Origin of the sequence: Parafrankia sp. EUN1f, from assembly GCF_000177675.1 — a bacterium.
Lineage (GTDB): Bacteria > Actinomycetota > Actinomycetes > Frankiales > Frankiaceae > Parafrankia.
This window is the reverse complement of the sequence record NZ_ADGX01000060.1, coordinates 1-49022: the sequence shown is the minus strand read 5'-3', so window position 1 is coordinate 49022 and position 49022 is coordinate 1. Positions and strand designations below refer to the sequence as shown.

Here is a 49022-nt window from a genome sequence, read left to right as displayed (position 1 = left end):
CATCGCATGATGTCATCACTTGAAGACATGTGTGAAGGGGTTGCGCCGGCAACCCTCTCGCCGAGGCTTGCCGCAGAGGTGGGACAATCGTTCTACTCTGTTTCACCATGGGACGTGTGGAGTGAATTGGTGTGAGTCGATCTTCGCGTCAGGGCGTCCCTCCCGACGGGTCGTCGCTCCCGCCGCGCGGTGCGTGGGTACGGGATCGACGGGCGCGGCGAATTTCGCTGGGGTTGGCCACCGTGCTCGTCCTCGCCGGCGCGGTGGGATGTTCGGGGTCCGGATCAGGCGGCGTCGAGGCGAACGCCTGCACCAGTCCCGGTGTGACCAGCACCCAGGTGCGGCTCGGGCTCGTCCTGTCCGATTCCGGCCCGTCGGGCGACGTCTTCTCGCCGGCCCGGTCCGGGGTGGAGGCGAGGCTGGGCCTGGCCAACGCCGAGGGCGGCGTGCACGGCCGTCAGGTCGTCTACGAGTGGCGCGACGACGAGGACCTGCAGAGCCGCAACGCGCTGGTGACCAGGGAGCTCGTCGGGTCGAGACAGGTGATCGGCCTGGTGACCGTCACCACGGCACTCGAGGAGTCGACGGACGCGCTCACCGAGCAGGAAGTGCCCGTCGTGGGCCTGCCCGGGAGCCCGGACTGGGCCCAGCACCCGAACATGTTCTCCTACGCCTACGACGCGTCACCGGTGACCATCGGGCGTTACATCCAGGCCAGCTCAGGGAGGAAGGTCGCCATCGTGCTCTCCGGGATCGCGGGCAACACCACCGGAGCCGCCGATCGCTACTCCCAGGCGCTGCAGTCGGTGGGACTGAAGGTGGTCGGAGCGGTCTCCTACGCACGCCTGGCCGACAGCCCCGCGCAGATCGCCCACAGGATCGCCGCCCTGGGCGCGGACTCCATCGTCGGCCTGACCACGGCGGAGGACCTCGCCGAGATCCTGCCGGCCATCCGAACCACCATGCCACGCCTCGTGGTCACCGTCGCGTTGAGCGGGTACGACCATGCGCGGCTGGCCAGGTTGGGGCCGGCGCTCGCCGGCGTGTCGTTTCCCGTCTACTTCCGGCCGTTCGAGGCCGGCGGTCCCGCCATCGACCGCTATCGCGAGGCGATGAGCCGCTTCGCTCCGCAGGCCGTCCGGGCCGAGCAGGAGTACTCGATGAACGCCTACATCTACACCGATCTGTTCCTGCAGGGGCTGGAGCGGGCCGGGGCCTGCCCGACGCGGGCCGGCGTCGTCAGCGCGCTGCGCGATCTCACCGGCTACGACGCCGGCGGCCTGGTCAGCCCGGTGGACCTGCGGAACAACTCCGACGTCCTGCTGGAGTGCTACGCGTTCGTGCAGGTGAATCCGACGGGCGACGCGTTCCAGCCCGTTCGGGAGCGGATGTGCGCCAACGGCGGATGACCGGCGTGCCTGTCCGGTGGGACCGTCGGTTTCACCTGGTGCTCGGCGACGCGCAGCTCGCAGCCCACTCCCGCGCGCAGCAGCCCGGGGACGATGACGGGCAGGGCGTCCGTGACCGCCTCGCCGGTGGGACACGTCGGATCTGGCTTCCGCTCCGCCCCGAAGGCCGGAGCGGAGGTCAGTTCTGGATCGCCAGGGCGGTGGGCGCGGTGCCGACGGGCACGGAGGCGACGGTCGCGCCGGTGTCGGGGTTGAGTACCTGCAGGGCGTCCGCGGTGTCGTTCAGGACGTAGAGACGCGGGGTGGCGAGGCCCTCGGAGATCGCGACATCTGTCAACGCGCCGTTGCCGAAGGCGCGCGCCACGGTGTTGGTGTCGGCGTCGATGGTGGCGAGACCGCCTGGCTGCAGAGTGATGCTGGCGACATAGACCCGCGGGTCGAATGGGTCGGTATCGATGGCCAGGCCTGCGGGGAAGGCGACGGCGCCGAGGTTGACGGTGGAGATGCCTGTTCTGGCGTCGAGGACCGTCACGGTTGACTCGCCCGAGTTCGCGACGTACACCCGTGGGCCGGGCAGGTCGTCGGTCGCGACCACGGCGTCCGGGAACAGGCCGACCGGGATCGTCGAAACGAGCGTGTTCTGGGTCAGATTGATGATCGAGAGGGTTCCCTCCTCGTAGTTGGTGACGTAGCCGAAGTGGTAGGTCCTGGCGTCCAGGATGGCGATGTCCATCGACGTCGCGTTGACCGGGATCGTGCCGACGACGGAGTTCGTCGTCGTGTCGATCACGGACACGAAGGGGTCCGTGTAGTTGGTGACGTAGGCACGCCTGAGATCGTTGGAGATCGCCACCCCGGTGGGCTGGCCGCCGACCTGGATGGTTCCGACAATGACGTCCCGGGTCGTGTCGATCACCGTGACGGTGCCCGTGTCAGGGCTGGTGACATAGGCCCGGGGAGTGGGTGAGCTGGTGGTGGCGATGTCGTACGGCGCGATGACGGGAATGGTGCCGACGACGGTGTTGGTGCCGGCGTCGACCACCGACACCTTGTATCCCGAACTGTCGACCACGTAGATCTTCGGGCTCCCCAGCGCCTCGGCCCGGCCGGGCGCGACGAGCGCGAGGAGCGCGAACGCCATCGCCGCGGCCGGGGCGGCCCGCAGGAGCCGTGCCCGTCGCTTCCATCCCCGCTCCCCGTGGCTGCTCTGCGCACGGCGAGGCGGGGCTGCGTTTCGCAGTTCCAGGGACATCGAGCCTCCGGTGCAGAAGCGACCTTCGCCGATCGCGGAGCCACCGGAGGTCGACGGGCGTCGACCGGCAGCGATCGGTGGAGACGGTAGCCCCGCAGCGGTCCGGATGGCCTGTTGGCCCGTCCTGCGCCGAAGTGGCCGGCGTGTTTCCGGAGCAGGCATACGGCACCCGCGCGGGTATTCCGTCAGGTCAGCCCGGAGATCCGCGTGGGACCGGGGCCTGTCGCCTCAGGCCGGATGGCCGGCGAGACGGAGCAGGTCGCCGGCTCTGACCTTGCCGACCTCGGTGCGGGGGAGCTCGTCGACCGCGACGAACCGGACGGGGACCTTGTACGGCAGGAGCCGCTCGCGAGCGGCGTCCCGCAGTGCGTCGGGGTCCACCACTGCCCCCGGCCGGGGCACGACGAAGGCCCAGGGCACCTCGCCGAGCCGGTCGTCGGGCACACCTACGACCGCGCAGTCGGCCACCTCGGGCACCAGCCGCAGCACCTCCTCCACCTCACCGGGGAAGACCTTCAGCCCACCACGGTTGATCATGTCGGAGACCCGGCCCTCGATCCAGATGAAGCCGTCCGGATCGATCCGGGCGATGTCACCGGTGCGGAACCAGCCGTCGGCGGTGAGCCGGTCGCCGAGCGCCGAGCCGTCGGCGTACCCGGCCGACACCGCGGGCGTGCGGACGTGCAGCTCGCCGGGCTCGTCGACGGGCAGCTCGGCGCCGTCCGCCCCGACGACCCGCGGGGTGACGCCGGCATGGGGGCGGCCGATCGAACCGAGCTTGGACTCGCCGAACTCGCGGGAGTCGGCGGCGTTCCAGCCGATGATCTCCCCGCCGATCTCGGTCTGGCCATAGCAGTTGAGCACCATGACGCCGAAGCGGTCCCGGAACATCCGGGCCCGCAGTGGGGAGAGCGGGGCGGTGATGCCCCGCACGTACCGCAACGGCGCCAGCGAGGTGATCGCCGGGTCGTCGGTCAACATGTTCATCGCCGCCGGCGGCAGCACCGTGGAGCGGATCCCGTGCCGGGCCACGGCCGTGGCGAAGGCCGCCGTCGTGAACGTCGGCATGATCACGGCCGGTGCGCCGACCCGGAACGCGAACAGCACGTTGTAGATGCCGGCCGACAGCGACATCGACGTCGGGATGAGGTTCGGCATCGGCGCCTTGCGCCGCGCGAGGTCGCCGGCCGCGGCGTCGCCGACCAGCTTGCGCAGCACCGGTTCCAGCAGCGCCAGGTAGCCGGAGTGCCGCAGCAGAACGGGCTTGGGCCGCCCGGTCGTGCCGGAGGTGAACTGGACGAGCGCGATGTCGGCGTCGTGGGCGGGCACGTCCGGGGCCTGGAGCGGGCCCGTCTCGTTGCGCCATTCGATCGTTGCGGTCGTCTCGTCGTCGACGGCCACGATCACCGGCCGGGTGGTGCCCTGGAGCCGCCCGGCCCAGGGCGCCAGGGTGACGACGGCCGCTGGCTGGACGGCATCCACCAGGTGGCCGATCTCCGTGTCGGAGCTGCGCGGGTTGAGCGGTACGTACACTGCCTCGGCCGACCACACGCCGAACATCGCGGCGACCACGTCGGCGGTGTTCGGCAGCATCACCGCGACCGGGTGGCCCGGTCGCACCCCGGCCGCGCGCAGGCGCTCGGCCAGCTCCTCCGCGCCGGCGCGCATCGCCGCCCGGGTGACCACCCGCTCCTCGACGAAGACCGCGGGAGTGGTGTCGTCGTCGGGCCGCGGTTCGAGCAGGTCGACCAGCCTCATGGGCGGGTACCGCCGGCGGCCTCGGGCCCGGGAATGGTCAGGCCGAGCAGCCCGGCCGCGTTCCCCCGCGAGATCTTGTGGATGTCGGTCGCCGACAGGTGGCCGAACTGGCTGGCCGCCGCCTCGCGGGACCGCGGCCAGGTGCCGTCCTGGTGCGGGTAGTCGGTCTCGAAGACCACGTTGTCGATGCCGATCCGGTCGATCAGACCGACCCCGACCGGGTCCTTGAAGAAGCAGCTGTAGACCTGCCGGCGGTAGTAGGTCGACGGCGGCTCGGGGCAGTTCTGCTGGCCGTGCGCCCAGCCGCGGTGGGTGAGCCAGACGTCGTCGGCGCGGTCGAGCACGTAGGGGATCCAGCCGATCTGCGCCTCGGCGTACATCAGCTTCAGGGTCGGGTGGCGGTGCAGCACCCCGGAGAACAGGAAGTCGACCAGGCTGGCCGCGCTGTTGCCGAACAGGATCGTGGCGGCGACGGCCTCGGGTGCGTCCGCCGACGTCTGCGGGGTCTTGGTGCCCGAGCCGATGTGCATCGACACGACCGTGCCGGTCTCGGCGCAGGCGGCGAAGAACGGGTCCCAGTACCGGGAGTGCAGGCTGGGCAGGTCCAGGTAGGCCGGCAGCTCACTGAACGCGACGGCACGCACCCCGCGGGCGGCGTTGCGGCGCACCTCGGCGACGGCCAGGTCGACGTCCCACAGCGGCACGATGCACAGCGGGATGAGCCGGCCGCCCGAGGTGCCGCACCATTCCTCGACCATCCAGTCGTTGTAGGCCTGGACGGACAGCAGTGCCAGCTCCTTGTCCTTGCCCCACAGGAACATCTGCCCGCAGAACCGCGGGTAGTTCGGGAAGCTGAGCTGTGCCTCGACCCCGTTGAGGTCCATGTCGGCCAGCCGGTCGGGAACCTTCCAGCAGCCGGGGCGCATCTCGTCGAAGGTGATGCCGTCCATGGTCACCTCGTCGGCCGGGACGCCGGCGGCCGCGATGTAGCGCTTGAGGCTGGTGTGGCGGCCCTCGTAGACCCACCAGGCGACGTCCGGGCCGTCGGTGCCGGGTGCCTCGATGTAGCTCGACCCGACCAGCTTCACCTCGCCGGCCGGTGCGTGGACGACGTGCGGGCCGGCCTCGCGGTAGCGCTGCGGAAGCCGGGAGCTCCACACGTCGGGGGGCTCGACCACATGTGCGTCCATGTCGATGAGCCGCGGGATCCGGGCCACCAACGTCTCGTCGACCGGCTCCTGGGCCGGTGCCTGCGTCAGGTCATGCGTCAATTGATCTGTCAAGATCGCCTCGCCATGTCGACCGGTTCGCCTGCTGCTGCCTGTGCCGGGCCGGCGAAACAAGGAATCGCCTCGGCTGCAGAGAGGATAATGTATATGATATCGATAGCCAACTGTCGCAGGTCAGACGGTCTGGCCGCAGCGTTCGAGTGCGGATTCGAGGAGGTCGGCCTTGCCGGAACCAGACGTGGACTCGGCCTCGCCCGCGGCGCCGGAGCGGGCGCCGGCACTGCGGCGGATCGACTGGTCGCGGCTGTTCTCGCCGCGGGTCGTCGCCGTCGTCGGCGCGACGGACACCGAGGGTAGCCCGCAGCGGGCCCAGTGGACCCAGGTTCGCGAGCGCCTCGGCGCGCTCGGCGCCGACGTCGTCCCGGTGCATCCGAAGAAGCCCGACATCCTCGGCGTGCGGGCCTATCCGTCCGTCGCCGAGCTGCCCGCGGACCCGGACGTGGTGGTCGTGCTCGTCCGTGACCCGCTGCCGGCCGTCGAGGAGGCGGTGGCCCGCGGGGCCGGCTTCGTCATCGTCTTCTCGGCCGGCTTCGCCGAGCTCGGCACCGCCGAGGGCGACGCGGCCGAGGCCCGGCTGCGTGAGCTGGCCGCGGGCTCCACCCGCATCATCGGCCCCAACACCAACCTGAACATCTTCGAGCCCTGGCAGCAGGGTTTACCTGGGCGGAAGCTCGCGATCATCACGCAGTCCGGCTACCAGGGGCGGCCGATCACCCAGGGCCAGGTGCTCGGGATCGGCATCGAGATGTGGGCGACCCTGGGCAACGAGACCGACATCGAATGGGCCGACGTCGCCGGCCATCTCGCCACCCGGCCCGGCGTCGGCGTGATCGCGACCTACGTCGAGGGCTTCCAGGACGGGCGGGCGTTCATGCTGGCCGCCGACGCCTGTGTGCGGGCCGGCATCCCCGTCATCGCCATCAAGGTCGGGCGCAGCGAGGAGGGCCGGGCCATGGCCGCCGCCCACACCGGCCACCTGACCGGGCCGGACGCCGTGCACGACGCCGTGTTCGACCAGTACGGCGTGATCCGGGTCGACGACATCGACGAGGTCATCGAGATCTCCGGCCTGTTCTGCCACGCCGGCCTGCTCCCGGGGGCCGGTGGGGTCGCGGTCTACGCGATGTCCGGCGGCACGGCGTCGCACGTCGCGGACCTGTGCGGCCTGGCAGGCGTGCCGGTGCCGCACTTCACGCCCGAGACGGTCGCCGCCCTCGGCGAGTACATCCCCTGGTACCTCAAGCGCGACAACCCCGTCGACTCCGGCGGTGTGATCACCGCGCGCCCGGAGAACCGCCGAGTGCTCGAGATCATGCTCGACGACCCGAACGTGGACGTGCTGTTCGCGCCGATCACCGGCGTGTTCCCGGGCATGAGCGACGCGCTCGCCCGCGACCTGATCGCGCTGCACGAGCGCGCGCAGGCCGGGGAGGGCAAGCCGGTGGTCGCCGCCTGGACGTCGCCGATCCGCGACGACGACGCGTACCGCGCGCTGTGCGCGGCCGGTGTGCCGCTGTTCCACTCGTTCGGCGCCGCGGTGCGCGGGCTCGGCGAGCTCGGGCGGTTCTCCCGGCTCGTCCGCGAGTACCGCAGTCCGTTCGCCCCCGGGGCCGAGACCGGAACCGGGGCGGAGACCGAGGCCGATGCTGAGGCTGAGGCTGAGGCCGGTGTGCCGCGGCCGTCCGCGGGGGCCACCACGCGGGCGCGGGCGCTGCTGGCGACCCGCTCCGGCGCGCTCAACGAGGTCGACTCCAAGCAGTTGCTGGCGGCCTACGGCATCCCGGTGGTGGCGGAGCGGCTCACCACCTCACCGGACGAGGCGGTCGCGACCGCGACGGAGCTGGGCTTCCCGGTCGTGCTGAAGATCGCCTCCGCCGACATCGCCCACAAGTCCGACCTGGGCCTGGTGGCCGTGGGTGTCCGGGACGCGGCGGACGTGCGGGCGGCCTACGCCCGGCTGACGTCCACCGCCCGCACGGCGGCCCCGGACGCCCGGATCGACGGGGTCGTCGTCGCCGAGATGGTGACCGACGCGGTCGCCGAGGTGATTCTGGGCCTGTCGCACCAGCCGCCGTTCGGCCCGACGATCACCTTCGGGCTCGGTGGTGTGTTCACCGAGGTGTTCGCCGATGTCGCGTTCGCCGTGCCGCCGTTCGACGCGGACCGGGCCCGGGCGGTCATCGAGTCCACCCGGGGTGTGCGGCTGCTGCGCGGCGCCCGCGGCCGCCCGGCTGGTGACATCGACGCGCTCGTCGAGACGATCATGCGTCTGCAGGTCCTCGCCGTCGACGTCGGCGACCAGATCGCCGAGCTCGACATCAACCCGGTCATGGTGCGGCCGGCCGGCCGGGGTGTCGTCGCGGTCGACGCGCTCGTGATCCCGCGCCGGTAGCCGGCCGGTCCGCCAGACTGTATTTACTATCCAATCTTTCGCTCGTCGGACCGGGCCTGATCCGTGCCGGGGCCGGTGGAGCGCCGTCAGGAGAGCACATGGACGAAGGTGGAGTCTTCTTCGAGGATCTCGGGGAGGGCGAGCAGGCGCCGGCGCGCAGCCATCGGCTCACCCGCACCGACCTGGTGCGGTACGCGGGTGCGTCGCACGACTTCAACCCGATGCACCACGACGAGGTCAAGGCCCAGGCCGCGGGCATGCGCTCGGTGTTCGCCCACGGGATGTTCACCGCCGGGTTCCTCGCCACCGCGCTCACCGACTTCGTCGGCATCGGCAACCTGCGCGGCTACAAGGTTCGCTTCACCGAGCAGGCCTGGCCGGACGACACCCTGACCACCGAGATCACGGTGCGCGGCAAGGACGAGGCGACCCACCTCGTCGAGCTCGACTGCCGGGTGGTCACCGAGAAGGGCGCCGTCGTCCTCACCGGCTCGGCGGTCGCGGCACCGCGACGGCGGTCGGCATGAGCGGCGGCGCACGGTACGACCTGCCGACGATCGAGGCGGAGACCGCGCCCTGGTGGGAGGCGGCGCGCCGCGGCGAGCTGCTGGTGCGCCGGTGCGGCGGCTGCGGGCGGGCGCACCTGTACCCGCGGCCGTTCTGCCCGACCTGCTGGAGCGAGGACGTCAGCTGGGAGCGGGCCGCCGGCACCGCGACGCTCTACACCTGGTCGCAGGTGCACGCCAACGACCTGCCGCCCTTCCGGGACCGGGTTCCCTACCTCGCCGCCGTCGTCGACCTCGACGAGGGACCGCGGATGGAGACCACCGTCGTCGGCGTGACCGAGGCCGACCTGACCATCGGCATGCGGCTCGAGGTCGACTTCTCCGACGTCGGCGAGGTGACCCTGCCGGTGTTCCGGCCCGCCTGAACCGTGCCGAGTCTCGCCTTCCCCGGGAGTTCTGATCATGAGTGCACCTGATGTGACCGGCCGCGAGCTGCGGCCGGCGACGGTCGTGGTGGAGCGCGGGCAGGTGGCCGCGTTCGCCACCGCGGTCACCGAAACCTCGCCCGTCTACCAGCGCCCGGACGCGGCGGCCGAGGCCGGCTTCGCCGGCATTCCCGCGCCGCCCACGTTCACCTTCGCCGCCCGCCTGCTCGCGGCGTACCAGGAGCTGAGCCCGGAGCAGCCGCCGGGCGCGGTGGATCTCGCCGAGCTGATCGGCGAGCTGCGCGCGGGTGGTGGGCTGATCCTGCACGCGGAGCAGGAGTTCACCTACCACGCGCCGGTTCTCGTCGGTGCCGTCCTGACCCTCACCGGCGTGGTCGAGGACGTCCAGGTGAAGACCGGTCGCGACGACCGGCGCCGGACGTTCGTCCGGGTCCGTTCGGAGTTCCGCGACGAGGCCGGCGGGCTCGTCGTGACCGAGGTGATGACCTTGCTACATCGGTCCTGACCTGCTCGTATGTCGACCTTGGGTCGGTCGGAGCCCGGTTCGGTTGTGAAGATCTGGTCCGTCCACGCGGGCCTGAGGAATAGGGAGTCACGCTGATGAGCGAGGAAGAGCCCGTGCAGTACGCGCACCGGATGTTCCCGGCGCCGATCGACCACGGGATCGCCCGGCCCGACCGGGCCGTGTCGACGGTGGAGCGCGGGACGGACGCGGTCACCTACAACGACCCGCAGGGCCGCTGGTACGAGGGCGGTGGCCAGGTCGGGGAGAAGGCGGTCGAGTCGATCGTCGTGTACCCGCCGACCCGCGGCGTGGTCGGCCAGGGCGACCCGTTCGAGCCCGTCAAGATCGGCATCCTGGTCGACATGGATCTCGGCCAGTTACTGTCGGACTGGATCGACTCGACGATCCTGGCGATCGAGGACGCGCTGAACGAGGGTGTCTACGACCGGCCGGTCGAGATCATCACGGTCGACGCGCGCGGGCTGCCGCGGGAGAACTACCGCAAGGTCCGGCAGGGCTACCTGAAGCTGGTCGAGCTCGGCTGTGTCGTGGTGCTCGGCCCGATGATCTCCGACAACTCGCTGAACCTGCAGGACGTCGTCAATGCCACCGGCGTGGCCTGCATCGGCTGGACCGGCAGCGTGAAGTTCGCGGGGGACTACTGCTTCACGGTCGCCAACGGGGACATCCCGACCGAGTCCGTGATGGGCGCCAACTGGTGCGCGCAGCAGGGGTACACCAAGGTCGGGTTCTTCTGGGAGAAGGGCTCCTCCGGGGACCACTACTCGGACTACTTCCGGCTCGCCGCGCAGAACGTCGGCGTGGAGATCGTCAAGGAGGTCAGCCTCGGGCCGAACCCGCGCGGCTTCCAGGAGAAGCTGGCGACGATGCGTGAGCAGGGCGCCGAGGCGATCGTCTACATGGGCTACGGCTACTCGACGTTCCACTTCGCGGCCGCGTTCAAGGCCCTGGACTGGGATCCGCCCCGCTTCATGGGCACCGCGTTCATGTTCTACTCCAACTCCAACGCCTGGGCGGAGGGCCTGGAGGGCTGGCACGGCGTCGACCAGCTCGGTGAGGACGGCGCGAACCCGAACTACGAGGCGATGGTCCGGCGGTTCGAAGCGAGGTTCGGGCGGGTGACCCGCAACGTCGTCGTCGCGCTGGGCTACGACACGGCCCGCGCCGGTATCCACGGCATCGCGAACGCGGTGATCCCCATCCCGAGCGAGGTCCGGCTCGGCCTCGAGAAGATCAAGTGGATGCCGTGCACGAACGGCGGCCCGGGCGCCTACATCACGTTCGCGCCGTACGACCACCGTGGCTACAAGGGTGACTTCCTGACGATCCGTGAGCTGCGTGGTGGCGAGCTGCACTTCCGCGGCTACTACCGGCCGCAGTGGCCGTCGAACACCCACTCGCCGTTGCTGACCGCCGAGCCGAAGCCCGCCGACCCGGCTGACGCGGCGGCGGCCGAGTAACGCCGGCCGAGCAGTGGCGGCCGGCCGAGCGACGCCGGCCAAGCAGCGCAGGCTGATGCGGCGCCGCGCGATAGGCTCGACGGAGCCTGGGAGGAGACGGGTGGAACCCGCGTACGAGACCGAGTCCAAGACCGAGACCCAGGCCGCCGCCGGCGCACGGCGCGCGCCCTGGTCCGGCCGTGCGCCCGGTCCCGTCGACCACTCCGCGTCGCCGGCGGACCGGTCCGTCCCGGCCCGGGAGAAGATTCTCGATGCCACGGCGGCGTGTATCCGCCGCCGTGGCGTCGAGCGGACGTCGATCAGCGCGGTCGCGACGATCGCGGGGGTGTCCCGCCCGACTGTCTACGCCTACTTCGACACCCGCGAGGCACTGGTCTCGGCGGCACTGGGCCGGCTCGGCGCACAGATCGCCGAGCGGGTCGCCGTCACCGCACGCGGTCGTGCCACGACGGCGGGCGAGTTCGCGGTCGAGGCGCTGGTCGCCGTCCGCCGGGAGTTCCGCGCGGAGCCGGCGCTGCGGCCGATCATGGGTATCGGCCCGGCCTGGGACGCCACCGACGCGCTGTCCGTGGAGGCGCTGGCGATCGCCAGGCCGATCATCGCGCCGGTGGTGGACTACGACCCCCGGCTCGAGCGGCATCTGGACGAGATCGTGGAAACGATCGTGCGCTGGCTGCTGTCCCTGCTCATGTACGACAGCAGCCGGACCGCGTCGGAGCCGGTGCTGCGCGACTATCTGCGGCGGGCCGTGGTGCCTGTCATCGAGTCCATGGCGGCCGCCGGGGGCTGACCCGGGCGTGCCCGGCCTTGCCGGCGGGGCCGCCGCGGTGGGCCGCCGCTTGTTCGGATCGTCGCGCAACGCGGAGCCTTGATATATACAATATCCATCATCCTTGGATGGCTGCCGGGCGGCGCTCGGCCCGTTCCCGCCGTGCCGGTCCCGGTGACCGGCTGGTACCGGCGGGTGAGCCGGCGATCCGACGAACGGAGGCAGCCCAGGTGAGTGCGAGGTCTTGGCAGATGGCGACCAGTCCCAGCCCCGAATCCGAGCCCCAGGCCGAGCCCCAGGGCGAGCCCCGGGCCGACGCCGAGGCCGACGCCGCAACCGGTGCGGCGCCGGCGGAGCCGGCACCGCGGCGCCCGCGCGGGGTGATCACCGACGAGGGTGTCGCCCGCCTGCGCGCGCGTATCGGTGTGCCCGAGCCGAACCCGAGGCCGCCGCACTACCGCCTGCCCGGCGCGGACGCCTTCCGGCATGTCGCGACCGCCTACGGCGACGACAACCCCCTCTACGCCGAGGAGGACTACGCGGCCGGCACCCGCTGGCAGGGCCTGATCGCCCCGCCGCCCCTGGTCGGCGGGGACACGCTGATCGGTGAGGACGAGGTCGTCGAGGTGCCCGCCGACCAGCGCGACCTGATGAAGGGCGACCCGCTGCGCGGCGTCCACGCCTTCTACTCCGCCAGTGTGCGTGAATGGTGGGCTCCGCTGCGGCCCGGCAGCCGGGTGCGCCGGCGCAACGCCCTGGTCGGCGTGCACGACAAGGTCAGCGAGTTCGCCGGGCGGGCCATCCACGAGTGGACCGGTCAGGTCTTCGCCGACGCCGCGGGCGGGCCGCTGTCGGGGCAGTACAAGATGATGATCCGTACCGAGCGCTCGAAGGCCCGCGCGCGTGGCAAGTACACCGCGATCGAGCCGGCGCCGTACACCGACGCCCAGATCGCCGAGATCGAGCAGGCCGCGGCCGCCGAGACCCGCCGCGGGGCGCTGGCGCGCTACTGGGAGGACGTCGCCGTCGGGGACGAGCTCGGCCCCATGGTGAAGGGCCCGCTCACCGTCACCGACATCGTCTGCTGGCACGTCGGCATGGGCATGGGCCTCTACGGGGTGGTTCCGCTGCGGCTCGCGGTGGCGAACCGCAAGCGCATCCCGGGCTTCTACCATCGCGACGAGCTGAACATCCCCGACGTGCTGCAGCGCGTCCACTGGGATCCCGAGTACGCCCGGCGCTCCGGCAACCCGACCACCTTCGACTACGGCCGGATGCGCGAGACCTGGCTCATCCACCTGTGCACGGACTGGATGGGCGACGACGCATGGCTGTGGAAGCTGCGCTGCGAGTTCCGGGCGTTCAACTACGTCGGCGACACCCAGTGGCTGCGCGGGACGGTGACCCGGCGCTATCTCGCCGAGGGTGACCGCCCCGCCGTCGACGTCGAGCTGACCGCGACGAACCAGCGCGGCGCCGTGACCACCCCGGGGTCGGCGACCATCCTGCTGCCCAGCCGTGAGCGCGGGCCGGTGGTCCTGCCCGACCCGCCCGGTGGCGCCACCACCCTCACCGAGACGCTCGACGCCATCATCGACCGGTTCGCCGAATGAGCGGCACCGCCGGCGGGCTGGAGGTCAGCGCCGAGGGCGGGGTGCTGCGTCTGCGGCTGAACCGGCCGGACAAGCGCAACGCGATCGACGACGCCATGATGCGCCAGCTCATCGACGAGATCGAGGCGGCCGGCCAGGACGAATCCGTGCGGGTGATCGTGCTGTCCGGCGCCGGGGAGCACTTCTGCGGCGGCGCGGACATCATCGCCCGCAACGCGAAGCCCAGCGCCAGCGCCAACGGCAACGGCGGTGCGGCGGTCCGGCCGCGGGCGGGCAGCATCCAGCGGCGGCTGCCGACCACCGCCCACCGGCTCATCCCGCTGGTCCAGACGGTGCAGACGCCGGTCGTCTGCGCCGTGCGGGGCTGGGCCGCCGGGATCGGCCTGGCCCTCGCCTGCGCCGCGGACATCACCGTGACCACGGCCGACGCCACCTTCTGGGCGCCGTTCGCGGATCGTGGCTTCACCCCGGACAGCGGCCTGAGCTGGCTGCTGCAACGCCGCGTCGGGGAGGTCCGGGCCCGGCGGATGCTGCTGCTCGGCGAGAAGGTCACCGGCGCGGACGCGGCGCGGTGGGGCCTGGTCGACCGGGCCGTCCCGGCCACCGAGCTGGACGGCGCCGTCGAGGAGATCGTGGCCGAGCTTGCGGGAGCCGCGACGGTCGCGGTCGGGCTCACCAAGTGGCTGCTGGCCGCCGGTGCCACCGCCGAGCTGGACGACCAGCTGCGCAACGAGGCGTTCGCGCTGGAGCTGTCATCGCGCAGCGAGGACTTCCGGGAGGGGCTCGGCGCCTTCCGGGAGAAGCGGCGCCCGCGCTTCAGCGGCCGCTAGGCACCGGACCAGACCCGAGCACCTGAGCACCTGAGCACCCGAGCACCCGAGCATTTCCGATGGTGAAGGAGCACGAGATGGTGGAGGGCCCGCGGACGTCCACGGGCGCGGGCGGGCGGCTGGAGCTCCCGCCGTCGCCGGACGCGGAGCAGGTCCGCGCCGCCGTCCAGGCGTGGGTGGCCGAGCATGTCCCGGCCGCCTGGCAGGAGGCCGGGCGCCGCGGCGGCGCCGCGGCGATCCGACTGGTGCGCTCGCGGGACGAGTACGAGCGGTGGTACCCGGTGTTCGGCCGGTCCGGGCTGGTCGTGCCGACCTGGGAGCCGGCCTACGGCGGGCTGGGCCTGGCGCCCGACCTCGCCCGCGTCGTCGACGCGGAGCTGCGTCCGTTCAACCTGGGCCGGCTCAACCCGCTCGGCCTGTCGAACGCGGCACCGGCCCTGTTCGCGCACGGCACCGAGGAGCAGCGGCTGCGCTTCCTGCCGCCGATCGTGCGCAACGAGGAGTTCTGGTGCCAGCTGTTCTCCGAGCCCGGCGCCGGCTCCGACCTCGCGTCGCTTGCGACCAGGGCGGTCCGCGAGGGTGACTCGTGGATCATCACCGGCCAGAAGGTCTGGACGACCTGGGGCTTCCGCGCCGACTACGGCGTGCTGCTGGCCCGCACCGATCCGGACGTCCCCAAGCGGGCCGGGATCACCTACTTCCTGCTGGACATGCACCAGCCGGGGGTGGACGTCCGCCCGCTGCGGCACATCACCGGCGAGGTCGACTTCTGCGAGGTCTTCCTGGACGAGGCCGTCGTTCCCGACAGCCAGCGGATCGGCCGGGTCGGCGACGGCTGGCGGGTGGCGGGCGCGACGCTGTCCGGTGAGCGGCAGATGGTGTCGGGCGCGGGGTCGGGCGGCGTGGATCGCATCGGCGGCTCGGGTATCGCCAGCCTGATCCGCCTGGCCCGCCGGGTCAGCGCGCAGGGACTGCCAGGTGGCTGGGACGACCCGGTGACGCGCCAGGAGATCGTGAAGCTCTACACCGAGGAACGGATCCGGGGCTGGACGAACGAGCGGGTGCGCCAGCGGCTGCGGGCCGGCCTGCCGCCGGGGGCGGAGAGCTCGATCGGCAAGGTCCAGCAGGGCACGCTCAACCAGCGCATGCAGGCACTCGCCGTCGAGATCCTCGGGGCGTCCGGCGCGGCCTGGGAGAGCCCGGTGGCCGACGCCGGCCAGACGGCGTCCGCCGGCACCGCCGCCCATGCCGACAACGGCGCCGGAGCTGGTGCTGGCGCTGGCACCGCTGCCGATGCGGTCGCCGCCCGGTACGCGGAGTCGCTCATCCACGAGGTGCGGGGCATGCTCCGCAGCCGCGCGAACACCATCGAGGGAGGCACCACCGAGGTGAACAAGAACATCCTCGCCGAGCGTGTGCTCGGCCTGCCCCGCGAGCCCGACCCGTACCAGGGCAAGCCCTGGCGCGACGTCCCCCGGAGCTGACGGGTGTCGTCGGGGCTGCTGGTGGAGCGGCACGGGCCGGTGGGCTGGCTCGTGTTCGACCGGCCCGAGGTCGGCAACGCCATGGACGCCGCCATGCTCTCGGCGCTGCCGGCGGCCTGGGCCGAGCTGGATGCGGATCCGGCGGTCCGGGTCATCGTCAACACCGGCGCCGGTGAGCGGTTCCAGACCGGACTCGACGTGGTCCAGCTGAGCCGTGACCCGGCGGCGCTGCGGGAGCACTCGCGCCAGACCCGCCGAGCGGAGCTGAAGATCACCGCGTGGCACACGAAGGTCGCGAAGCCCGTCATCGCCGCGGTGAACGGGCTGTGCGCCGGCGGCGGTCTGCACTTCGTCGCCGACGCCGACATCGTCATCGCCGCCGCCGACGCCGAGTTCACCGACCCGCATGTGTCGGTCGGGCAGGCGACGGCGTTCGAGGGGATCGCGCTGAGCCGGCGGATGGCCGCGGAGACGATCGCCCGGATGGCGCTGGCCGGCCGGCACGAGCGGGTCGGTGCCGCCCGCGCCTACCAGCTCGGCATGATCAGCGAGATCGTCGATCCGCCCGAACGGCTGCGGGAGCGGGCGCAGGAGCTCGCCGAGACCATCGCCCGCAACTCGCCCGCCGCGATGGCGGCGACCAAACGGGCGCTGTGGGGCGCGCTGGAGTCCGGCCTGTCCGACGCCTGCGTCACCGGCGCGGCCGAGCTGATGGGCATGTGGGGCCATCCCGACCAGCTGGAAGGCCCAGCGGCCTTCGCCGAGCGACGTGAGCCGCGGTGGGCCGAGCCCGGACCGCCCGTGAGAGAGGCACATCGGTGAGCTATTCGTCCTACGAGACCCTGATTGTGGAGCGCCGGGGACCGGTCGGCTGGTTGATCAACAACCGGCCGCGCCAGCTGAACGCGATGAGCAGCCGGATGCGGGACGAGTTCGCCACGGCGTGGACCGAGCTCGACGCCGACCCGGCGGTCAAGGTGATCGTCCACACCGGTGAGGGACGGGCGTTCCAGACCGGCGTGGACATGACCGAGCTCGCCACCGACGGGCTGGGCATGGAGCGCTACCGCGAGTCCGTGGAGAAGCTGGACCTGCACTTCACCGCCTGGCACCAGAAGGTGCGCAAGCCGGTGATCGCCGCCGTGAACGGCCTGTGCGCCGGGGGTGGGTTCCACTTCGTGGCGGACGCCGACATCGTGCTGGCGTCGTCCGACGCGCAGTTCTTCGACCCGCACGTGTCAGCCGGCCAGGTGGTGGCGTTCGAGAACATCGCGCTGCTGCGCAAGATGCCGTTCGAGCCGGTGATGCGGATGGCGCTGGTCGGGCGGTTCGAGCGGATGTCGGCGCAGCGGGCCTACGAGCTCGGCATGGTCAGCGAGCTCGTCGAGCCGGAACGGCTGCGGGAGCGGGCCGGTGAGCTGGCCGAGACCATCGCGCGTAACTCGCCCGCCGCGATGGCGGCGACGAAACGGGCACTGTGGGGCGCGCTGGAGAGCGGCCTGACCGACGCCTGCCGCAACGGCGCCGACGAGCTGGTCTCCGTATGGGGGCATCCTGACCAGACGGAGGGCCCGCAGGCCTTCGTGGAGAAGCGCGAGCCGCGCTGGGTGGAACTCGCGCCGCAGACCCCGCCCGTGGGTGAATAGCCCGGACGGCCCGCGAACGCGCCCCCGGGCGCGGGCATACGGGCGGGCAGGTCAGCGGAATGGACGGCGGATGGACGGCGGCGTGAGTGATCGGGATGGTGTGTGATGCGTGAAGCGGTGATCTGCGAGCCGGTCCGAACCGCGGTCGGCCGCTACGGCGGGGCGCTGCAGCCGCTGAATGCGCACGCGCTCGGCGCGGCGGTCGTGCGCGGGCTGCTGGAGCGGACGGGTCTGGGCTCGGCGGACGTCGACGACGTGGTGTTCGGCTCCTGCTACCCGACGATGGAGGCCCCGGCACTGGGTCGTGTCGTCGCGCTGGACGCCGGCCTGGACATCACCGTCCCCGGCCTGCAGCTCGACCGCAGATGCGGATCGGGGGTCCAGGCGATGGCCCTGGCCGCGATGCAGGTGCAGACCGGCGTCGCCGAGGTGGTCATCGCCGGCGGCGCGGAGAGCATGAGCAACGCGGCCTTCTACTCCACCGAGCTGCGGTGGGGCGCGCGCGGCGGCAACCTGACCCTGCACGACGCGCTCGCCCGCGGGCGGGTCACCGCCGGTGGCGAGAACCACCCGGTACCCGGCGGGATGATCGAGACGGCGGAGAACCTGCGGCGCGAGTACGGGATCCCGCGTGCCGAGCAGGACGAGTTCGCCTTGCGCTCGCACCAGCGGGCCGTTGCCGCGCAGGCCGCGGGCCGGTTCGCCGAGGAGATCATCCCCGTCTCCGTGCCGAAGCGCGGCGGAGCGACGGTGGTGGACACCGACGAGCATCCTCGCGCGGACACCACCCTCGAGTCACTCGCCCGGCTGCGGCCGGTGATGGGCCGCACCGACCCGGAGTCGACCGTCACCGCCGGGAACTCCAGCGGGCAGAACGACGGGGCGTCGGCGTGTGTGGTGACGCATCCGGAGGCGGCGCAGCGGCTTGGGCTGCGTCCGCTGGCCCGCCTGGTGAGCTGGGCCGTCGCCGGCGTGGAACCGTCGCGGATGGGCATCGGACCGGTGCCGGCGACCGCCAGGGCGCTGGAGCGCGCCGGCCTGAAGCTCTCGGACATCGATCTGATCGAGCTGAACGAGGCCTTCGCGGCGCAGGTGCTGGCCTGCACCCGCGAGTGGGGGTTCGGCGCCGCGGACTGGGACCGTTTCAACGTGAACGGCTCCGGGATCTCGCTCGGCCACCCGGTCGCCGCGACCGGCGGGCGGATCCTCGCGACGCTGCTGCACGAGATGCACCGCCGGGAGGTCCGGTACGGGCTGGAAACCCTGTGCATCGGCGGCGGGCAGGGCATCACCGCGATCTTCGAGCGCATCCCCGCCTAGCCGCCGCCTAGCCGCCGTCTGGCGCGTCGGGTCGCCGCTGCCGCCGAGCAAGATCTGCGGATCCTGGTTGCTGGAACGACCCAGATCCTCAGATCTTCGGGGTCGCCCTGCCGGGATCAGGGGTTGCGCCGCGTTGGTGGAGCGTGAGCTTCACCAACGCGGCGGCGTGCCGTCCGCTCACACGGGGAGTCTGCTCACTCGGGGATGAGCTGGGCGACCCGCTCCCGGTGGTAGGTCGGGTCCCCGAACATCAACCGCGCACTGGACGCCCGCTTGAAGTACAGGTGGGCCGGGTGCTCCCAGGTGAAACCGATACCCCCGTGGATCTGGATGTTCTCCGACGCGGCGTGCAGGTGGGCTTCCGTGCAGTAGGCGGCCGCGAGGCTCGCCAGCAGCGGCAGCTCCGGGTCGTCGGTCGCGGCGGCCGCCGCGGCCGCGTAGGCGGCCGAACGGGCCGACTCGACCTCGATCAGGACGTCCGCGCACTTGTGCTTGATCGACTGGAAGGAGCCGACGGGCCGGCCGAACTGGAACCGGGAGCGGGCGTAGTCCACCGCCATGTCCAGGGCCCGGGCCGCGCCGCCGACCTGCTCCGCCGCGAGCGCGACCAGAACACGCTGGTAGGTGCCCTCGACCGCGGCCCACCCGGCTCCCTCGGCGCCGATCAGCCGGGCCTCGACTCCGTCCAGGTCGATTCGGGCCTGCTTCCGGGTCTGGTCGAGGGTCGCCAGCGGGGTGCGCCGCGACCCACCGGCTGTGCCGGCGGTCGTGCCGTCGACGGCGAACAGGCCGACACCGCGGTCGGTGCGCGCGGCGACGAGGATCAGGTCCGCGGCGCAGCCGTCGAGCACGAACATCTTGGTGCCGTCGAGGCGCCAGCCGGCACCGCCATCACCGGCACCGTCACCGGTGCGGGTCGCGCGGGTCTGGACGGAGGCCTCCTCCCAGCGCCCGTCGCGCTCGGCGACGGCGAGGGTGGCCACGGTCTGGCCGGAGGCGATCGCGGGCAGCAGGTCCGCGCTGGCCGCGGCGTCCCCGACGAGCAGGATCGCCTGGCCCGCCGCGACGGTGGCCAGGAACGGGCCGCCGTACAGGACCCGGCCCATCTCCTCGAACACCACCGCCAGTTCGGTGAAGCCGTGGTCGGCGCCGCCGTACTCCTCCGGAATGGCGAGCCCGAGCAGGCCGAGCTGCTCGGCCAGGACCGACCACGCGGTGCGGTCGAATTCCCCGGTGGCCCCCAGGTACGCCCGGACCGCGCTCTCCCCGGTGGTGTCGTCGAGGAACGACCGGACCGCCGAGCGTAGTTCTTCGAGTTCCGTGCTGAACGACGAGGTCATCGAACCTCCCGAATGTTCGGTGTCGCCGGACGGCCAAGGTGGCCGATGGTTATCACGAAAACGGTACTAGCCATCAGAACACGACACCAGTTATTCTGTCGGAACCGTCTGATGCATGCTTTGGCCCCGTTCGGGAGGCCGGGAGGGCGTGATCCGTGAATACCAAGGTCTACACGCACGAGTTCATTGATATCAAGGGTACGAACCGGGCCCGCTACGTCCACCACATGACGGCGAACTGGAGCCCGATCGCGCAGGAGGAGCGTAATCAGCTCTGCTACGGGGTCTGGGGCGTCGTCGGCACGACGGGGCGGTGGCCGCAGGTCGTGAACCTGTGGGAGGAGGACGGCTTCGACGGGCTGGCCGCCGGCCTGCAGCATGAGACCTCCAGCGCCACGTTCCAGGACCCGAAGCTCGAGAAATGGTGGCTGGAGGCGGCCGAGTACCGCAGCGGCGGATTCGACCGGATCCTCGTTCCGGCCCCCTGGACCCGCACCATTTCCGAGCTCTGTGCCGACGGTGTGCGCGGCGATCTGTACGCGCATGAAATGATCAGGGTGCCGCGGGGTACTGCACCGGAATTCCTCTCCGTGGTCGCGGAGGAGGCGATTCCGCGTTATACCGAACATGGGTGGCAGCTGGTCGGTGCATTCCACACGGCCATGGCGGATGACGCCGAATGCGTGCTGCTCTGGGCTATTCCGAGCTGGGCGGCGTGGGCCGACCTCGAAAAGGCCACGCTGGACCGGAGCTCGGGCGCGGGCCGATGGCACCGCCGGCTGCTGGATGCCAGCGAGTCGCGACACAGGTTCCTCATGCGGGATGCTCCGCTGTCACCGCTGCGGATCGGCCGGCAGCCGAGCCGGGCGGATCGGGAGGAAGGGTGGCAGGATCTGTGACGTCCTGTTGATCGTGGTTCCTCCCCTGGCTGGAGTTCGCCGGTGCCCCCGGCGCCTGCCCGGCGTCCCGGACTGGGTGTGCCGTCGGCACTGATTTTGTATAAATTATCCTAGCAGCGATCGGTGGAGGTGGCATGGCACTGATGGATCTGCTCGCACGGCTGGGTGTCGGTGTCCTGGCCTGCACGCCTGGCGGGCCGTCGCTCGGGGGCGGCGGTGTGGTCGCATGCCTGGATGCTTCCGATCTGCCGAGCGCGCTGCTCGTCGCGGAGGCCGAGGGCACGATGGGCGGCGGCCTCGGGGCGGTGCTCGACGGCGACGTGCTCACCCTGGTGTCGCGCCCCGTCACGGCGCCGGCGCGGCTCACGCCGGTCTCCTCACCGGCGGACGTCGCCGCCGAGGTCGCCGAGGCCCGCCGGCGAGGCCTGGGCGTGATCGCCGTCCGGCTCGGATTCGACCCGGCCGCCTCACGCCAGCCGGTCGTACCATCCGCAGGGGCCGTACTACCCGCGTCGGCCGCGTCATCCGCGACGGGCGGCGCGCCCGCGGACCAGCCCGGCTTGCCGCGGCTGTGGGTCGACCCCAGTCTCGCGGCCCGTTTCCCGGCCGGTGCGGGCGCCGTCACCTCCGCCGACGCGAGCGCTGCCCCGCCAGTCGATCTCATCCTCGCGGGCCGGGGCGTGATCCGGTCCGGTGCCGTCGAGCAGTTGCGGGCCTTCGCCGAGCGCACCGGCCTGGGTGTGCTGAACACCTTCACGGCCAAAGGCCTGTTCCGCTGGGACAGCCCCTTCCATCTGGGGACCGGTGGCCTGCAGGAACTCGACCTGGCGCTCGCCGGCGCCAGCGGGTCCGGGCTCGTCGTCGCCGTGGGGCTCGACGCCGACGAGTGGCCGACAGCCCTGCTGCGGGCCGCGGGGGTGCGGCCGGATCAGATCCTCGAGCTGGCACCGGAGGAGCTGGTGGGCGCCCCGGCCGCGCTGCGCCCGCGGGGCGGGGTCGGCGTCCAGGCCGGCGGGGAGCGCCCGCGGCTCTACCGGGAGCTGGCCGCGGTCGTGCAGCCGCTCTACCAGCAGACCGCCGCGCCGCTGAACCCCGCGCGGGCCGCCGCCGACATCGCCGAGATGCTGCCGGACGGCGCCGCCGTGTGGACGCAGCCCGGCCATGCGGCGCTCTGGGTGGCCCGGGCGCTGCCGACGACCCGGCTCGGCAGTGTCCGGGTGCCGCCGGTCGGCTCGGCGGGCGTGGCGCTGGCCGGTGCGCTCGGCGCGGCGTCCCGGCCGGGCGGGGCCGCCGTAGCCGTGGTCGACGCCCTGCCCACGACCGGAGTGACCGGCACACTGCTTGACCGGGCGGCTGGTGCCCCAGGAACGATCGTGGTCGAGATCTGGGGTGATGACGGCGATCTGCGCTCGGCGCAGGAACACCGTGATCGGCTCGCGGCGGCGCTGGCGAAGCCCGGCGTGCATGTGATCGAGGTTCCGGTCGACTTCTCGGCGACCGCGGAGCTGGTTGGTGTGGCCGGTCCACCGCTCGCCTGGCCCGACCGGTTACCCGGGTGACCGGCCCGGCCTCGGGTCCTTCCGCCCTGTCCCGCTCCACCGGATCTGCCGGTGTCCGTCCGTGCCTCAGCTTTGTCTTCGACCGGTGCGGAACGGCGCTGACCAGCGCGGGCCTGGCTCGGTGCGGTGCGTAGGTTGGATACGATTGACAGGCTGTCTCAGTCTTGTGCTGGGCGGCGTGGAGAGATCCGGTGCCTGGCGTCAGCGCCGGATGATGAGAAGGAGCCCCCGATACCTGCCCATGGTCGAGTCCCGTCGGCGCCTGTCGCGGAACCTGTGTCCGGCCGCCGCCCGGCGATTGATCGCCGCAGCAGCGGTGCCCAGGTGGCGGAGCACATCCGCAACCTGATTTTCTCGGGCGTGCTGCGCCAGGGTGATCACGTGCGCCAGGACGAGATCGCCGAGGAGCTCGGCGTGAGCCGGATTCCGGTGCGGGAGGCGATCATCGTCCTCGACCGTGAGGGCTGGGTGACCAACGAGCTGCACCGCGGCGCCTTCGTGCACGGTCTGGACGAGAACTCGGTCCGTGACCACTACGGCATCCTCGGCATGCTTTACGGGTTCGCGGCGGCGCGTGCGACCGAGCGTGGCGATGACGAGGGCATCGGCCGGTTGCGGACGGCGGAGCGCGCGCTGCACGCGGCGACCGACCCGGAGGTGGTGCTCGACGCGAACGAGGTGTTTCTCCGGCAGATCTTCGCACTGGCGGCCTCGTCCCGGCTCAAGGCGATGAGCCGCCTGATGGTCGGCATCGTGCCGGGGAACTTCTTCGCGCTCGTCCCGGGCACGATCACGCCGCAGAAGAAGGGGATCTCCACTGTCTACCGGGCGGTGAAGGCGCGGGACGGCGCGAGCGCCGAAGCGGCGTTCGTCGCGTTGCTCGAACAGCACGGAGAACGTGTCGTCACCATGCTGAGGACCCGTAACATCCTCTGGGCCCCCGACAGCACGCCGTAGCGTTCCCTCGACCGCAGCCGTGCTCGGCCGCGCGAACGGCCGTGGCCACCGACCCGGCGCTCACTGAGCCTCTCCGCGGAGAAGGCTCAGTACTCGTGCTGCATCAGGTCGATCACGGTCTTCGCGCGATGGGCCAGCAGGACCCGCCCGACGACCGCCATGTGCTCCGCCCAGTGCCTCTCGGCCCCCGAGGCGTCACCGGCCTCGACGAGTGCCGCGAGACGGGCCTGGGAACGAAGGCCGCGCAGGCGCGTCTCCTCCGACTCCAGCGGGTCCCCACCGTCCTCCGGGTGGCTCACCGCGGCGACGGCGCGTGCGACGATCTCGTTGAGCATCTCCGCGACGATGCCCAGCGTCTGGTTCCCGGCGAGTTCGACCAGCCGGGCGTGGAACTGCGAGTTGGCCTGACCGAACCGCTCCGGGTCGTCGATGACCTCAAGCTGCTCGGCCGTCAGCCGGCGCAGCTCGGTGGCGGCTTCCTGGTGGGTGTCGGAGCCGGCGACGATCTGGGCGGCGAAGCGTTCGAGCGTGCTGCGCGCCTCGTACACGTCCGCCAGCGGGACGTCGCGTGCCTGCAGGACGAGGGCGGCCGTGCGGGCGGTCATCCGATGGTTGGGCCGATGCGCCACGATGCCTCCGAGGACACCGCGCTTGACCGAGATCAGGCCCTCGGCCTCGAGGATGCGCAGTGCCTCGCGCAGCGACGGGCGGGAGACACCGAAGCGGGCGACCAGGTCTGGTTCGTGCCCGAGGGACTCGCCGTCCGCCAGCTCACCCTGGATGATGAGCCGCCGGAGCTCGTCGGCGATGCGCTGCGGCTTCTCCCGCGGCACCACCCGCTCGCGGTTGCGTGCTCTCCTCGGCTCGTCCACCCTCGTCGACCTTCTCTGCGTCGGCCGCTTCGGCGGCCGAGGTGGTCCATCCGCACGGTGCGCGATCAACGCGTACGGTGCGCGATCAACGCACCGCTGTGGTCCGGCACCACGAGGCGGGCGAGTTCTTGCAGTTGATAACCCTACCTGCCGGCGGTACCCAACCCTGCCCGGTGGGCGACGACGCCGCCCGGCCGGTGTGACCGAGGCGCCCGCAGGTGGTCTGGGTCGCCGCGGACCGGGACATGCCGCCCGCGTGGCCAGGCGACGTCCGGGCAGCGAAACAGTGGTTTAAAACGGGTGAAACGGACAAGTTGGACGATGGTCCACGGTTGCGCCCCGGGATTGCGGGACAATGCGACGAGAATGCCCGGGGCCGGTCGTGGCAGCTGATCCAGAGAAAAAGGTTCGGTGCGTTGATGCACACCGCCGGGGCGGATGGGGACCTGCGCGTCCGGCGTGGCGGCGGAGATGAAATCATCCAGGTACCTGGTCCCACGAAGGGCCGATGGCCTGTTGCCGCACTACGTCCTGTTGGGGAATTGTCGTCTGTTGAGAGGGTGCGATTCATGCGTTCGCCGCGGTGAACGGCCTCTGACGAACGGACTCGACCGGCGACGGCACATACCTGCCACCTCGACCCTGCCACCTCGATGAAGATTCGGAGGAAGATATCCGTGGACCTGATGCGGGCGGCCCGCCTCCACGTCCCCAGCCGCACCCTGACGATCGAGGACGTCCCCAGGCCGGTGCCCGGGCCCTGGCAGGTGCTGGTGAAGGTCGCGGCGGCCGGGGTGTGCATGTCGGACGTCCACCTCATCGACGGTTCGCTCGGCCGGCCGCGGCACCTCGCCGAGGACACCGTCACGATCGGGCACGAGGTCGCGGGCACGATCGCGGAGCTCGGGCCCGAGGTCGGCGGATGGTCCGTCGGCCAGCGGGTCGTCCTGCAGGCCGGCGAGATCAGGGACGGCGAGACCTACACCCGCGGTGTCGACTACGACGGCGGCTGGGCCGACTACGCGCTGGCCAGCGTCGACTCGATCTTCGCCCTGCCGGACTCGATCCCCTTCGAGCAGGCCGCCATCATTCCGGACGCCGTCTCCACCCCCTGGAGCGCGATCGTCAACACCGCGCAGGTTCGCCCTGGAGAGGCGGCCGGCGTGTGGGGTGTGGGCGGTCTGGGCTCGCACGCGATCCAGCTGCTCCGGGCCGTGTGCGCCTTTCCGATCGTCGCGGTCGACCCTGTTCCCGGCGCGCGGGCGCGGGCGCTGGAGCTCGGCGCCGATCTCGCCCTCGATCCTCGCGACCCGACGCTCAAGGACCAGATCCTCTTCCTCACCGAGGGCGCCGGGCTGAACGCGGCCTTCGACTTCGCCGGGGTCGCCTCGGTCTACGACCAGGTGCTGGGCGTGCTCGCGGAGGAGGGTCGCCTGGTGGTCGTCGGGCTGTCCGGCCGGCCCCTGACGCTGCGGGACAGCACGACCTTCAGCTACCGCAAGCACCGGATCCTGGGGCACTTCGGCTCCGGCGACGACGTCGTGCCGCGGCTGGTCGACCTGGTCGACCACGGCCGGCTCGACTTCTCCCGCTCCATCACCGACGTCCTGCCGCTGGGCAAGGCGAGTGTCGCGGTCCGGCGCATGCACACCAAGGAGGGAAACCCGCTGCGCCTGATCCTGGCTCCCTGAGGCGAAGCCGCGGCCAGCCTGCGGGCCAGTGGTCAGCGGTCAGTGGTCAGTCGGCGTCCGTCAGGCTGACGGCGAGCATCGCCACATCGTCCTCGTTGCCGTGGGTCCGGTCGAGGGTGGCGAGCAGGCCGTCGCAGAGCCGTTCGGGCGACAGGCCGGGCGCCGCGTGGCGGCGGAGCAGCTCCAGGCCCTGGTCGATGGGCCGGGAACGGTCCTCGACGAGCCCGTCGGTGAACAGCAGCAGGGTGCTTCCGGGCTCCAGCGACACCTCCAGCTCCGGGTAGTCCGCGACGCCGGCACCCAACGGCGGCCCCGGCTCCACGGGCGGGAACCAGGGCCGCCGCCGGCGCGGGATCAGCAACGGCGGGAGGTGGCCGGCCGAGGCCACGGTGAGCACCCGGCGGCGCGGGTCGAGGACGGCCGTCGTCACTGTGCTGATGCTCGCCTGCTCCAGGCGGTTCATCGCGGCGTCGAGCGCGGTGAGGATGGCGGCGGGCCGGAAGCTGTCCTGAGCGTAGGCCCGCGCGGTCGCGCGCAGCTGCCCCATGGTCGCGGCGGCGTGCAGCCCGTGCCCCATGACGTCGCCGATGATGAGCGCGGCCCGGCCGCCCTCCAGGGCGAGAACGTCGTACCAGTCGCCGCCGACCAGCGCACCCGCGCTGCCCGGCAGGTAGCGCCAGGCGAAGGTGAGCCCGGCGACGCGCGGCAGCCGGCGGGGCAGCAGGCTGCGCTGCAGCGTCACCGCGATCTCGCGCTCGCGCTCGAACTGGAGCGCGTTCCCGAACGCACCGCTCGCACGGCGGATGAGCTCCTCGACCAGCTCCTCGCCCTCGGAAGCGGTGTCTGCGAAGGCGGTGCCCGCGAAGGTGGTGCCGCCGGGAAGCCTGGCGGGCGTGCGGTCGGGCAGGCTGGGGTCGTCCGCCGTGCTGCCCGGTGCGTCGTCGGCTGTGGCGTCCGCGGTGCCGCCTGCCGAGCCGTCCGCGAAGCCGGCGCGGCCCAACGCGACGACGGCGGCGGTGCGCCCGGCGACGATGAGCGGGAAGGCCACCGTGCCCGTGGTCGGCTCACGGACGACCGTGCCACGCCCGGCCGCCGCCACCACCGGGCCCGGTGGTGGGACGCCGTGCGTCCGGACGACGTCCGCCCCGCCGGCGGCGGCGGTGACGACGGTGGCGTCGAGCGGGACCGCCGCCGAGATGCCGTGCGGTGGGATCCGCCAGCTGGCCGCTGCCACGGAATGCTGCGGTACCAGCAGCCGCAGGAGGCGTTCGAGGATCCGGCCGGAGTCGAGCGTCGAGGCGAACAGGTCGCTCGCGGCGGTGAGGAACGAGGCTCGCTCCCTGGCGTGGCGCTCGGCGGTGAACAGGCGGGCTCTTTCCAGTGCCAGCGCGGTCTGCGCGGCCAGCGCCTCGACGAAGTTCCGCTCGTCGGCGTCGAACAGGCGCGAATGGTCGAACGAGAAGCGCAGCGCGCCGAGCACCTGCCTGGTGACCACCAGCGGCAGGCAGCACATGGCCACCACCGACGGCTCCAGCCGGGCCAGATCCGGATAGCGCAGGTAGCACTCGGCCCGGGACTCCAACCAGATCGCCCGACCGTTGCGCAGCGCGTCCACGGCGGGCAGCCGGTCGTCGAGGCGCTCGGCACGCAGCTGGGCCATCAGCTCCTCGCCGTACCCGACCGCGCCCGGGATCAGCACCTGACCGCCGCGCTGCCCGGCGTGGCCGGGATCCGCCGGCACGAGCAGGACGCCACCCGACGCGGCCAGGGCGGTCACACTTTCGGAGACGACGACGTCCGCCACCTGTTCCGCGGTTGTCGCGCTGGCCAGCGCGGCGGTGACCCGCTGCAGCCGTGCCGCGCGTTCGGTGGCCCGCCCGGCGAGAACCTCCGCGTCGAGGGTGTTGAGCAGATACTGCTCGAAGGTCGGTGTCGTGATCGGGCCACCGCCGCCCTCCAGCGCCCGCAGCTGGTCGACCAGCGCGCGGACGTACCAGCGGCGGAAGGCGACATGTTGCGGCGGTGACTGCAGGGTCAGCAGCCGGGCCGCGCGGGCGTAGCTCTCGATCTCCTCCAGCGCCGCGAGGTAGGCCTCGCCCGCGACCGCGGAACGGGGCGACAGAGCGAGGTCCAGGGTGGTGCGCGGGAGGCCGGCCGCCGCGGCGGCCAGCGCCTGGCGTTTGATCGCCTTGCGGGGCTCGGCGAAGCGGGTGGTCACGATCCGCAGCAGTTCGGCCAGCCTGGTGGGCAGCGGCCCGCTCGACCCGGCCTGCGCACCTGTGGTGGCCAGGGTGAACTCCCGGACCAGCCCGTCGACATGGTTCTTCGCCGCGAGCAGGAGATCCGTCGGGACGTCCCCGAGCCTGACGTTGAAGCTGGTCCGACCGGCCGCCGAGGGATCGGTGTCGATGGTGGTGTCGATGATCGGCGCGGTGCCCGAGTCGGCGCACCCGCGGGCCAGCTCCGCCCAGACGACCTTGCCGCTGACGCCGGCGCCGTCGACCCCCCACCGGGTGGCGAGGGCGGCGACCAGCCCGAGGCCGCGGCCGGTCAGCCCCTGCGCACCGACCGGCGGGCACACCGGGGGAGTGGGGCTGCCGTCACTGATCTCGATGCGCACGGCCTCCTGGGCGGCGAAAAGCCGGGCCTCGACGGGTGGTTCGCCATGCAGCCAGGCGTTCGCCGTCAGCTCGCTCGCGATGAGGGCGACGTCGGGCCGAAGATCGTCAGCCCACGAGTCCCCGGCGAGCGCGGCCTTGATCAGCCGGCGGACCATGGCCGGGGCCGAGGGCTCGCTGGCCAGGATCCAGCGGCCTCGCAGCAGCCAGCCGTCAGCCGCCCGCGCCGCCGCTACCGGCTCCGCCGCTGGCCACGGGTCCGGCGCGGCCGAGCCGTTGTCCACTGCCCATGTATACCCGGGATCAGCGAAAAGCACCTCTTCAGACCTTCGGGGATGCCTAGCCGGCCAGACCGGTCGCGGCGGCGACCGGAACGTGTAACGCGGAACCGGCCGACCGGGGGTGGTAGCCCGGATCTTTTGTGCTTCTGGCACATCGGTGCGGGTACCGGGCCGTTCCTAGCATCGCGGCACGACGGCGGGTGCCCGGCGGACGTGGCACCGGCGGCCGAACCGGGTAGGACTTCCAGACGGCCGGGCGGCTGCGACAGCGACAGGCGGACCACGTGGACGCACCACCTCGCCACGTGGGCGGAGCATGAGGAGTGACGTCGGGTGACGATCGAAGCGACAACAGCAGCGCGGCCTGAGACGACATCGCGGCCTGAGAGCACGGCCCGGCCTGAGAGCGCGGCGCGGCCTGAGAGCGCAAGGCCTGAGAGTGACAGTGCCGCCGCGGTCACGGGCGGGCCGGGGCTCGCGCAGCCGCGGTGGACCCACATCGCGCTGCCGTCGGGCGACCTGGACGCGTCCGTCGCCTTCTACACGAGCATGACTCCGCTGGTCGTGGTGGCCGAACGGGAGGACGCCGACGGCCGCAACGCCTGGCTGTCCAACCCCGGGCAGTGGGAGACGCCGTTCGTGCTGGTCCTCGCCGCGTTCAACAACGCGCGCGGCAGCCAGCAGGGGATCATGAAGCCGTTCGCGCACATCGGCATCGAGCTGCCCACCCGCGCGGACGTCGACAAGGCCGCCGACCGGGCCCGGGACGCCGGCTGCCTGCACTGGGAGCCCCGGGACATGCCCGACCCGATCGGCTACATCTGCGCCGTCACCGACCCGGACGGCAACGTGATCGAGTTCAGCCACAACCAGCGGGTCTTCTCGACCGTCCGCGAACTGTGGGGCCCGAAGTCGTGACATCCGCACCACCAACGGACGGAACCTCAACACTGGGCGGGGAGCAGGCGCTGTGCGGGGAACGACCGACGTGGGCCGGCCTGCCCCGGCCGGCCGCGGCCTACATCGCGGCGCTCAACGCCGGTGATCCGGACGCCGTCGCGGCCTGTGTGACCGAGGACTTCCGCAACGAGCACGCCTCGCCGGCGGGCCGGGGATGTGTCGGGAGGGCCGCCTACCGGGAGCGCCTGCCCGGCTTCCTCGCGGCCTTCCCCGGGCTGCGGTACGTCCCGGACGCAGACCCGGTCGTGGCCGGGGAGAGGGTAGCCGTCCCGTATCTGATGACGGCGTCGATGCCCGAGGGGGCGCTGCGGATTCGCGGTCTGTGGCTGATCACCCTGCGGGCCGGACTGGTCGCGCACCGCGTTGACTACTGGGACAGCGGGGCGGTTCCCGCCGGGTCGCGGCCCGCCGGCGGCGCGGCGACGCCGGACGGGGCCGCCGCGGCGGACTGATCCGGCACGCTCCGGCGCATCGTCGCGCAATCCGCGCACGTCGGTTCCGAGCAGCCGCAGCGTTGTGTAATCCTGCCCGGTGGACCTGCGAACCCGCAGGTGGGAAGCCCGCAACCGCCGACACAGGCTCGAGAGGACGTGACGCCAGGGTGTCATCCAGCAACCGCGTCGCGACGACGGTGGCGCCTGAGGGGACCACCGAGGCCCAGGGCGGTCCGTGGCCTGCGCCGGACATCGCCCGGCCCGCGCCGGGTAGGGCCCAGCCTCAGCCGGACATCGCCGAGCTGGCCCGGGAGCTGACCGAGCTCGCGCTGTCGGGCAGCGACTGGCGTCCGGTCGTCCGCCGGCTCGCCGCCGCGGCCGGTCGCCCGGTGCGGCTGCTGGGCGTGCACGGCGACGTCGTCGCGGCGACCCCGCCGGGCACGGCGGGAACGGCCGGCTGGGCAGGCCCGCCGGGAACGGCCGGGTCGGCCGGGTCAGCCGCCGGGGTGAGCGGCGGACTGACCGCGCTGCTGACCCGACCCGGATTCACCGAGGTGACCTGCGAGGACGGCTGGCGCGGACGGGGTGCGACCGTCCAGGCCGGCTCGCGCTACGTCGGGCTGCTCCTGGTCGGTGTCGGCCCGCAGGCCCCGGAAACGGAAGCCGGCAGCGCTGGCCAGGATGCCGCCGATGGTGATCGGGATGGCCTGGACGCGCTGGTCAACGCCGCGCGGACCGCACTGGCGATCGTCGCGGTGCGGCGGGACGCGGAGGCCGCCGCGCGGGCGGAAAGCGCCAGCAGACTGGCGAACGAGCTCCGTTTCGGATCCCCTCGAGGCCACGAGGAGATGCTGCGCTCCGCCGCGCGCTTCGGTCTCGACCTGACCGTTCCGCACGCCGCCGCCCTGTTCTTCTACGACGGCCGGCATGGGCGGGCCTGGGGCACCGGCCTCACCTGGATCGAGTCGCCCACCGCGCGCGACGGTGAGCTGGGCTGGACGGTGCTCACCGGCGACATCGAGCGCGAGCTCGGCCGCATCCGGGACCGCCTGCAGGGCATGGTCGGGCCGGACCGCCCCGTCCTCGCGGCCGCCGGCCCGGTCGTCACCGACAACGGCTTCGACCTCGCCGAGACGACATCCTCGTTCAGCGAGGCCGAGGCGGTGCTGGCCCTGCTGCGCCACCGTGGCGACGAGATGACGCTGGTGCACTCGGAGCTGGGCCTGGCCGGCCTGCTGCTCGCGGTGCCACGCAGCCGTCTGGAGGCGTTCACCCGCGCCGAGCTCGGGCCGCTGCTCGAACGGCCCGACCTGTTCGTCACCCTGGCCGCCTGGTTGGAGACCAACGGGAGCCGGGCCGCGGTGGCCGAACGCATCCACGTCCACCGCAACTCGGTCGGCTACCGGATGAACCGGGTCAGGGAACTGCTCGGTCTGCAGGACGACGAACCGACCCGCATGTGGCGCCTGCACGCCGCGGTGGTGGCCCGCGAGGTCCTCCAGGCGCTGTCGGAGGCGCCCACGGCTTCCGCCGGCGCGTTTGTCACCGCGCGTCGGCCGGCTCCGACGTAGACCTCCCGGCCTCCCAGACCGCCAGGGCACCAGGTCCGGTACCGCCCGGATGAGCCCGCCGATGTGGCCAGCTTGGGTCGTCCGCGGGCGACGCCGTTGCCGCTTGCCTTGCGAGAATGGTGAGCGCCGGGAGGGCCGTCAGGCCGGGCAGGAGGAGGCGCGTCGTGACCCTTAAGCCGGGGCCGCGGGGCACGGGCGACGCCAAGGTGCCGTTGCCCGCGGACGGCGTCACCGCCACGCCGCACCGCTCGATGATCACGTTGCCCCACGAGCGGGAGACCTTCGCCCGCATGCGCGGGACCGAGGAGCGGGTCGCGGACGCGATCACCAGGTCCGCGGGAAGGATGCGCTTCGCCTATCTGCACGCGGTGTGGTTCGCCGGATGGATCCTGGTCAACCTGGGTGTGTTCGGCAAGGCGGCGGTCTTCGACCCGTACCCGTTCGGTCTGCTCACGATGGTCGTCAGCCTGGAGGCGATCTTCCTGTCGACCTTCGTCATGGTGAGCCAGAATCGTCAGTCTGCCCGGGACAACATCCGTGCCGACATCGACTTCGAGACGAATCTGCGTTCGGAGGTCTGGTCTGCCCACATAGGCCGTTCGCTGGGGCTTGACGCGCAACAGGTCGAACTGGAGGTCCAACGGCTTGTCGCGCGGAGCCGGACCCGGCTCGACGGCAGTCCGGCGGATCCGGCCGGGGGCCTTCCGGGTACGCCCGAACCCGCCAGCCTGCCGAAGCCCGCGTGATCGAACACCGCGGGTGATTCGCCCTCGCCCACCTTTCGTGTCTGCCGATGGTTCCGGATCTCGGGCTGTTCCGGCGGCCGATGGCTGGTCAACGGCGTGCGGCGGACCGGTGGCCCACCCCATAACGGGCTCAGTGCGATTCCCGATGGTCTGTTACGTAACCTGGCCGCCGTGAGTTCGTCTGAACTCACGTTGTGGTCGCGCATTCTGGAAGCCGCGTGTTCGGCGGTTCAGGCGCGGCAGCCTCGGCACCTGGAAATGTCGTGAATGCGGAGGGTGGGTTCGGTGCGAAACAACGTGAGCTGGCTCGTCTGCAAGGTCGGCTGCATCGAATGCGGAATCATCGAGGAGCCGGTGTTGAGGATCATCGGCGTGTACGCGGATGAGGAGGAGGCGGTCACCTCCGCGCGTACGGAGGCTCACACGATCGCGCGGCGCTGGGGAATGACGAATCCGGAGGAGCCGTACCCGGTACGCGCGGCCGACGTGCTGGGCTCCCGGTTGGGCGCCGGCTGGATGTGGACACCCGCCGACCACGAGCAGGTCTACGCGGTACAGGTCCCGTCCTGAGGTCCCGTCCTGATCCGTCCTGAGGTCACGTCCTGATCCGTTCCGACCGCACGACGGCCGTGGATGGCCGGCACCTCGCCCGTCCGCGGTATCCCCTGGCCACGCCGGGCGACTGATCATGTCGCCCGGCGTGCTCCGTTTCGGGAGTGCTACGTCCGCTGTCCTGGCAGTTCCGGTGACAGTCGCCGAGCGGGTGGGTCCGACCAGCGTTTGTGCGCCCGGCACATCGGGCCTGACGCCGCCGGGACCTAGCGTCGGTGCCGGCGCGGGAAACGGCTCCGCCGAATCCCCGCCCGGCCGGCTCGCCAGGGAAAGGACCTGTACCGGCTGTGGTCGGCGGTGGCATGGACAACTGCCAGAACTACAGGAGGCGTGAGTGCAGGCGGTCGTACAGCACGGGTTCGGTGGCGTGGAGGTGCTCGCGGTCGAGACCGTTCCCGACCCTGTTCCGGGGGCCGGTGAGGTCGTCGTCCAGGTCGCGGCCTGCGGTCTGAACCACCTGGACGTCATGCAGCGCCGCGGTCCGGCGAAGATACCCGGGTTCGCGTCCCCGCACATCGCGGGAATGGATATCGCCGGCACGGTCGTGGCGGTCGGCCCGGCCGTTGGTGAGCTGCGCGAGGGCGACCGGGTGGTGGTCAATCCGGCGGTGCCGTGCCGGAAGTGCGAGACCTGCCTGCGGGGCGACGACGGTTTCTGCCCGAACACGCGGGTGCTCGGCGGCAACGCCCCCGGCGGCTACGCCGAATATGTGCTGGTCCCCGCGTTGAACGCACATCTCGTCCCCGATCATGTCCCGCTGGCTGAGGCGGCGCTGCTGCCGACGATCTGGACGACGGCCTGGCACGCGCTGAGCCCCGTCGGTGGCCTCCGCGAGGGCGAGACGCTGCTGGTGCACGCCGCCGCCAGTGGGGTGAGCCTCGCCGCGGTGCAGCTCGCCAAGCAGCTCGGAGCGACCGTCATCGCGACCGCGAGCAGCACCGACAAGCTGGCGTTCGCCGGCGGCATCGGCGCAGACCACCTGATCCTTGCCGGGGCGGGCACGCCATACGAGCAGGTGGTGGGCGCGGTGCGGGAGGCGACCGACGGCCGCGGTGTGGACATGGTGCTCGACCATGTCGGCCCGGCGACGTGGCCGGCGTCCCTGTTCAGCCTGGCGCCCCGCGGGCGGCTGGTGTTCGTCGGCGACACCTCCGGCGCCGAGGCGACGGTGCCGCTGGAATACAGCTTTCACTTCGGCCTGAAGCTGCTCGGCTCCGACCCGTACCCGGCTCGCGAGTTCGGCGAGGTGCTGGAGCGTTACTGGCGTGGCGGCCTGGTCACGCCGGTGGATGAGGAGTTCCCGCTCGCCGACGCCGCCGCGGCGCAGTCCCGGTTGGAGGAGCGCCGGGCCGTCGGCAAGGTCCTTCTCCGGCCATGACCGTCGACCTGAGCGACCCGAGTGATCTGCGCGACCCGAGCTCGTCGACGGAGCTGGCCTCGGAGCCGGTCGTGCCCGGCCCGGCACCGATCTGGGAGGTGATCCACGGCTTCACCCGGTACTGGGCGGTCGTCGCCGCGCTGGGCCTGGGCCTGTTCGAACAGCTGGCCGCAGGCCCGCGGCCCGCATCCGCGCTGGCCGCCGCGGTGGGCGTGGACGAGCACCGGACGGCGCTGCTCGCCGACACCCTGGTGGCGCTCGGCCTGCTCACCCACGAGCCCGCCGTCGGCTACCGGCTCGGTGCGGTCGCGACCACGTACCTGCTCGCCGGTGCGCCGCGGACGATGGTGGCGCTCGTTCGCGGCGCGCCGGGGCCTCACGAACGGTGGCCGGAGCTCGCCGAGACGCTGCGCCGCGGCGCCCCGGCGGTGCGGATCGAGGACGATCCCGGTGGCTTCTACCCCGCGTTGGCCGCTGCGACCGCTCCGGTCCAGCGACAGGTCGCCCGTGCGGTCGCCGCCACGCTGCACCCGGTCGGGCCGGAGCCGCTGGTCATCGATCTGGGCGCCGGCGCGGCACCGTGGGCGCTGGCCTTCCTGGCGGCCTGGCCGCGAGCCCGGGCGCTCGCGGTGGAGCTGCCAGAGGTCGTCGCCGTGACCAGACGGGCGATCGACGCCGAGATCGGTGGCGCCGCGGTAGACGCCGCGGTCGGTGGTGCAACGGTCGGCGCTGAGAGCGGCGCCGTGCGGGCCGGTGGCCGGGTGCGGGTGGTCGCGGGTGACTACCACGAGGTGGAGCTGCCGAACGCCGCCGCCGACGTCGTCGTCCTCGGCCATGTGTTGCGGGCCGAGTCCGTCGCGGGAGCGCGCCGCCTGGTGGCGCGGGCCGCGGCGGCGCTGCGTCCGGGCGGCACGCTGGTCGTCACCGACTACCCGCGGCCGGAGGTGCCCACCGCACCGTCCGCTCCGGCCCTGCTCATGGGCCTCACCATGCTCGCGTCAACCGGCGGCGACGGGATTTTCCGGGTCGCCGACCTGCACGGCTGGATGCGGGCGGCGGGCCTGGAACCGGCGGCGACGCTCCAGCCGCTGCCCGGCCAGACCGTGATGACCGCCCGCCGCCCCTGACATCCCTCATCCACACCCAGGAACCGGAAGTGACGATGCCTCCCGAGGACCTCTCCCCAGCTGACTCCCCACCCGACTACGTGCCCGCGCCTGTGCCGGCCGGCGCGGCCGTGCCGGTCGACACGATCATCGCCGGAGCGGTCGTGGTCACCATGGACGACGATCGGCGGGTCCTGCGCGACGGCGCGGTCGCGATCGCCGGTGACACGATCGCCGCCGTCGGCCCGACCGCCGAGATCGTCGCCGGGTACCGGGCCACCGAAACCATCGACGGACGTCGGTTCGTGCTGACGCCGGGCCTGGTGAACACGCACATCCACATCACCGGCGAGCCGCTCACCCGCGGGTACGTCCCGGACGACACCCCCTTCGAGGAGAACGTCTTCGCCTGGCTCTGCCCGCTCTACGCCGCCTACAACGAGCCGGAGGAGCGGTTGTCCGGCCAGCTCGCCGCGTTGGAGATGCTGCGCAGCGGCACCACCAGCTTCCTGGAGGCGGGCACGATCCGCTTCCTCGACGCGGTCGTCGACGGGCTCGCCGAGACCGGTATCCGTGGCCGCGTCGGGCGCTGGACCTGGGACCTGCCACCGGAGCCGGACGTCTACCGACAGAACACCGACGACGCCATCAAGGGGCTGGTCGACGAGCTCGACCGGTTCGCCACCGCCGCGGACGGGCGGATCGCCGCCTGGCCGATTCTCGTCGGCCACAACACCTGCAGCGACGAGCTGTGGCAGGCGGCGGCCGGGCTCGCCCGCGAGCGAGGCACCGGGCTGTCGTTCCACATGTCGCCGGCCGAGGTCGACCCGGCGTACTTCCTCGCCACCTACGGGCGCCGGCCGATGGAGCACCTCGCCGACCTCGGCGTGCTCGGTGACAACGTCATCCTCACCCATGCGGTGCACGTCGACGACGCCGAGATCGACCTGCTCGCGCAGACGGGGACGTCCGTCGCGCACTGCCCGACGACGGCGCTGAAGGTCTCCTACGGCGTGACGCGGATCGGGAAGTTCCCCGAGATGGCCGCCCGCGGGGTCAACGTCGCCATCGGCACCGACGGCAACAACGCCAGCAACTACTCCGACCTGATGCGCGCGACCTACCTGGTCGCCGGGCTGTTCAAGGACGGCCGCCAGGACCCGACGATGTTCCCCGCCGAGCAGGCGTTCGCGATGGCGACCCTCGGCGGTGCCCGCGGCCTCGGCCTTGCCGACGAGATCGGCGTGCTGGCGCCCGGCCGCAAGGCCGACCTCGTCGCACATGACACCGACCGCCCCGAGTGGCGCCCGCTGCTCAACGTCGCCAACCAGCTGGTGTGGTCCGCCGACGGCCGCGGTGTGCACAGTGTGTGGGTCGACGGCCGCCGCGTGGTCGAGAACTACCACCACACGGTGATCGACGAGGAGGCGCTCTACGCCGCCGCGCAGGCGGCAGGAGAGGCGATCACGGCGCGGTCCGGACTGCCCGCGAAATCCCGCTGGACGCTGGTCTGACCGCCCGCCAGCAGCTCCGCCTCTGCATTCCGCCTATCAGGAAGACGCCATGACGGTACTTACCCCGCAGCTGCTGGAATCCTTCGCCGACTCCGTGCGGCCGACCGCGCAGGCGGTCATGCTGCCGCGCGCCGTCTACACCGACGCGGAGTTCTTCGCCTTCGAGAAGGAGGCCGTCTTCGGCCAGGAATGGCTCTGCCTCGGCCGGGCGTCCGACGTGCCGAACCCGGGCGACTTCGTCAACGTCGACATCATCGGTGAACGGCTCACCATGGTCCACGGGCAGGACGGGCGGATCCGGGTGCTCTCCCCGGTCTGCCAGCACCGCGGAATGCTGGTGAGCGAGGGCAGCGGAAACTGCCGCGCCTTCAAATGCGCCTACCACCACTGGACGTACGGCCTCGACGGCAGGCTGGTCGGCGCCCGCGAGATGGGCCGCACGGAGGGTTTCGACCGTTCCCGGCACGGCCTGCCGTCGCTGCCGGTTGAACAGTGGCAGGGCTTCGTCTTCACCAGCCTGCGGGCCGACCCGTTGCCGCTGGCGCCGCGGCTGGCGAAGCTTGACGCGCTGCTGGCGAACTTCGAACTGGAGCGGTGCGTCACCCGGAACTCCTTCTCCAGCCCCTCCATGCCCTGGAACTGGAAGGTGATGTTCGAGAACTTCAACGACGGCTACCACGCGAGCCGGCTGCATGCCGGCGTGCACGACTTCTGCCCGAGTGACCGCTCGGAGTTCCTGCCCTACGACGACGATGACGCGGCGATCGCCCGTACGAACGGCTTTCTCCACCTCGACGGCGGTTTCAACGCGCTGCAGCGGGCGCTGCTCCCGGTCTTCCCAGGAATCACCGAGGAGGAGCGCTCCCGCGCGGCCTTCGCGCTCGTCCCGCCGACGCTGTGCATCGGTGTCGCGCCGGACCAGGCGTTCTACTTTCTGATTCGTCCGGTCGATGCCGGGCACATCGCGGTGGATGTGAACTACCTGTTCCATCCGGACGCGTTGCGCGACCGCCTCTTCGAGGAGAAGTACGAGCTTTCCAACGCCGGGGTCAACGGCATCGTCGCCCAGGACGTCGAGGCGACGACCGGCGTCCAGCAGGGGCTGACCAGCAGGTTCGCCCCGCGCGGGCGCTACTCCTACCTGGAGGAGGCGCAGGCGCAGTTCAACCGTTGGCTGGTCCGCCGCTACACCGCGCACTGGCCGGGCGCCGACCGTGCCCCGCTTCCTGCGGCTGCCTCGGTTCCTGCGGCTGGCGCGGGCCCCGTGCCAGGCGTTCCTTCTGGTCCAGCCGCGGCGGCATCCGCCGTGGCGAACAACAGCGAGGTGGCGGCGTGACGACCCTGAGCACCGGCCCGGCGGCCGCGGGCATCGACGGTGCCGCGTACCTGCCCTCGACGCCGGACACCGTCCGCTGGGGCTGGCTGCCGGGCGCCGAATCGGCGCCGGTCCTGCGGGTCGCGCCGGGCAGTGCGGTCACGATCGACACGGTCAGCCATGAGGGGATCATGGAGGACCAGGGCCGGGACCCGGTGGCGTACTTCGGTGCGCACGGCGCGCGGCCGGACGAGGTGCCGGCCGACCAGGTGGCGATCGCCGCGTCCGGCATCGTGCACGACTTCGACGCCGGGCCACATGTCGTGACCGGCCCCATCCAGGTCGACGGGGCGGTGGCCGGGGACCTTCTGCGGGTCCGGGTGGTCGGCCTGGACCTGCGCGCTCCGTTCGGTGTGATCAGCAACCGACATGGGCTCGGATGCCTGGCCGGCGAGTTCCCGGAGGGCACCGTCCGCCACCCGGACGCCGACGTCGCCCATCCCGACCGCTACGGCTCGGTGTGCACGTTCGTCCGGACCCGCCGCTCCGGCGGCCTCGACTACGGGGTGCTGCCGTTCGGCAACCCGGGCCTGCCCGGCGCGGAGGCGGTGTTCCCGCTGGCCCCGTTCCTCGGCGTGATGGGAGTCGCGCCGAACGTCACCGAACCGGTGCCGTCGGTGCCGCCGGGCGGTCACGGGGGCAACGTCGACGTGGCGATGCTCGGCGCCGGCAGCACGTTCTACCTCCCCGTCCAGGTCGACGGTGGGCTGTTCTACGTTGGCGACCCGCACTACGCGCAGGGCGACGGCGAGGTCGCGCTCACCGCGCTGGAGGCACCGCTGCGCGCCACGGTTGTGCTGGACGTCCTGCGCGGCGCCGAGGCTGACCGGGTCGTCGGCGCGCTGCGCGAGCCCTTCGGCGAGACGGACACCTACTGGCTGCCGCTCGGCATGGACCGCGACCTCGACGAGGCGATGCGCAAGGCGACCCGGGCCGCCGTCGCGTTCCTGTCGACGCGGGTGGGGATGAGCCGCGCCGCTGCGATGGCGTACCTGTCCGCCGCCGGAGACTTCGCCGTCAGCCAGGTCGTCGACGACGTCAAGGGCGTCCACTGCAAGATCCGCAAGAGCGACTTCCCGGCGGTGTGAGCTTTTGCCCGAAGCCGCGGCCGGTGCGGCCGTGGGCGGCGGCGGGAACGGTTCGATCGGCGTGCATACGATGCCTGGGCTGTCGTTCCCGCCGTGCCGCCCGCGGGTGAATCCGGCCTGACCAGGTCCGGCGAGGCCTGGTGGTGACCCCCGGAGGGCATGTGGTGGAGCAGGTGGGAGCACACGCGGCGTGGGCCGAGGCCGGCCCGGACCTGGAGGGGACGCTCTTCCCCGCCGGCCCGCCGCTGCCGATCTGGGAGGTCATCGCCGGCTACACCCGCTACTGGGCGGTCGTGGCCGCGCTCGACCTGGGTGTTTTCGAGGCGCTCGCGGACGGGCCAGGCGGCGTCGACGAGCTCGCCGCGCGCACCGAGGTCGCGCCGACGCGGCTCGTCGTCGTCCTGGACTACCTGGTCGCCGCCGGCCTGCTGGAGGCCGGCGGGGAGCGTCGTTTCGCGCTCACCCCGGCGGCGCGGTGCTTCCTGCTGCGCGACTCCGAGCTGTCCATGGCCGACATGCTGCGCTTCTCGCCAGGTCCGACGTCCGCCTGGCCGGAACTGTCGGCCACCCTGCGGCGCGGCCGGCCGACCCGGTCCGTCGAGGACGACGCCGGCCTGTTCTACGGGCGGCTCGCCCAGGCGAGCGCACCCACCCAGCGGGCGGTCGCCGCCGCCGTCGCCGCGGACCTGCCCGATCCCGGCCCGGACGCACTGGTGCTCGACCTCGGCGCGGGCGCCGCTCCGTGGGCGATCGGGATGCTGCAGGTCTGGCCGCGGGCGCGCGGTCTGGCCGTCGACCTGCCGTCGATCATCCCGTTCGCGCAGGCCGCGGCAGCCACCCACGGCGTGGCCGACCGTCTCGAGGTGCGGGCCGGCAGCTATCTGGACGCCGTCCTGCCCGTCGGGGAGGCGGCCGTGGTGACCATCGGGCATGTCCTCGGGCTGCAGTCCGCCGACCTGGCCAAGGCGCTGCTGCTGCGGGCCAGGGGAGCGATGCGCCCCGGCGGCTTCGTCGTGATCTCCGACTACTATCGCCCGGCGCAGCCTCCGACCGGCCGCGACCTCGAAGCCGCGCTGCCGCAGTCGATGGCGCTGACCCTGCTGGCGAACACCTGGGAGGCCGAGGTGATCGAGCTGCCGGTGCTGATGTCCTGGCTGGCCGAGGTGGGCCTGGTGCCCTGGGCCATGCGTTCGCTGCTGCCCGGCCAGCTGGCCGTCATCGCCACCGAGCCACCGTCGGCACGGTAGCCGTGCCGACGGCCTCCGTGCTTCCGACGGCTCCGGACCTGGCCGGGCTGGAGGCCGACCTCGTCAACGCGGCCTTCGACGGCGCGGGGTGGGGCGACCTGCTCGGCCTGCTCGCCACCGCCACAGGCCGGGTGTTTCGGCTGCTCGACCTGACCGGCGCGCTGCTGGCCGCCTCCGAGTCGGCGATGTCGGCGACTCCACGGGGGCCGACCGCGGGCAGCTCGGCCGTCGCACTGGCCGCCCTGCTGGTCCGTCCCGCGCTCGGCCCGGCCGCCGTCGTGTGCCGGGACGGCTGGTGCGGGCGCGGCGGCCCGGTGCGCATCGGACAGCGCTACCTGGGAGTGCTCCTGCTCGACGCCGACCAGGCATACGCCGATCGGCTGGTCGAGGCTGCCACCACGGCGCTCGCCATCGTGGCGCTGCGGCGCGACGCCCACATCGCCGGCCTCGCCCGCGGGGTTGATGTGGTGATCGACGATCTGCGCCATGAAGCGATCCGGCCGGCAGCCGAGTTCGTCCGCGTCGCCGAGAACGCCGGGCTGGATGTCCGCATCCCGCACGCGGGTGCGGCGCTGTGGCACCGCGGGAGCGACCAGGACGCCTGGGCGAGGGCCTGTGATGTGATCGGCTTCCCGGTGCTGCGCGACGGTGACCGGGCGTGGACGCTGCTGTCCGGTGACGTGCCGGCCGAGCTCGGCCGGCTGACGCGGCACCTCGCCTTCCAGCTCGGCTCACCGGGCGCGGTTCTCGCCGCCGCGGGACCGGTGGTGCCGGGCGACCCGATCGACCCGTCGGAGACGGCCACCTCCTTCAGCGCGGCGGACGCGGTCCTGTCCCTGCTGAGAGCCGGCCACGCGCAGGCCGGCGACCCCGTACGGGACGCCACCCCAGCGCGGGGCGGTGCCTCAGCGCGGGACGACCGTTCGCGTCCCCGTGACCGCGAGCGGACGTCGTTGCTCTTCGATGACCTGGGGCTGGAACGGCTGCTCGTCGGCCTGCCGCCGCAACGCCTGCGGGCCTTCGCCGAGCGGACACTGGCCGGCTTGGCCCCCGCGGATGTCGATCTGCTGCACGCGTGGCTGGAGACGGACGGCAGCGTCGACGCCACCGCCGCGCGCCTGGGAGCTTCACCAGCCCGGATGCGCCGCCGCCTTCCCGCACTGGTGGCGGGCCTGGCCGGCCCGGTCGCGGAGATTCCGGTCGGGCGCCTGACCGACCTGCACGCGGCCACCCTCGCCCGCCGGTTCGTCGCACTGTCCAGCGCTGGGAGCTGATCCGATCCACCGGTAGCCGTCCATACGGACATCACCGGCACCGCCATACCTCCGCATCCATACGGCTCCGGTCGTAAGATCGTACGAACTATCCGTCGCACTTCGTCTTTGCGGATCGGTAAACGAGTGTCTGAACCTGCGTCCCAAAACCTGCCCCTGGTGCGGGACTCCGTAACGACCCTGTCCACTGACGTCGTTCCGGCGCGGGAACGGTTCGAGTGGTGGATGCATCGAATGTGTCAGGATATCATGCCTACTGTGGCGACCAGTGGCTACGCTGATTGTTTCCGCGGGAAAATCAACGTGTTCGATCTGGCTGGTGGCGCCGTAACGACACTCACGTTCTCGCCGCTGTCGGGCCGTCGGAGCCCCGCCCTCATCCGGAGCTATGACCCGGAGGACTACTACCTGTTCATGGTCCACGGCAGCCCAATCAGAGTGGAACAATCCGGCAATGTCACATGCCTCGAGGCCGGAGATATCGCACTGTTCGACACGTCCCACCCCCTGGCGGCCGACTTCCTCGACCACGGTCGCCAGAAACGTGTGACGCTGATGCGGCTGCCCAGAGCTTCCCTGCCGTTGTCGGGCGACGCGGCGGACCGGCTGCTGGGCAGTGCTCTCCTCGTGCGGACCCAGACGGGAGCGCTGCTCGGCCAATTCCTGTCCGGCTTCCGGGAGAAGACCGCCGCGCATGGTTCGACTGAACTGCATCGGTTGGGCCGCATCGGCTTCGACCTGGCCAGCACCTTCCTCGCGAGTCACCTGGACGCGCAGCGCACCCTGCCGGTGGAAACCCGTGAGCAGGTGCTGCGGGCACGCATCGACACCTTCATCGACCACAACCTCGGTGACCGCGAACTGCGGCCGGCCACCATTGCCGCGGCCCATCACATATCCGTGCGCACACTGCACCAGCTGTTCCAGGGTCAGCCCGAGACGGTCGGTGCGATGGTCCGCCGCCGCCGCCTCGAGCGCTGCAAAGATGATCTTCTGAACCCCCGGTTGGAACACCTCACGATCGGCGATATCGCCGCCCGGTGGGGATTCCGCCATCCCGCGGACTTCAGCCGCGCATTCCGGGCCGCCTACGGCGCCCCACCCAGGGATCTCAGGCACGCTGAATCTCGCGACCCGGAAGCCTGAGCCGTGCGCTGTTTCCCAAGCTTCTCTGCGCTCTGTGCCAAAGACTCGAGGACGTGAGGCGTGGAACAGTGAACGCTCGGTAGGGGCCGCCGGGGCTCCATCGAGGTGGAGGAATGGTTGGCATCGCTGACACGATCACGACCTGCGTGGCTATGGCACTCCGACGGCCAGCACGGATCCGCCCCACACCGACATCGGCGGTCCCGGTGACGGCGACGGTGGCGACGTGAATACGGCGACCGAGCTTGTCCGGTTACTGTTCATCCCGCGCGAGCGCTGGGGCTGGGAGTACGTTCTGCCGGCACCGCCCGCGCCGTCCCCGGAGCTGCACCGCCCCCCGATCTGGCAGCCGCCTTCGCCGCCGGACGTGTCCGACCTTCAACGCACGCAGGAGCAGACATCTTTCGGTCCCTGGATGCTGATAGGCGGTCTCTTCGGGCTGTGGTCGCTCGCCGGTTTCCACGAGGGTGATCAGGCTCCCGCTATCGCCCTTCTGAGCTTCGGTATGTTCATCGCGGCCATCCCCTTCGTTCGGGTCTCTACCCTCCACCGCCGCATCGTCGACGCGACCAGCCAGGCGTCCGCGGAGTTCGCCGACTACCAGCGCTCCCACGAGGTTCTGACCGTGCAGTGGCGGCAACGCCTGTACGCACATGACCAGGCCGAGGCGGAGCGGATCGAGCGGGCGATGCTGTACTTCCCCCTCGACGCCGTCGGAGCCCCGAGAATCGACGTCCTTGGTGGAACAACGGCCGGTTGGAGCAGCCTTCTCGCCACCTGTGGTGCGTCCCTTCTGGGGTCGGGCCGCGGCATCCTGCTGATCGACCTGACCGAACGCGCCGTGGCCGACGAACTCGTCTCGCTGGCCGGCCACGCGGGTATTCCGGCGGACGTCCACGAACTTCCCGCCGCGTTGGAGCAGGTCGGGACGCTCGACGGTCTCGATGCCAACGAGGTCGCCGACCTGATCGCCGACGCCGTCGACGCCGAGCGCCGCGACGGCGGTGAGCCGACGCTTCGGGTCATCGACGCCGACATTCTCAGGACCGTCACCACAAGGCTGGCGCCGCCCTACTCCTTCGCGCGCCTCGCCGCCGCGCTGCGCGTGCTGGATAACCACGAGGAGGCACTCCACCCGGGGCTGCTCACCACCGCGGAGATCGCCGCGTTGCAGCAGCGCATGCACGGTCTCGCCCAGCGGGACCGGGTCGCCGACCAGGTCCGCTTCCTGCGGACCGAGCTCGACCACTTCACGGAACAGCCGACCCCTGGCCCGGTGACCCGGCGCCTGTCAGGAGACCCGGACTGGTGGCCCGAACGGCAGCTGCGGGTGCTCGCCACCTCGAGCCGCAGGGTGTCGGCCCGTCACAAGGCGCTCGTCGACCGGATCGTTGTCCAGGCGGTACTCGCGCGAATGCGCCAACGGTCAACCGTGACCAGCCGCCCGGTCCTCGTGGTCGCCGGCGCCGACCGTGTCGGCCGCACCGCGCTCGACACACTCGTCCGGCATGCCGAGCTGACCCAGATCCGTCTGATCCTGATGTTCGAGCGGCTCGCCGACGACGCCGAACGCCTGCTCGGCAGCCACGGGGGGGCTGCCGTGATCATGCGTCTCGGTAACGCGCGGGAGGCCGGCCTCGCGGCCGACTTCATCGGCCGGGGCTACCGGTTCACGCTCTCCCAGCTCACCGAACAGATCGGCCGCAGCCTCGCCGACGGCGTGAGCACCAGCCACGGAGAGCAGGCCGGAAAGTCGGTGTCGGAAGGCCGCAGCTCGGGCTACGGACTGCACTCGGTGGACAGCCGGAACTCCTCGGTAAGCAGCTCGTTCTCCAAAACGTGGCAGAGTACGCGGAGCTTCACCGAGTCGACCTCTCGCAACGACGGCTCCACCTACCAGCGGGTGAACGAGTACACCGTCGAGCCGACCGTCCTGCAGAGCCTGCCTGCGACGGCGTTCGTCCTCGTCGGAACCGTCGACGGCCCGGGCCGGGTGCGCAGCGGAGACTGCAACCCGGGCACCGTGCTGCTCCCGAAGGTCGCGGACGTGAACCGCGTGCCCGAGGGCGCGCCGGGACAGGCTGCGCTGGGACAGGGCGCGCCAGGATACGGCGGGCCCGGGCGCGCTTACCCTCCGCCGCACGCCTACCCGCTTCCATCGCCGCAGCCGGCGTGGCAGGGGCAGCCTCCCGGGCATGCCGGCTGAGGCGATGCGATGAACGCGGTGGACCTGCACGGTCTCCGATTCCACCGGCTGATCTCGGTACCTCGCCCACCGGAGGACGGCCAGCCTGACGAGACACCGATACAGCTGTGTGCGGCGCTCGTCGCCGCGCACGCCGCACTGACCGCCGGGGCGGCGCCAGGCCGGATGATCGCGGTGGCCTGGCTACGCCGGCCCGGCGACCCACACACCTGGTTCCTCGTGGGCGGATACCCGGGCTTCCCGCCCGCCGCACGCGGAACGTCCACGGCCCCGTCGCCAGAGCGCACCAGCGGTGAGCCGGAACCCGTGCTCTATCCGCCTGGTGGCACCGCCGTCGCGATCGAGACAGCCGCGGTCGTCACGGCGCTCGGCGCCTTCCCGGTGTGGCAACGTTGCACCGGCATCTCGGACGCGCTGTGGTCGCGGCCCGCGCATGCCCCCGCGGCGAGCGGGCGGGCGCAGCGACGCGGCTCGTTCGACGACCACGTCGCACACCTGCCCGGCGCCTATGCCTGGCTGGTCCTCGCCACGCCCGTGTCACCGAGGTCCGTCGAGGCTGAGAGCGCGGACCTGCTCCGCACGATCCCCTTCCTACAGCAGCGGGACAGAGACGCGCAGGCCCGCGTGGAACTCGAACGCAGCGACGCCCGCTACCGCGAGCTGACCCGCTCGGCCGCGAGCGGCATGTGGGAGGTGCGGGTACTGGCCGGCGGCGCGGATCCGGTCGACGCCCGCCTGACCGCGGCGCTTCTGTGCGGCACGAGCGACCTCGACGACCTGCCCTACGTGCTGGCTCCGTCACCGGAGCCGCCGGAAGCGCTCGCCGTCGCGCTCGATGCCCAGACCGCCCCTCGGTATCCGTTCCGGGCGAGCGCGGAGCTGCTCGCGGCGATCGCACGGCCACCCCGGCGGGAACTTCCCGGTATCACTCTCGTCGCCCCGCACACGTTCGACGTCACGCCCGAGGGCGCCCTTCGGCACATCGCCGCAGCCGAACCGCCGCACCGCACGGACAACTCCGCGGGTGGCGACATCCACCTCGGCGAGGTGCTCGACGCCGGATGGACGCCCGCCGGGCCGCTGGCCGTCAGCCGGGCGACGTTGAACCGGCATGCCTTCGTCTGCGGGGCGACCGGCTCGGGGAAATCCCAGACGGTCCGCTCCCTGCTGGAGGCCCTTGCCACCGCACCCGACCCGGTTCCGTGGATGGTTCTCGAACCGGCGAAGGCAGAGTACGCGCGGATGGCCGGTCGGCTCACCGGCCACGAGGTGCTGGTGATCCGGCCGGGACGGATCGACGCGGCACCCGCGGCGCTCAACCCCCTGGAGCCTGAGCCCGGGTTCCCGCTGCAGAGCCACATCGACCTGGTCCGGGCACTCTTCCTGGCGGCGTTCGAGTCTCACGAGCCATTCCCGCAGGTGCTGGCACGGGCGCTGACCGTCTGCTACTCCGACGCCGGCTGGGACCTGGTCGCCAGCCGGATGCGCCCAGCCCACCGGCCGCGAATGCACGACGACGAGGAGCTGAGGGCCGCCCGGCCGCGCTACCCGACACTCGGCGACCTGCAGCGCACCGCGTCGCGGGTGGTCGAGCGGATCGGCTACGGCACGCAGGTCACCGCGGACGTCCGGGGTTTCGTCGACGTCCGGATCGGCTCGCTGCGGGAGGGCACACCCGGCCGGTTCTTCGAGGGCGGGCACCCGCTGGACATCGGGGCGCTCCTGACCCGCAACGTGGTCTTCGAGCTGGAGGACATCACCAACGACCAGGACAAGGCGTTCCTGCTCGGCGCCGTGCTGGTCCGCATCGTCGAGCATCTGCGTGTCCGGCATGCCCGCGGCGCGGTGGCTGGCGACGACGCCGACCGGCTGCGGCACCTGCTGGTCGTCGAGGAGGCCCACCGCCTGTTGCGCAACGTCGAGCACGGGCCTGCCGCGGCGGCCGTCGAGCTCTTCGCCTCACTGCTCGCGGAGATCCGTGCCTACGGCGAGGGTGTCCTGGTCGTCGAGCAGATTCCCGCGAAGATCGTCCCGGACGTGTTGAAGAACACCGCGCTGAAGGTCATGCACCGGCTCCCGTCGGCCGATGACCGCGCCGCCGTCGGCGCGACCATGAACCTCCAGCGCCCCCAGTCGGAGCTGGTCGTCGCGCTGCCGGCCGGCGTGGCCGCGGTCACCGTGGACGGGATGGACCGGCCGGTGCTCACCCGGATGACGCCCGGCTCCGACCGGGAATCCGCCGCGGGCGCCCGCCACGACGGTGTCCCGCTGGCGGGTCGGCGCAGCCAGCTGTGCGGGGCCGACTGCCGCAAGCGGGCCTGCACCCTCGCGGAAGTGAACGACGCGGCGCACCTCGCAGCCGAACCCGACCTGCTCATCTGGGTCGAGGCCGTCGCCGCGCACCAGGTGATCGGGCTCGCGCACCTCCTGAAGCTCCCTGCACCCGCGCCGTCGGCGGAGCTGCGCACCCGGCTGGCGTCGCTGCCACCCCGAAGCCTCGACTGTGCGCTGGCCCATGCGGTGGACCGCGCCGTCTCGGCCCGCGCGAGCGGGCTGCGACCGTTCGTCGACCCGGACGACTCAGCCGACCGCCTCTCGGACACCCTGCACCGACTCTCCGCAGGTCTCCCTGCCGCCACCGGGGACACGCGCCAGTGGACCGCGGGGAAGTACCGCTGGCAGGACGTGCGACGCACGCTCGTCCGCGCCTCCAGCGAACCCTGGGCGACCACCAGACCACATCCCGACACGCCTGACTGGCGCCGCCGCGGCCTCCTGCTCGTCGGCGCGACGGTCGTCGAACAATTGCGGGAACTGCAAGAACACCCTGCCAACGCCGCAGGCCAGGACGCCGTCAGCCTCGGCGACATCGAGGTCAGCGGACTCCTCCCAGCGTTACGACAGCTCGTCGGCGGCACCACACCCCGCCACCTACGCGCCGCACTGCGCTCGGCATGCGCGGGACCGGGCCTCGCGAAACTCGCCGACCAGCTCGCTGACCTGGTGGAACGGCAGAACAGGAGCACCTGACCCATGCCCGTCGATGGAGCAGCCGATTCTGCTGATATCCCCCCACCGTCCCCACCGCCCACCGATTCCGCCGCCGAAGCCAAGGCCCAAGCCCTCGACGGCGACGGACCCGCAGCCGCCGACCTCACCCCGTCACCAGGCGACTCAAATCCCGACGCCCTGCCGGATGATGTTGCTGAGGATAAGTTCGCTGCTCTGGATGGCGAAGCTGACGAGTCTGACGAGTCCGGCGACGGCGCTGGTTTAGATGGTCTGCCGGATGATGTTGCTGAGGATAAGTTCGCTGCTCTGGATGGCGAAGCTGACGAGTCTGACGAGTCCGGCGACGGCGCTGGTTTAGATGGTCTGCCGGATGATGTTGCTGAGGATAAGTTCGCTGCTCTGGATGGCGAAGCTGACGAGTCTGACGAGTTCGGCG

38 protein-coding genes and 1 pseudogene are annotated in these 49022 nt (G+C 72.0%); 33 read left to right on the top strand and 6 right to left on the bottom strand.

Going from position 1 to position 49022, the window contains the following annotated elements; all coding sequences use genetic code 11:
- Positions 1–242: 242 nt before the first annotated feature.
- Complete coding sequence (locus tag FREUN1FDRAFT_RS19060) at positions 243–1409, top strand: ABC transporter substrate-binding protein (RefSeq protein ID WP_232295281.1); 1167 nt, start codon at positions 243–245, stop codon at positions 1407–1409.
- Positions 1410–1587: 178 nt separating this feature from the next.
- Here FREUN1FDRAFT_RS19060 and FREUN1FDRAFT_RS19055 read toward each other — a convergent pair whose 3' ends face one another.
- The 3 genes from FREUN1FDRAFT_RS19055 to FREUN1FDRAFT_RS19045 all read right to left on the bottom strand — a co-directional run bounded on the left by FREUN1FDRAFT_RS19055 (position 1588) and on the right by FREUN1FDRAFT_RS19045 (position 5702).
- Positions 1588–2661, bottom strand: a complete 1074-nt coding sequence (locus FREUN1FDRAFT_RS19055) for a YncE family protein (RefSeq protein ID WP_006541773.1) — start codon at positions 2659–2661, stop codon at positions 1588–1590.
- A 228-nt stretch (positions 2662–2889) separates the two neighbouring features.
- Positions 2890–4419, bottom strand: a complete 1530-nt coding sequence (locus tag FREUN1FDRAFT_RS19050; RefSeq protein WP_006541772.1) for a class I adenylate-forming enzyme family protein — start codon at positions 4417–4419, stop codon at positions 2890–2892.
- Positions 4416–5702, bottom strand: a complete 1287-nt coding sequence (locus FREUN1FDRAFT_RS19045; RefSeq protein ID WP_006541771.1) for an amidohydrolase family protein — start codon at positions 5700–5702, stop codon at positions 4416–4418. Before FREUN1FDRAFT_RS19045 ends, FREUN1FDRAFT_RS19050 begins: the two co-directional genes overlap by 4 nt.
- Before the next feature lie 169 nt (positions 5703–5871).
- On the opposite strand from FREUN1FDRAFT_RS19045, the gene FREUN1FDRAFT_RS19040 reads away from it, so the two are divergent.
- From FREUN1FDRAFT_RS19040 to FREUN1FDRAFT_RS18985, 12 genes are all read left to right on the top strand, one after another.
- Positions 5872–8100: an acetate--CoA ligase family protein gene (locus tag FREUN1FDRAFT_RS19040; protein ID WP_006541770.1), complete on the top strand. Its 2229-nt coding sequence runs from the start codon at positions 5872–5874 to the stop codon at positions 8098–8100.
- 98 nt (positions 8101–8198) lie between these two features.
- On the top strand, positions 8199–8627 hold the full coding sequence (locus FREUN1FDRAFT_RS19035) for a MaoC/PaaZ C-terminal domain-containing protein (RefSeq protein WP_006541769.1): 429 nt from the start codon (positions 8199–8201) through the stop codon (positions 8625–8627).
- Positions 8624–9031, top strand: coding sequence for a Zn-ribbon domain-containing OB-fold protein (locus FREUN1FDRAFT_RS19030; protein ID WP_006541768.1), 408 nt, complete (start codon positions 8624–8626; stop codon positions 9029–9031). Before FREUN1FDRAFT_RS19035 ends, FREUN1FDRAFT_RS19030 begins: the two co-directional genes overlap by 4 nt.
- A 37-nt stretch (positions 9032–9068) precedes the next feature.
- Complete coding sequence (locus FREUN1FDRAFT_RS19025) at positions 9069–9557, top strand: MaoC family dehydratase N-terminal domain-containing protein (RefSeq protein ID WP_006541767.1); 489 nt, start codon at positions 9069–9071, stop codon at positions 9555–9557.
- Between the two features lie 95 nt (positions 9558–9652).
- Positions 9653–11038: an ABC transporter substrate-binding protein gene (locus tag FREUN1FDRAFT_RS19020; protein WP_006541766.1), complete on the top strand. Its 1386-nt coding sequence runs from the start codon at positions 9653–9655 to the stop codon at positions 11036–11038.
- Positions 11039–11138: 100 nt separating this feature from the next.
- Positions 11139–11828, top strand: a complete 690-nt coding sequence (locus FREUN1FDRAFT_RS19015; protein WP_006541765.1) for a TetR/AcrR family transcriptional regulator — start codon at positions 11139–11141, stop codon at positions 11826–11828.
- 230 nt (positions 11829–12058) lie between these two features.
- Positions 12059–13420 (top strand): MaoC family dehydratase N-terminal domain-containing protein, encoded by a 1362-nt coding sequence (locus FREUN1FDRAFT_RS19010; protein WP_006541764.1) that lies wholly within the window; start codon positions 12059–12061, stop codon positions 13418–13420.
- Complete coding sequence (locus FREUN1FDRAFT_RS19005; RefSeq protein ID WP_006541763.1) at positions 13417–14250, top strand: enoyl-CoA hydratase/isomerase family protein; 834 nt, start codon at positions 13417–13419, stop codon at positions 14248–14250. The genes FREUN1FDRAFT_RS19010 and FREUN1FDRAFT_RS19005 overlap by 4 nt, the downstream gene beginning before the upstream one ends.
- Before the next feature lie 77 nt (positions 14251–14327).
- Positions 14328–15734: an acyl-CoA dehydrogenase family protein gene (locus FREUN1FDRAFT_RS19000; protein ID WP_006541762.1), complete on the top strand. Its 1407-nt coding sequence runs from the start codon at positions 14328–14330 to the stop codon at positions 15732–15734.
- A gap of 3 nt (positions 15735–15737) precedes the next feature.
- The gene (locus FREUN1FDRAFT_RS18995; protein WP_006541761.1) at positions 15738–16556 is read left to right on the top strand and encodes an enoyl-CoA hydratase/isomerase family protein; all 819 of its coding nucleotides are present in this window, start codon (positions 15738–15740) and stop codon (positions 16554–16556) included.
- Entirely contained in the window at positions 16553–17380 is an 828-nt protein-coding gene (locus FREUN1FDRAFT_RS18990) for an enoyl-CoA hydratase/isomerase family protein (RefSeq protein WP_006541760.1), read from the top strand. The genes FREUN1FDRAFT_RS18995 and FREUN1FDRAFT_RS18990 overlap by 4 nt, the downstream gene beginning before the upstream one ends.
- Positions 17381–17485: 105 nt before the next feature.
- Positions 17486–18700: an acetyl-CoA C-acetyltransferase gene (locus tag FREUN1FDRAFT_RS18985; RefSeq protein ID WP_006541759.1), complete on the top strand. Its 1215-nt coding sequence runs from the start codon at positions 17486–17488 to the stop codon at positions 18698–18700.
- Positions 18701–18894: 194 nt separating this feature from the next.
- On the opposite strand, the gene FREUN1FDRAFT_RS18980 is transcribed toward FREUN1FDRAFT_RS18985, so the two are convergent.
- Complete coding sequence (locus FREUN1FDRAFT_RS18980; RefSeq protein ID WP_006541758.1) at positions 18895–20040, bottom strand: acyl-CoA dehydrogenase family protein; 1146 nt, start codon at positions 20038–20040, stop codon at positions 18895–18897.
- Positions 20041–20195: 155 nt separating this feature from the next.
- Here FREUN1FDRAFT_RS18980 and FREUN1FDRAFT_RS18975 point away from each other — a divergent pair, with 155 nt between their 5' ends.
- From FREUN1FDRAFT_RS18975 to FREUN1FDRAFT_RS18965, 3 genes are all read left to right on the top strand, one after another.
- The gene (locus FREUN1FDRAFT_RS18975; protein WP_006541757.1) at positions 20196–20939 is read left to right on the top strand and encodes an NIPSNAP family protein; all 744 of its coding nucleotides are present in this window, start codon (positions 20196–20198) and stop codon (positions 20937–20939) included.
- Positions 20940–21073: 134 nt separating this feature from the next.
- Complete coding sequence (locus FREUN1FDRAFT_RS39930) at positions 21074–22498, top strand: thiamine pyrophosphate protein central region (RefSeq protein WP_006541756.1); 1425 nt, start codon at positions 21074–21076, stop codon at positions 22496–22498.
- A 324-nt stretch (positions 22499–22822) separates the two neighbouring features.
- On the top strand, positions 22823–23455 hold the full coding sequence (locus FREUN1FDRAFT_RS18965) for a GntR family transcriptional regulator (protein ID WP_006541755.1): 633 nt from the start codon (positions 22823–22825) through the stop codon (positions 23453–23455).
- 86 nt (positions 23456–23541) lie between these two features.
- Here FREUN1FDRAFT_RS18965 and FREUN1FDRAFT_RS18960 read toward each other — a convergent pair whose 3' ends face one another.
- On the bottom strand, positions 23542–24327 hold the full coding sequence (locus FREUN1FDRAFT_RS18960) for a FadR/GntR family transcriptional regulator (protein WP_006541754.1): 786 nt from the start codon (positions 24325–24327) through the stop codon (positions 23542–23544).
- A 677-nt stretch (positions 24328–25004) separates the two neighbouring features.
- Here FREUN1FDRAFT_RS18960 and FREUN1FDRAFT_RS18955 point away from each other — a divergent pair.
- Entirely contained in the window at positions 25005–26018 is a 1014-nt protein-coding gene (locus tag FREUN1FDRAFT_RS18955) for a zinc-binding dehydrogenase (RefSeq protein WP_006541753.1), read from the top strand.
- A 46-nt stretch (positions 26019–26064) separates the two neighbouring features.
- Here the strand turns inward: FREUN1FDRAFT_RS18955 and FREUN1FDRAFT_RS18950 are convergent, their stop codons facing one another.
- Positions 26065–28920 carry an ATP-binding SpoIIE family protein phosphatase gene (locus FREUN1FDRAFT_RS18950; RefSeq protein WP_232295280.1) on the bottom strand — a complete coding sequence of 952 codons (2856 nt, stop codon included), beginning with the start codon at positions 28918–28920 and terminating at the stop codon, positions 26065–26067.
- 330 nt (positions 28921–29250) lie between these two features.
- Between FREUN1FDRAFT_RS18950 and FREUN1FDRAFT_RS18945 the strand changes: the two genes are divergently transcribed.
- The 16 genes and pseudogenes from FREUN1FDRAFT_RS18945 to FREUN1FDRAFT_RS43990 form a co-directional block, all read left to right on the top strand.
- A complete protein-coding gene (locus FREUN1FDRAFT_RS18945; protein ID WP_006541751.1) occupies positions 29251–29835 on the top strand; it encodes a VOC family protein in 585 nt (194 codons plus the stop codon).
- Positions 29832–30329 (top strand): nuclear transport factor 2 family protein, encoded by a 498-nt coding sequence (locus FREUN1FDRAFT_RS18940; protein ID WP_006541750.1) that lies wholly within the window; start codon positions 29832–29834, stop codon positions 30327–30329. The genes FREUN1FDRAFT_RS18945 and FREUN1FDRAFT_RS18940 overlap by 4 nt, the downstream gene beginning before the upstream one ends.
- A 149-nt stretch (positions 30330–30478) precedes the next feature.
- The gene (locus tag FREUN1FDRAFT_RS46495; protein WP_006541749.1) at positions 30479–31882 is read left to right on the top strand and encodes a helix-turn-helix domain-containing protein; all 1404 of its coding nucleotides are present in this window, start codon (positions 30479–30481) and stop codon (positions 31880–31882) included.
- Positions 31883–32046: 164 nt separating this feature from the next.
- The gene (locus FREUN1FDRAFT_RS18930) at positions 32047–32628 is read left to right on the top strand and encodes a DUF1003 domain-containing protein (RefSeq protein ID WP_006541747.1); all 582 of its coding nucleotides are present in this window, start codon (positions 32047–32049) and stop codon (positions 32626–32628) included.
- 285 nt (positions 32629–32913) lie between these two features.
- The gene (locus FREUN1FDRAFT_RS18925; protein ID WP_006541746.1) at positions 32914–33198 is read left to right on the top strand and encodes a hypothetical protein; all 285 of its coding nucleotides are present in this window, start codon (positions 32914–32916) and stop codon (positions 33196–33198) included.
- Between the two features lie 376 nt (positions 33199–33574).
- Positions 33575–34618 carry an alcohol dehydrogenase catalytic domain-containing protein gene (locus FREUN1FDRAFT_RS18920; protein WP_006541745.1) on the top strand — a complete coding sequence of 348 codons (1044 nt, stop codon included), beginning with the start codon at positions 33575–33577 and terminating at the stop codon, positions 34616–34618.
- Entirely contained in the window at positions 34615–35745 is a 1131-nt protein-coding gene (locus tag FREUN1FDRAFT_RS18915; RefSeq protein WP_006541744.1) for a methyltransferase dimerization domain-containing protein, read from the top strand. The genes FREUN1FDRAFT_RS18920 and FREUN1FDRAFT_RS18915 overlap by 4 nt, the downstream gene beginning before the upstream one ends.
- 29 nt (positions 35746–35774) lie before the next feature.
- Positions 35775–37238 (top strand): amidohydrolase family protein, encoded by a 1464-nt coding sequence (locus FREUN1FDRAFT_RS18910; protein WP_006541743.1) that lies wholly within the window; start codon positions 35775–35777, stop codon positions 37236–37238.
- Positions 37239–37287: 49 nt separating this feature from the next.
- Positions 37288–38574 (top strand): aromatic ring-hydroxylating dioxygenase subunit alpha, encoded by a 1287-nt coding sequence (locus tag FREUN1FDRAFT_RS18905; RefSeq protein ID WP_006541742.1) that lies wholly within the window; start codon positions 37288–37290, stop codon positions 38572–38574.
- On the top strand, positions 38571–39701 hold the full coding sequence (locus FREUN1FDRAFT_RS18900; RefSeq protein WP_006541741.1) for an acetamidase/formamidase family protein: 1131 nt from the start codon (positions 38571–38573) through the stop codon (positions 39699–39701). The genes FREUN1FDRAFT_RS18905 and FREUN1FDRAFT_RS18900 overlap by 4 nt, the downstream gene beginning before the upstream one ends.
- Before the next feature lie 140 nt (positions 39702–39841).
- Positions 39842–40948: a class I SAM-dependent methyltransferase gene (locus FREUN1FDRAFT_RS18895; RefSeq protein ID WP_232295279.1), complete on the top strand. Its 1107-nt coding sequence runs from the start codon at positions 39842–39844 to the stop codon at positions 40946–40948.
- A 2-nt stretch (positions 40949–40950) separates the two neighbouring features.
- Entirely contained in the window at positions 40951–42222 is a 1272-nt protein-coding gene (locus FREUN1FDRAFT_RS18890) for a hypothetical protein (protein ID WP_006541739.1), read from the top strand.
- A gap of 225 nt (positions 42223–42447) precedes the next feature.
- Positions 42448–43368 (top strand): helix-turn-helix domain-containing protein, encoded by a 921-nt coding sequence (locus FREUN1FDRAFT_RS18885; RefSeq protein ID WP_369809805.1) that lies wholly within the window; start codon positions 42448–42450, stop codon positions 43366–43368.
- A gap of 226 nt (positions 43369–43594) precedes the next feature.
- A complete protein-coding gene (locus FREUN1FDRAFT_RS18880; RefSeq protein ID WP_006541737.1) occupies positions 43595–45574 on the top strand; it encodes a hypothetical protein in 1980 nt (659 codons plus the stop codon).
- A gap of 9 nt (positions 45575–45583) precedes the next feature.
- Complete coding sequence (locus tag FREUN1FDRAFT_RS18875) at positions 45584–48604, top strand: helicase HerA domain-containing protein (protein ID WP_006541736.1); 3021 nt, start codon at positions 45584–45586, stop codon at positions 48602–48604.
- Positions 48605–48607: 3 nt separating this feature from the next.
- Positions 48608–49022 (top strand): annotated as a pseudogene (locus FREUN1FDRAFT_RS43990) (hypothetical protein); the annotation flags it as partial.

Excerpts from the sequence above, each read along its gene's own strand:
- FREUN1FDRAFT_RS19000 (WP_006541762.1), top strand. The coding sequence starts at position 14,328 with ATGGTGGAGGGCCCGCGGACGTCCACGGGCGCGGGCGGGCGGCTGGAG.
- FREUN1FDRAFT_RS19010 (WP_006541764.1), top strand. The coding sequence starts at position 12,059 with ATGGCGACCAGTCCCAGCCCCGAATCCGAGCCCCAGGCCGAGCCCCAG.
- FREUN1FDRAFT_RS18985 (WP_006541759.1), top strand. The coding sequence starts at position 17,486 with ATGCGTGAAGCGGTGATCTGCGAGCCGGTCCGAACCGCGGTCGGCCGC.
- FREUN1FDRAFT_RS18885 (WP_369809805.1), top strand. The coding sequence starts at position 42,448 with ATGCATCGAATGTGTCAGGATATCATGCCTACTGTGGCGACCAGTGGC.
- FREUN1FDRAFT_RS18980 (WP_006541758.1), bottom strand. The coding sequence starts at position 20,040 with ATGACCTCGTCGTTCAGCACGGAACTCGAAGAACTACGCTCGGCGGTC.
- FREUN1FDRAFT_RS39930 (WP_006541756.1), top strand. The coding sequence starts at position 21,074 with ATGGCACTGATGGATCTGCTCGCACGGCTGGGTGTCGGTGTCCTGGCC.
- FREUN1FDRAFT_RS19055 (WP_006541773.1), bottom strand. The coding sequence starts at position 2,661 with ATGTCCCTGGAACTGCGAAACGCAGCCCCGCCTCGCCGTGCGCAGAGC.
- FREUN1FDRAFT_RS19005 (WP_006541763.1), top strand. The coding sequence starts at position 13,417 with ATGAGCGGCACCGCCGGCGGGCTGGAGGTCAGCGCCGAGGGCGGGGTG.
- FREUN1FDRAFT_RS18915 (WP_006541744.1), top strand. The coding sequence starts at position 34,615 with ATGACCGTCGACCTGAGCGACCCGAGTGATCTGCGCGACCCGAGCTCG.
- FREUN1FDRAFT_RS19030 (WP_006541768.1), top strand. The coding sequence starts at position 8,624 with ATGAGCGGCGGCGCACGGTACGACCTGCCGACGATCGAGGCGGAGACC.
- FREUN1FDRAFT_RS19025 (WP_006541767.1), top strand. The coding sequence starts at position 9,069 with ATGAGTGCACCTGATGTGACCGGCCGCGAGCTGCGGCCGGCGACGGTC.
- FREUN1FDRAFT_RS18905 (WP_006541742.1), top strand. The coding sequence starts at position 37,288 with ATGACGGTACTTACCCCGCAGCTGCTGGAATCCTTCGCCGACTCCGTG.
- FREUN1FDRAFT_RS19035 (WP_006541769.1), top strand. The coding sequence starts at position 8,199 with ATGGACGAAGGTGGAGTCTTCTTCGAGGATCTCGGGGAGGGCGAGCAG.
- FREUN1FDRAFT_RS19050 (WP_006541772.1), bottom strand. The coding sequence starts at position 4,419 with ATGAGGCTGGTCGACCTGCTCGAACCGCGGCCCGACGACGACACCACT.
- FREUN1FDRAFT_RS19020 (WP_006541766.1), top strand. The coding sequence starts at position 9,653 with ATGAGCGAGGAAGAGCCCGTGCAGTACGCGCACCGGATGTTCCCGGCG.
- FREUN1FDRAFT_RS18875 (WP_006541736.1), top strand. The coding sequence starts at position 45,584 with ATGAACGCGGTGGACCTGCACGGTCTCCGATTCCACCGGCTGATCTCG.